The 50,769-nt window shown below is 39.3% G+C and carries 50 protein-coding genes, 3 pseudogenes and 1 other annotated feature; of the genes and pseudogenes, 10 read left to right on the forward strand and 43 right to left on the reverse strand.

Annotated features, from left to right (window positions below; genetic code table 11):
• Positions 1–206: 206 nt before the first annotated feature.
• The gene (trpS, locus tag B9P78_RS03530; RefSeq protein WP_094518164.1) at positions 207–1,202 is read right to left on the reverse strand and encodes a tryptophan--tRNA ligase; all 996 of its coding nucleotides are present in this window, start codon (positions 1,200–1,202) and stop codon (positions 207–209) included.
• A gap of 252 nt (positions 1,203–1,454) precedes the next feature.
• Between trpS and spxA the strand changes: the two genes are divergently transcribed.
• Both spxA and B9P78_RS03540 read left to right on the forward strand, forming a co-directional pair.
• Entirely contained in the window at positions 1,455–1,871 is a 417-nt protein-coding gene (gene spxA, locus B9P78_RS03535; RefSeq protein WP_094518165.1) for a transcriptional regulator SpxA, read from the forward strand.
• A 133-nt stretch (positions 1,872–2,004) separates the two neighbouring features.
• Positions 2,005–2,739 carry an adaptor protein MecA gene (locus B9P78_RS03540; protein ID WP_094518166.1) on the forward strand — a complete coding sequence of 245 codons (735 nt, stop codon included), beginning with the start codon at positions 2,005–2,007 and terminating at the stop codon, positions 2,737–2,739.
• Positions 2,740–3,273: 534 nt separating this feature from the next.
• On the opposite strand, the gene B9P78_RS03545 is transcribed toward B9P78_RS03540, so the two are convergent.
• The 13 genes from B9P78_RS03545 to B9P78_RS03605 all read right to left on the reverse strand — a co-directional run bounded on the left by B9P78_RS03545 (position 3,274) and on the right by B9P78_RS03605 (position 13,619).
• Positions 3,274–4,173, reverse strand: a complete 900-nt coding sequence (locus B9P78_RS03545; RefSeq protein ID WP_094518167.1) for a magnesium transporter CorA family protein — start codon at positions 4,171–4,173, stop codon at positions 3,274–3,276.
• A 196-nt stretch (positions 4,174–4,369) separates the two neighbouring features.
• Entirely contained in the window at positions 4,370–5,392 is a 1,023-nt protein-coding gene (locus tag B9P78_RS03550) for a lipoate--protein ligase (protein WP_094518168.1), read from the reverse strand.
• 62 nt (positions 5,393–5,454) lie between these two features.
• Positions 5,455–5,991: an acetyltransferase gene (locus B9P78_RS03555; RefSeq protein WP_094518169.1), complete on the reverse strand. Its 537-nt coding sequence runs from the start codon at positions 5,989–5,991 to the stop codon at positions 5,455–5,457.
• A 286-nt stretch (positions 5,992–6,277) separates the two neighbouring features.
• The gene (locus B9P78_RS03560) at positions 6,278–7,225 is read right to left on the reverse strand and encodes a MetQ/NlpA family ABC transporter substrate-binding protein (protein WP_094518170.1); all 948 of its coding nucleotides are present in this window, start codon (positions 7,223–7,225) and stop codon (positions 6,278–6,280) included.
• 36 nt (positions 7,226–7,261) lie between these two features.
• Positions 7,262–7,939, reverse strand: a complete 678-nt coding sequence (locus B9P78_RS03565; RefSeq protein WP_094518171.1) for a methionine ABC transporter permease — start codon at positions 7,937–7,939, stop codon at positions 7,262–7,264.
• Positions 7,939–9,012: a methionine ABC transporter ATP-binding protein gene (locus tag B9P78_RS03570; RefSeq protein ID WP_094518172.1), complete on the reverse strand. Its 1,074-nt coding sequence runs from the start codon at positions 9,010–9,012 to the stop codon at positions 7,939–7,941. Before B9P78_RS03570 ends, B9P78_RS03565 begins: the two co-directional genes overlap by 1 nt.
• Positions 9,013–9,124: 112 nt before the next feature.
• The gene (locus tag B9P78_RS03575; protein ID WP_094518173.1) at positions 9,125–9,982 is read right to left on the reverse strand and encodes a MetQ/NlpA family ABC transporter substrate-binding protein; all 858 of its coding nucleotides are present in this window, start codon (positions 9,980–9,982) and stop codon (positions 9,125–9,127) included.
• A gap of 266 nt (positions 9,983–10,248) precedes the next feature.
• Positions 10,249–10,611 carry a 50S ribosomal protein L20 gene (gene rplT, locus B9P78_RS03580; RefSeq protein WP_094518174.1) on the reverse strand — a complete coding sequence of 121 codons (363 nt, stop codon included), beginning with the start codon at positions 10,609–10,611 and terminating at the stop codon, positions 10,249–10,251.
• Between the two features lie 60 nt (positions 10,612–10,671).
• A complete protein-coding gene (gene rpmI, locus B9P78_RS03585) occupies positions 10,672–10,872 on the reverse strand; it encodes a 50S ribosomal protein L35 (protein WP_094518175.1) in 201 nt (66 codons plus the stop codon).
• Between the two features lie 26 nt (positions 10,873–10,898).
• Positions 10,899–11,420, reverse strand: coding sequence for a translation initiation factor IF-3 (infC, locus tag B9P78_RS03590; RefSeq protein WP_094518208.1), 522 nt, complete (start codon positions 11,418–11,420; stop codon positions 10,899–10,901).
• Positions 11,421–11,488: 68 nt separating this feature from the next.
• Positions 11,489–11,631 (reverse strand) — a sequence feature (ribosomal protein L20 leader region).
• A gap of 94 nt (positions 11,632–11,725) precedes the next feature.
• Positions 11,726–12,133 (reverse strand): PaaI family thioesterase, encoded by a 408-nt coding sequence (locus B9P78_RS03595; RefSeq protein WP_094518176.1) that lies wholly within the window; start codon positions 12,131–12,133, stop codon positions 11,726–11,728.
• A gap of 128 nt (positions 12,134–12,261) precedes the next feature.
• On the reverse strand, positions 12,262–12,702 hold the full coding sequence (locus tag B9P78_RS03600) for a hypothetical protein (RefSeq protein ID WP_094518177.1): 441 nt from the start codon (positions 12,700–12,702) through the stop codon (positions 12,262–12,264).
• A 92-nt stretch (positions 12,703–12,794) separates the two neighbouring features.
• The gene (locus tag B9P78_RS03605) at positions 12,795–13,619 is read right to left on the reverse strand and encodes a MetQ/NlpA family ABC transporter substrate-binding protein (RefSeq protein WP_094518178.1); all 825 of its coding nucleotides are present in this window, start codon (positions 13,617–13,619) and stop codon (positions 12,795–12,797) included.
• Positions 13,620–13,841: 222 nt separating this feature from the next.
• Here B9P78_RS03605 and B9P78_RS03610 point away from each other — a divergent pair, with 222 nt between their 5' ends.
• Positions 13,842–14,339 (forward strand): DNA-3-methyladenine glycosylase I, encoded by a 498-nt coding sequence (locus B9P78_RS03610; protein ID WP_255377072.1) that lies wholly within the window; start codon positions 13,842–13,844, stop codon positions 14,337–14,339.
• 135 nt (positions 14,340–14,474) lie between these two features.
• The gene (locus B9P78_RS03615) at positions 14,475–15,665 is read left to right on the forward strand and encodes an HAD-IB family phosphatase (RefSeq protein WP_094518180.1); all 1,191 of its coding nucleotides are present in this window, start codon (positions 14,475–14,477) and stop codon (positions 15,663–15,665) included.
• Between the two features lie 339 nt (positions 15,666–16,004).
• On the opposite strand, the gene thrS is transcribed toward B9P78_RS03615, so the two are convergent.
• The 13 genes and pseudogenes from thrS to B9P78_RS03675 all read right to left on the reverse strand — a co-directional run bounded on the left by thrS (position 16,005) and on the right by B9P78_RS03675 (position 29,998).
• Entirely contained in the window at positions 16,005–17,933 is a 1,929-nt protein-coding gene (gene thrS, locus B9P78_RS03620; RefSeq protein ID WP_094518181.1) for a threonine--tRNA ligase, read from the reverse strand.
• 383 nt (positions 17,934–18,316) lie between these two features.
• Complete coding sequence (locus B9P78_RS03625; protein WP_094518182.1) at positions 18,317–18,769, reverse strand: Asp23/Gls24 family envelope stress response protein; 453 nt, start codon at positions 18,767–18,769, stop codon at positions 18,317–18,319.
• A gap of 88 nt (positions 18,770–18,857) precedes the next feature.
• A complete protein-coding gene (locus tag B9P78_RS03630) occupies positions 18,858–19,064 on the reverse strand; it encodes a DUF2273 domain-containing protein (protein WP_094518183.1) in 207 nt (68 codons plus the stop codon).
• A 36-nt stretch (positions 19,065–19,100) separates the two neighbouring features.
• Positions 19,101–19,673 carry an alkaline shock response membrane anchor protein AmaP gene (gene amaP, locus B9P78_RS03635; protein ID WP_094518184.1) on the reverse strand — a complete coding sequence of 191 codons (573 nt, stop codon included), beginning with the start codon at positions 19,671–19,673 and terminating at the stop codon, positions 19,101–19,103.
• Positions 19,674–19,797: 124 nt separating this feature from the next.
• A complete protein-coding gene (gene dnaI, locus B9P78_RS03640; protein WP_094518185.1) occupies positions 19,798–20,742 on the reverse strand; it encodes a primosomal protein DnaI in 945 nt (314 codons plus the stop codon).
• Between the two features lies 1 nt (position 20,743).
• Entirely contained in the window at positions 20,744–22,306 is a 1,563-nt protein-coding gene (locus B9P78_RS03645; RefSeq protein WP_094518186.1) for a DnaD domain protein, read from the reverse strand.
• 34 nt (positions 22,307–22,340) lie between these two features.
• Entirely contained in the window at positions 22,341–22,847 is a 507-nt protein-coding gene (gene nrdR / locus B9P78_RS03650) for a transcriptional regulator NrdR (protein ID WP_094518187.1), read from the reverse strand.
• A gap of 80 nt (positions 22,848–22,927) precedes the next feature.
• Positions 22,928–23,568 (reverse strand): annotated as a pseudogene (gene coaE / locus B9P78_RS10650) (dephospho-CoA kinase).
• The gene (gene mutM, locus B9P78_RS03660; RefSeq protein ID WP_094518188.1) at positions 23,561–24,388 is read right to left on the reverse strand and encodes a DNA-formamidopyrimidine glycosylase; all 828 of its coding nucleotides are present in this window, start codon (positions 24,386–24,388) and stop codon (positions 23,561–23,563) included. Before mutM ends, coaE begins: the two are co-directional and overlap by 8 nt.
• Positions 24,389–24,592: 204 nt before the next feature.
• Positions 24,593–27,277: a DNA polymerase I gene (gene polA, locus B9P78_RS03665; RefSeq protein ID WP_094518189.1), complete on the reverse strand. Its 2,685-nt coding sequence runs from the start codon at positions 27,275–27,277 to the stop codon at positions 24,593–24,595.
• Positions 27,267–27,587, reverse strand: a complete 321-nt coding sequence (locus B9P78_RS10065; RefSeq protein ID WP_233487692.1) for a hypothetical protein — start codon at positions 27,585–27,587, stop codon at positions 27,267–27,269. Before B9P78_RS10065 ends, polA begins: the two co-directional genes overlap by 11 nt.
• A complete protein-coding gene (locus B9P78_RS10070) occupies positions 27,587–27,823 on the reverse strand; it encodes a hypothetical protein (RefSeq protein ID WP_233487693.1) in 237 nt (78 codons plus the stop codon). Before B9P78_RS10070 ends, B9P78_RS10065 begins: the two co-directional genes overlap by 1 nt.
• Positions 27,824–28,738: 915 nt before the next feature.
• On the reverse strand, positions 28,739–29,998 hold the full coding sequence (locus B9P78_RS03675) for an ArgE/DapE family deacylase (protein WP_094518190.1): 1,260 nt from the start codon (positions 29,996–29,998) through the stop codon (positions 28,739–28,741).
• Positions 29,999–30,258: 260 nt separating this feature from the next.
• Here B9P78_RS03675 and B9P78_RS03680 point away from each other — a divergent pair, with 260 nt between their 5' ends.
• The gene (locus tag B9P78_RS03680) at positions 30,259–30,930 is read left to right on the forward strand and encodes a histidine phosphatase family protein (protein ID WP_094518191.1); all 672 of its coding nucleotides are present in this window, start codon (positions 30,259–30,261) and stop codon (positions 30,928–30,930) included.
• Between the two features lie 966 nt (positions 30,931–31,896).
• Here the strand turns inward: B9P78_RS03680 and B9P78_RS03685 are convergent.
• The 3 genes from B9P78_RS03685 to B9P78_RS03695 are packed head-to-tail and all read right to left on the reverse strand — an operon-like array spanning position 31,897 to position 34,151.
• Positions 31,897–32,196: a rhodanese-like domain-containing protein gene (locus B9P78_RS03685; RefSeq protein WP_094518192.1), complete on the reverse strand. Its 300-nt coding sequence runs from the start codon at positions 32,194–32,196 to the stop codon at positions 31,897–31,899.
• Positions 32,189–33,838: an FAD-dependent oxidoreductase gene (locus tag B9P78_RS03690; protein ID WP_094518193.1), complete on the reverse strand. Its 1,650-nt coding sequence runs from the start codon at positions 33,836–33,838 to the stop codon at positions 32,189–32,191. Before B9P78_RS03690 ends, B9P78_RS03685 begins: the two co-directional genes overlap by 8 nt.
• Position 33,839: 1 nt before the next feature.
• Positions 33,840–34,151: a rhodanese-like domain-containing protein gene (locus tag B9P78_RS03695; RefSeq protein ID WP_094518194.1), complete on the reverse strand. Its 312-nt coding sequence runs from the start codon at positions 34,149–34,151 to the stop codon at positions 33,840–33,842.
• A 168-nt stretch (positions 34,152–34,319) separates the two neighbouring features.
• Here B9P78_RS03695 and B9P78_RS03700 point away from each other — a divergent pair, with 168 nt between their 5' ends.
• The gene (locus tag B9P78_RS03700) at positions 34,320–34,628 is read left to right on the forward strand and encodes a metal-sensitive transcriptional regulator (protein ID WP_094518195.1); all 309 of its coding nucleotides are present in this window, start codon (positions 34,320–34,322) and stop codon (positions 34,626–34,628) included.
• A gap of 40 nt (positions 34,629–34,668) precedes the next feature.
• Here B9P78_RS03700 and B9P78_RS03705 read toward each other — a convergent pair whose 3' ends face one another.
• From B9P78_RS03705 to B9P78_RS03730, 5 genes are all read right to left on the reverse strand, one after another.
• A complete protein-coding gene (locus B9P78_RS03705) occupies positions 34,669–35,223 on the reverse strand; it encodes a dihydrofolate reductase family protein (protein WP_094518196.1) in 555 nt (184 codons plus the stop codon).
• 35 nt (positions 35,224–35,258) lie between these two features.
• Positions 35,259–36,176, reverse strand: a complete 918-nt coding sequence (gene folK / locus B9P78_RS10075) for a 2-amino-4-hydroxy-6-hydroxymethyldihydropteridine diphosphokinase (protein ID WP_233487694.1) — start codon at positions 36,174–36,176, stop codon at positions 35,259–35,261.
• A gap of 25 nt (positions 36,177–36,201) precedes the next feature.
• Positions 36,202–36,984 carry a dihydropteroate synthase gene (gene folP, locus B9P78_RS03720; protein ID WP_148138570.1) on the reverse strand — a complete coding sequence of 261 codons (783 nt, stop codon included), beginning with the start codon at positions 36,982–36,984 and terminating at the stop codon, positions 36,202–36,204.
• Between the two features lie 95 nt (positions 36,985–37,079).
• Positions 37,080–37,634: a GTP cyclohydrolase I FolE gene (folE, locus tag B9P78_RS03725; RefSeq protein ID WP_094518197.1), complete on the reverse strand. Its 555-nt coding sequence runs from the start codon at positions 37,632–37,634 to the stop codon at positions 37,080–37,082.
• A gap of 65 nt (positions 37,635–37,699) precedes the next feature.
• Positions 37,700–38,974, reverse strand: coding sequence for a folylpolyglutamate synthase/dihydrofolate synthase family protein (locus B9P78_RS03730; RefSeq protein ID WP_094518198.1), 1,275 nt, complete (start codon positions 38,972–38,974; stop codon positions 37,700–37,702).
• 198 nt (positions 38,975–39,172) lie between these two features.
• Here B9P78_RS03730 and B9P78_RS03735 point away from each other — a divergent pair, with 198 nt between their 5' ends.
• Entirely contained in the window at positions 39,173–40,129 is a 957-nt protein-coding gene (locus B9P78_RS03735; protein ID WP_094518199.1) for a glutathione S-transferase family protein, read from the forward strand.
• Positions 40,130–40,441: 312 nt separating this feature from the next.
• On the opposite strand, the gene B9P78_RS03740 is transcribed toward B9P78_RS03735, so the two are convergent.
• From B9P78_RS03740 to B9P78_RS03760, 5 genes and pseudogenes are all read right to left on the reverse strand, one after another.
• Positions 40,442–40,663: a YdbC family protein gene (locus B9P78_RS03740; RefSeq protein WP_094518200.1), complete on the reverse strand. Its 222-nt coding sequence runs from the start codon at positions 40,661–40,663 to the stop codon at positions 40,442–40,444.
• 90 nt (positions 40,664–40,753) lie between these two features.
• Complete coding sequence (locus tag B9P78_RS03745) at positions 40,754–42,034, reverse strand: MFS transporter (RefSeq protein ID WP_094518201.1); 1,281 nt, start codon at positions 42,032–42,034, stop codon at positions 40,754–40,756.
• Between the two features lie 27 nt (positions 42,035–42,061).
• Complete coding sequence (locus tag B9P78_RS03750; protein WP_158520571.1) at positions 42,062–42,406, reverse strand: iron chaperone; 345 nt, start codon at positions 42,404–42,406, stop codon at positions 42,062–42,064.
• A gap of 163 nt (positions 42,407–42,569) precedes the next feature.
• Positions 42,570–43,162, reverse strand: a pseudogene (locus tag B9P78_RS03755) (uracil-DNA glycosylase family protein).
• Between the two features lie 76 nt (positions 43,163–43,238).
• Positions 43,239–45,041 carry a M3 family oligoendopeptidase gene (locus B9P78_RS03760; protein ID WP_094518203.1) on the reverse strand — a complete coding sequence of 601 codons (1,803 nt, stop codon included), beginning with the start codon at positions 45,039–45,041 and terminating at the stop codon, positions 43,239–43,241.
• 168 nt (positions 45,042–45,209) lie between these two features.
• Here B9P78_RS03760 and B9P78_RS03765 point away from each other — a divergent pair, with 168 nt between their 5' ends.
• The gene (locus B9P78_RS03765) at positions 45,210–46,007 is read left to right on the forward strand and encodes an LLM class flavin-dependent oxidoreductase (protein WP_094518204.1); all 798 of its coding nucleotides are present in this window, start codon (positions 45,210–45,212) and stop codon (positions 46,005–46,007) included.
• A 30-nt stretch (positions 46,008–46,037) separates the two neighbouring features.
• Entirely contained in the window at positions 46,038–46,262 is a 225-nt protein-coding gene (locus tag B9P78_RS03770) for a hypothetical protein (protein WP_094518205.1), read from the forward strand.
• A gap of 978 nt (positions 46,263–47,240) precedes the next feature.
• Here B9P78_RS03770 and B9P78_RS03775 read toward each other — a convergent pair.
• Together B9P78_RS03775 and B9P78_RS03780 are read right to left on the reverse strand one after the other, a co-directional pair.
• The gene (locus B9P78_RS03775; protein WP_094518206.1) at positions 47,241–47,423 is read right to left on the reverse strand and encodes a hypothetical protein; all 183 of its coding nucleotides are present in this window, start codon (positions 47,421–47,423) and stop codon (positions 47,241–47,243) included.
• 24 nt (positions 47,424–47,447) lie between these two features.
• The gene (locus B9P78_RS03780; protein WP_094518207.1) at positions 47,448–48,455 is read right to left on the reverse strand and encodes a nucleoid-associated protein; all 1,008 of its coding nucleotides are present in this window, start codon (positions 48,453–48,455) and stop codon (positions 47,448–47,450) included.
• A 181-nt stretch (positions 48,456–48,636) separates the two neighbouring features.
• Here B9P78_RS03780 and B9P78_RS03785 point away from each other — a divergent pair.
• Positions 48,637–49,883: pseudogene (locus B9P78_RS03785) on the forward strand (alkaline phosphatase).
• A gap of 445 nt (positions 49,884–50,328) precedes the next feature.
• Here the strand turns inward: B9P78_RS03785 and B9P78_RS03790 are convergent.
• The coding region (locus tag B9P78_RS03790) for an IS30 family transposase (RefSeq protein ID WP_148138571.1) at positions 50,329–50,769 on the reverse strand (441 nt) is incomplete at its 5' end.

Raw genomic sequence — 50,769 nt, forward strand, 5'->3', positions numbered from 1 at the left:
GTTTCACATAAAGTTTCAATCTATCAAGAGTCGCTCCGCTACTGCTCTTGACAGATTGAAATTTATGAGAAGTATTGTCGACAACAGGAATTAAGCCAAATTGCATGTATTAAAAAAGAGCTGACCATTCGGTCAACTCTCATAAAATTTAGTCTAACTTTTTGGGTCCACTATATAGTCCGGGATTTTCCATTATCGTGTTATTTTTATCTAAAACCGATTGCTTTCTCCATCTTCGCTAAGGTTTCTGATGCTACTTCATTTGCACGTTTTGCACCATCTGCTAGAATGTCATCTAATTCAGATGAAGCCATTAATTTATCATAGCGCGCTTGCATTGGTTCTAATACAGAGATAACAACATCTGCTAAATCTTGTTTAAATTTACCATAACCTGCATCTGCATATTCAGCCACAATATCGTCAACGGCACGTTCAGACATTGATGAATAGATTGTTAGTAAGTTAGAAACACCTGGTTTGTTTTCTTTGTCATATGAAATTTCACCAGAAGAATCGGTAACTGCAGATTTAATTTTCTTCATGATTACTTTTGGATCATCCAATAAAGAAACAAATCCTTTTTGATTTTCATCAGATTTACTCATTTTCTTCAATGGATCTTGTAAACTCATAATTCGTCCACCCTCTTTTGGTGCATAAAATTCTGGCATGGTTAAGATGCCAGCCTCTTTTTTGCCCGTAAAGCGGTTATTAAAACGTTCAACAAAGTTACGTGTTAATTCTAAATGTTGTTTTTGGTCATCCCCAACTGGCACTAAGTCAGATTGGTAAAGGATGATATCTGCTACCATTAATGGTGGATAGGTTAATAATCCTGCACTAACCGAACCTTGTTTAGCCGATTTATCTTTAAATTGGGTCATGCGCTCTAATTCACCAAGAGGTGTTAAACATTGTACAATCCACGCTGCTTGCGCATGTGCAGGTACTTGGCTTTGGATGAAGATGGTCGCCTTCTCAGGATCTACACCTAAAGCAATATATAAAGCTGCTAATGAACGCGTATTTTTACGCAATTCTTCAGGATCTTGAGCTACTGTGATCGCATGTTCATTTACAACACAATAGTAAGCATCAAAATCATTTTGTAATTCGGTAAACTGTTTCATTGCACCAATGTAGTTACCGATTGTAGGTGTACCACTGGGTTGGACACCTGAAAAAATACGTTTTGTCATTTGTAATCCCCCTACTTAAATTCTCTATTATTATAGCATAGGAATGCTTGCAATGTTTTTTAACTAACTTATTTTATCCACAATATCGTTAGGCAAAAATACAGCTAGACTTTTTTCTGAACGTGCTGTTCATATAACTTATGGGTGAAACGTCAAAATTGGTTAAAAAATACATGGAAAATTCACAAACTCTGTGCTATAATATATTTATGTTAGTTAATGAAATGTTGTTCACTTAAAGGAGAGATACACATGGTAAATTTATACATATCACCAAGTTGTACTTCATGTCGCAAAGCTCGAGCATGGTTAGAAGAACATGACATTCCTTATACCGAAAAAAATATCTTTTCAGAACCTTTAACGAATGATGAAATCAAAGCCATCCTACGCATGACAGAGGAAGGTACAGAAGAAATTATTTCTACGCGATCAAAAGCATTCCAAGAATTGAATGTTGATCTTGATGAAATTCCTTTGAATGATTTATTCAAATTAATCCAAGATAATCCTGGCTTATTACGCCGCCCTATTATCTTAGATGATAAACGATTACAAGTTGGGTATAACGAAGATGAAATTCGTCGTTTCTTACCAAGAAGCGTTCGCGCACTTGAATTACAAGAAGCTTTACGTTCTTATGAAGAACAAGAAGCACAAGCAAACTAAAAATTTCGATAAAATCAATATAAAATAGAAAGAAGAGTGCAAAATTCTGTACTCTTTTTATTTTTTTAAGTATAATACTTTAACAATTGTAGTAATTAGATTACACTACTATTAAGAGATTGGGGTGATTCCGATGGAAATGGAATATATTAATGAAAATACTATCCGCGTGTTTATCGAAACGGAAGATTTGATTGAACGTGGTATCTCATTTATGGATATCATGAGTAATCAACACGAAGTTGAACATTTTTTCATGACGGTTCTTGAAGAAGTCGATGTATCAAAAAAATTCCAACACACTGAAGCAATCACTTTCCAAGTAATGCCTAAGCGAAACGGTATTGATTTATACATTAGTAAAGGATTTGGTGGAGACGGCAACGATGAAGATGATGCCTTCCAACAATTAATGGATACAATTAGTGAACTTGAAGATGAAGATAGCGCTGCGAAGGAAAATGTCGAAAAAATCACAGAAATGAGTTTTACTGAAGGCGATGAAACAACCTCAGAGCCTAAAGATAAGCTTGATGGTATTGACTGGAGTAACCCCTTCTTGGAAAACAAGAAAATTGATAAAAAAATCACTGTGGTTTTCCACATACTTGAAGATTTCATCGCTTTTGCACGTGATTTTAAAGATCAACATACTCAAGTTGACTTATATCTATACAACGATTTATATTTCGCATTAATTGCTTTTGATGCAGATGAATTATCTAATAAAGAAATTGAAGTCTTGTCCTACTTGGCGCAAGAATATGGTGAATTATCTACATTAGATGGTGGCTTAATTCGAGAACGTGGATTAGCTATCGCTAAAGGCAATGCTAGCCAACGAATTCGTTCAGCCTTCCAAAAATAATATAATCAAAAGAACCAGCCTTCCTTTACGGACGACTGGTTCTTTTTTATGGTTCTTTGACTTTTGATGAGAATAGTTTAATTTAAGCAAGAAACTTGAATTCATTTTATATGGATTTGCGTTTTTTTTTACTTTATTTCAAATGAGATTTGATAAAAGAAAAATCAACTTTTTGTCCGGCTTGTTGATGATTGTATATATATATCGTTATATAACCAAAAAGTGGAAACCTCGGAAGGTTTTGGTTTCAAAAATGAGAAATTTTGCGCCACACAAGGGGCTGAGCTTCCGTTATTTTTAGAAAAGGAACGTTCAGGGGGTTTTGCGTTTCATTTTTCCTCATAAAATATACTCAAAAGCAGTTCTGGTTTCCAGTTTTCATCTATTTAAAACCGGATATAAACAATCTTGCAAAAAAATCCCAACCAAAGCGGTTAGATACGACAAAAGGAAACTATTCATATGTCTTTTTGTGTTTTCAAACAAAAAAGCGTGAATGATTTCTCATCCACACCAAAAGTCGGAGACCTTCTTTTATAGTATTCTTTTTAATACAAAAGATAATGTAATCCAAATGATACCACTCATGGCAATGATGATTATCCAAGCCATCGGATTATCAGTTAATGGCAAGGGTACATTCATACCAAAGAAACCTGTGATAATAGTTGGAATAGTCAGTAATACCGAAAGTACTGTTAAAATACGAATGGTCTCGTTTAAATTATTATTCAAAACATTATTATAAGAGACTGATAGTTGTTGCAAAATTTGAGATGATAATTGTGTCATTTCCACCAACTGTTTGGCTTCAATTAAAGCATCATCTAGCTCTTCTTTTTCATCTTCTGTCAAACGTTTGTAAATAGCATGAGTTTTAATTTGATTCAGTAAGACGGCGTTCTGTTTAGAGGCAGATACAAGGAAGACAATCCCTGTCTCTAAATCGGATAAATATAAAAGATTTTTCTTGGTTGTTTCTTGTTTTAATTTATTATTTACACTCACGCGTTCACTATTGATTTCTTCAATATAGGGAAAGAATGAATCTGTAATATAGAATAAACTAGAAAAAAGAAATTCAAATAAGGTTAATCCAGAATCATGTGCCAACATGTTTTTCATATGTACGTATAGATACTGGTTCTTTTTATTGGTGATTGTAATGAGCGTTTGATTGGTGATGATAAAGGTCATCGGTATCGTCTCATAGTGGTTATCAATTTTAGTTTGATTGGGTACATTAAAAATCAGGACTAGCGTGTTTGTACTTCTGTCATAATCTAAATGGGCTCGCTCATCCTTATCTAAAGTATACGCTAGGATTTGATCATCAAGATGATATTCTTCGAATAAAGCTCGTAATTCTGTTTCATTGTCCGAATTCAAGTTGATCCAATGCGTTTGATCGTTATGGAAAATTGTTTTTGACATTTTGCTACTCCTATCTTTAGGTCAAATTGACTTCTTCATTCTCAAACATTTACGCTTAAAAACCTTGAAGCGTCCGACACTAACAAAGCTAATCATAGCATAATTCATAAGTACTTGTCTTGCATCATTGGGAAATTAGGCAAGCAAAAAAAGGTGAACCTGTCCCTGCCACCCTTCTTTTAATATTATATTTTCTCTATAATGACGCTAAGTCTGCAAGTTCTTCAGCAGTAACATTACCAAAGTAATTTTTGATATTTAAGCTTTCAAACACTTGTAGTAAGTTTTCACGCGTGTATTCTTGACCAATTAACGCTTGTTCTATATCTGAAATTTCACCTAAACCAAAGAAGTCACCGTAAATTTTAGCCTCTTTAATTTTACCTTTTGAAATATTGAATTGAAATTCAATTTGACCAGCAGCTGTTCGTTCATCTCGAATGATTTCATAATCAGGATTTTCACCGTAGTTCCAGTCATCGTTGTTAGTATAACGTGAGCGGAAGTCATCTATAAATTCCCAGTCTTGGTCAGTTAATTGATATTCTTTGATTTCGTCCAAGTTTTCAACGTCAAAAATATTTAATAGCAAGGCTGTTCGGAATTCATGCAAGGTCATATTTTGAGAAGCATCATCCATGTGCGGTTTAATATTTGTTACACGCCTACGAATTGATTTAACCCCTTTAGCTTTTAATTTTGCAGCTTTTGGTTTCAATACTTTTGTCGTTTCATCAATATCCACATCAAACATCAATGTTCCATGTGATGTCATCCGGCCATTTGTAGCATACATCGCATTACCTGAGAATTTTTGGTCACCGATGACAAGGTCATTACGGCCTTTCAGTTCAGCACCTTCAACACCCATTTTATGAAGTGAATCAATGATTGGATCAGTAAATTTTTTGAAGTCTCGGAAAGAATTCCCGTCATCGTTGGTAATAAAGCAATAGCAAATATTCCCTAAATCATGGTACACTGCCCCACCACCTGAAAAACGACGAACTACGTGCACATTATGTTCTTTCACATATTCCTCATTGATTTCAACGTGGGTATTTTGATTCTTCCCAATGATGATAGACGGTTCATTAATATAGAATAACAAGATTGGCTCGTCCAATTTCTTCTCATTTACCAAAAAGTACTCAATTGCTAAATTGTAAGTTGGATCGTAAATTTCCTCACCATTTCGTTCATTCTTTAGATAATACATTTCATCTCGACCTTTCCATTTTTTATCAAAAAAATAATGATAATCTACACTTACATTGTAATCTAAAATTCCGATAAATCAAATTCATAGGTATAACGTGGACTACCAGAAGGCATGTATAGTAATCCAGTACGTTTAAAGCCATTACGGGCTAATGATTTTTGCATCATAAAGTTATCTGGGTGGGTATCAATTCTTAGAGAGGCAATATTATTTACAATTGCGATTTTTTTAATATCTAAGAACATTTGTGTAGAGACTTTCTTGCGTCTAAATAATTGAGAAACCATTACACGATGAATGGCGAAATATGGGCCTTCTACAGTCCATTCCCCTTCTGCTAAATTCTCATAAGGTTCGTCATATGTGTCTAGGACACAAAAAGCGGCCACACCATGTGTATCTCTATCCTCCCAAATGAAGGCTTGATCTTTAATAATTCCTTCTAATAACATTTCACTTGTAATCGTGCCATTTTGCCACTGATCAATGTTATTCAAAGCCAGTAAAGCAATTGCATCTTCTAACATGACTGTTAATTGCGACATGTCGTTTTCAACAGCTGTACGTAATGCAAGTCCCATATTAATATGACTCATTCGTTTTCTCCTACATTTCTAAAGTTTCTTTCAATAAATTCAACTTATTGTAACAAATTCTTTCTGGAAATAATAGAAGATAGTGTAACAGGAAAATATTAAATTGAAACAATTCAAAAAAAAGCCCGTAAACCCTGCCTTTTAAGGGTTAGACCTCGTAAATTAAATTATACTAATCTTATATTTTAGTACACAATATTGTCCTATTATAGTCTAACAAAAAAAGATACAGACCTGCACGCCGGGGGGCATGCCTGTCCATATCTTATTTGGATCCCATTATTCATTATTCAGCTGCTTGTGTAGCAGAAAGAATTTCGTCAAAGTCACCTTTAACATCGTCGTTGTCAGTCCAAGCTGGTTGGTCAGCGCCTGATGTTACTTCATCAATTACAGCAGCTGTTTCTTCAGATTGGTATGCTTCTAGAATTTTTTGGAAATCTTCGTTTTCAGCATCTTCTGAACGAACTACAAGCGCATTTTTGTATTGTGCACCTAAGTCTTCAAGGTTTTTAGTATCTAAGAAAATAGCATCTTCAGAAGGTACTAAACCAGCATCTACAGCGTAGTTTGTATTGGCTACGATTAATTCTGCGTCAGCTAATGAACGTGGCACTTGCGCAGCATCTACTTCAGAGAATTCGATGTTTTTGTCATTTGCAGTAACGTCGTCAACAGTTGGTGTGATACCTGCTGCATCATCTACTTCGATTAAGCCTGCTGTTTCAAGTAATAATAATGCACGACCACCATTTGTAGGGTCATTTGGAATAACGACTGTATCGCCATCTGCTAGGTCATCGATACTTTCCACTGTTTCAGAGTAAGCACCCATTGGTGAGATATAAGTGTAACCAATTGGTTGTAAGTCACCATCGTTTGCAGTTACAAAATCAGCTAAATACGCTAAATGTTGGAAAGCATTTAAGTCTAATGACCCATCAGCTAAGGCTGTATTTGGTGTTACATAATCAGTAAATACTTCTACTTTTAGGGTGATACCTTCGTCCGCTAAACGTTCAGCAACGTCTTCCCATTCCAAACGTTCTGTTTCTCCAACAACACCAACTTTATATTCTTTTGTTTCTTCTGTTGAAGCTGCAGTTGATGATTCTGTTGATTCGCTTGTTGATGAAGCGGCTGAAGATTCTTCAGTTGAACTTGTGTTACCACACGCTGCTAAAGCAATAATTGAAGCAAATAATGTTGCAGATAATTTTAATTTCGTATTCATAAAATTTCTCCTCCTAGTTGGTTGACAACTTGTTGATTAGTGCTCGACTTTTTTCACCAAACGATCCGCAATAGCTTGCGAAATAAATACAATAATTAGGATGATGATTGTTGAAATAATTGTGACATCGGTTTGGAAACGGTTGTACCCACGAGTGATTGCTAGGTTACCTAGACCACCACCACCGATAGTACCTGCCATGGCAGTTAAGCCAATAACATTAATAATTGAAAGCGCAGATACCCGGATAATTCCTGGTAAAGCTTCTTTTAGGTAGACACGTGTGACGATATCCCATGTAGATGTACCCATTGCTTGTGCAGCTTCGATTACACCTGGGTTAACTTCAACCAAGGCATTTTGAATCTGACGAGCATAGAATGGAATGGTCGCAACAACTAAAGGCACAATAACTGCTGTAGTACCGATTGAAGTGCCTGCAATCGCACGTGTTAGATTTACTAGTAAGGCAATCATAATAACAAATGGAATAGAGCGGAAGATGTTTACTAGTTTATCTAATACACCATATACAACTGGATTCGCTTTTAAGCCATTCGGTTGCGTTAAAATCAACCAAATTCCTAGGGCTAGGCCCAGGGCAAAAGCAAGTACTGCCGTGATAATAGACATGTATAAGGTTTCTAGGGTTGATTGTAAGAATTCATCTGGAATCTCAATCGCGTTTGGTAGTAATGTTTCGATAAAGTTCATTAGGCTTCAACCTCCTTAGTCGTATATGAGTCGCCAAGTTTTGTATACTCTTGTAATGCGACACCTTCGCCATGGATGTAATCAATCGCTGCTTGAACATTTGCTGGTTGACCACTTAGACTCAGTAGCAAGGTACCAACTGGAATATTTTGTAAAATTTCGATATTACCGAATAAAATATTGGCTTTCACACCAAATTTTTCTGTTAGTAGTGAAATTAGTGGGTCACCAGTTGAAGCACCTGAGAATTTCACACGGATAACACGGTCATCTTCATGGATGTTCAATAATTCTGGATTTGCCAATACTTCTTGAATGCCCTTCTCGATTGGACTTGCTGATTCAATAAAGTCACGTGTTAATTTTTGTCGTGGGTGACGGAAGATGTTGAAGATAGTATCTTGTTCAACCACATGACCATGTTCCATTACCGCTACACGGTCACAAATTTCTTTGATAACGTGCATTTCATGTGTAATAATCACGATTGTTAAGTTTAAACGTTCGTTCAATTCTTTCAGTAATTCTAGGATTGAAGAAGTTGTCTTAGGGTCTAAGGCAGATGTAGCTTCATCACAAAGCAATACATCTGGGTCATTAGCCAATGCTCGAGCAATAGCCACCCGTTGTTTTTGACCACCTGACAGTTGACTTGGATAAGCATCTTTACGGTCTGCAAGACCAACTAGATCTAATAAGTCATGCACTTTTTTCTGCTTTTCAGCTTTTGTCATGTCTGAATCTTTTAACGGGAAAAGAACGTTACCTTCTACCGTACGTGCGTTCATCAAGTTGAAATGTTGGAAGATCATCCCAATTTTCTTACGTGAAGCGCGTAATTCTACTTCTGATAATTTATTGATTTCTTTACCATTTACGATTACTTGTCCGCTAGAGACTGGTTGTAATCTATTAATCGTTCTTACTAAAGTACTTTTACCGGCACCTGAGTAACCGATAACCCCATAAATTTCGCCCTTGTCGATTGAAATATTTACATCTTGTACCGCGCTTACTTTACCAGCTGCAGTTTCGAATTCGACAGAGACTTCTTTTAAGTCAATGATTGACATTTAATTCACCTCTACATTTTGTTTAGTCCATAAAATTTTTATGCTAATAGTCTTATTCTATCATACATCTCTCACAATCTAATTCAAGAATATGTAACTATTTGTTATAGACTTATTCACCTACGATTGTTTGGAAATCAGCTTGTGGATCGTCACCTTCAGCCCAGATTGGCATATCTGTATCTGCTGAGAATTCAGCAATTAATTCCTTCGTTTCATCACTTTGGTACAATTCAACAACTTTTTGGAAAGTTTCTGAATCTGCATTTTCTGATTTAGCTACAATCGTATTTTTGTATACGCCGCTTACTTTGTCCATATGATCGGTATCGATGTAAATGGCATCTTCACGAGGTACGAAACCAGCGTCTACAGCATAGTTAGTATTAGCAATTACTAAGTCATCATCACCTAATGCACGTGGCACTTGCGCTGCATCTAACTCGTCAATAGTTAGGTTTTTATCATTAGCCGTAATGTCATCTACTGTTGGTGTGTAAGAAGCGGCATCATCTACTTCGATTAATCCTGCTGCTTCAAGTAATAATAAAGCACGTCCGCCATTTGTTGGATCATTTGGAATGGCAATTGATGCGCCTTCAGGAATGCTTTCAACATCTGTAATTTCTTCAGTTGCATACATACCCATTGGTGAAATAAATGTATAGCCAATTGGAACTAAATCTGAGTCATTTTCAGCAACATAGTCAGCCAAGAACGCTGTATGTTGGAATGCATTTAAATCTAACTCACCATCTTCTAAAGCTCGGTTGGGTTGTGTATAGTCTGAGAAAGTAACTACTTCCACTGTGATGCCTTCCTCGGCAGCACGTTCAGCTACGTTTTCCCAAATTTGAGTTGCTGTATCGCCAACTACCCCTACTTTTACCGTTTCATTTGTTTGTGCACCACATGCTGCAAGTGCGATTGATGCTAATCCTAATGTTGCGAATGCTTTGAATTTTTTCATATTATTTCCCCCCGGTGAGACATGGCCATGTCTCGAATTAAAAATGTTTATCCGTAGCATATGTAAACCTTTAAAATGGTTCACACACTCTCTTCAATAGATAAATTCTATCAAGCTTTGGGGTGATTGGATAGTATCCATTTCCAATTATTTTTGATAGTCTCTACCGAACACTATCCCTTTATCTTTATAATATACCGATAAAACAAAAAGCCCAAGAACCCTCCTGTATGAGGTTTCTTGGGCTTATTTACATAAAATGTAAATTATTTATTTTTTAAAGCTTCTTTAGCTTGTTCAGCGATTGCTGTAAATGCTTCAGCATCGTTAACTGCTAAATCTGCTAACATTTTACGGTTCATATCGATATTAGCTAATTTTAAGCCGTTGATCAAAGTGCTGTAGCTCATACCGTTCATACGAGCAGCTGCGTTGATACGTGTAATCCAAAGACGACGGAAGTCACGTTTCTTTTGACGACGGTCACGGTAAGCATAAGTATAAGATTTCATTACAGCTTGTTTAGCTGTTTTGTATAATTTAGACTTAGCACCAAAGTAACCTTTTGCTAATTTAAGATATTTTTTACGACGACGACGTGTTACTGTTCCACCTTTAACTCGAGCCATTTAATTTCCTCCTTTTAGTACTGTCCAGTCCATGACTGAACTTCGATCATTCGTTATGAATTATTTGTAGCTGTCCATCATTTGAGAGATACGTTTCATATCTGTTGAATGAACTGTAGTTGCTTGTTTATGTTGACGACGTTGTTTCTTAGTTTTACCGTGGAAACGGTGAGAACGTTCTGAATGACTACGTTTTAGTTTACCTGAAGCAGTCTTTTTGAAACGTTTTACTGAAGCGCGGTGAGTTTTTTGTTTTGGCATGTTTTTTCCTCCTAAATAATGTTCACTTATTTGTCAGCAGTCGGCGCCATTTGTAGGGACATTGAACGTCCTTCCATTTTTGGTCGTTGTTCAACTTCTGCAATGTCTTTCAGCTCTTCGGCAAAGCGTTCTAACACTTCGCGTCCGATTTCTTTATGAGTAATCGCACGTCCGCGGAAGCGAATACTTGCTTTTACTTTGTCTCCTTTTTCAAGGAACTTACGAGCTTGACGTAATTTTGTATCAAAATCATTTTTTTCGATTGTAGGAGATAAACGTACTTCCTTCAAGCTAATTTGTTTTGAATTTTGACGCTGTTCACGTTCTTTACGTTGTTGCTCATAACGGTATTTACCGTAGTCCATGATTCGGGCAACTGGTGGTTTAGCGTTAGGAGAAACCAATACTAAATCTAAGTTTACATCGTCAGCTTTAGCTAAAGCTTCATCTTTACTTAGGACACCTAATTGTTCACCTTCGGAATCAATTACACGAATTTCACGTGCACGGATATTTTCATTTACGAACATATCTTTTGCGATAGTAATACACCTCCATTGATGCTGTGTACAATAAATCATTGTTGTTACATTAAATCTGTATGAAAGAGAAATTTCACATAGAAAAACGACGGATAGAAGAAAGTCTTCTACCCGCCGTATTAAGCACACAAATCGAGTTTGTGTGAACTGAATATCTATCTACCCGAGGACGTAACTTGTCAACTCAGGTGAGAAACGGGTGTTTCTGCTTCTTTTCTCAACTTAGTTAGTATACCATCATTTTAAATGGCGGTCAACAAGTTTTCTGTTTTTTATGATAACTTCTACTATTTACTATGTAGTAAGTTTTTTTATGGTGTTACCCGAATCATTGTTGCCTGCATCTTAGCAATTTCTTTATTCGTTTGCGTATCATAAACAGTTGCTTCCGTAATCGTCAGAGTCTTGCCCGCCTTAATCACTCTAGCATCGGCACGGATTTCCTCGCCAACGGCTGGCCTGAGCATATTCACTTTGAATTCGACACTCAATACTTCGTCACCTTCATCCATGGTGGTCAGTGCTGCATAACCACATGCAGAATCGGCTACGGTAGTCGTTACACCGGCATGTATGAAACCTACTTGCTGGGTCAAGTCATCTCGTTTCTTACAAGATAATGAAACAAATCCCGGTTCAACTTTTTCTAATTGAATACCCAACAAAGCTGAAAATTTTTGTTTTTCCAAGCTATTTTCAATCTTCTTATATAAATCCATCTATTCATCTCTTTCATTATTTTTATCTACTAGGATCAAAAACAGTTCCTATTTGCACAAAGCTTTAGCAATTAAGCATTTGTGCTATAAGAACTGCTTGCTAAAAAAACTATATCTAAAAGTAAGAACTATTTTTTCACTAATTCGCGAACTGGACGTCCTTTTTCGTCATAGATGAATTCTTGTACCCGATGGCCATCCCCCATGGCAATCACCAATTGATCGCGATACGGTTCAGCAAGTTCATCAAACAAAAAGAATTCTTCATCCAAATTTTCCATTTTACGTTTTGCTGCAATTTCGCCAGCACTACGTAATTTCACTTTCTTAGATGGTAATTTTTCAATGTTATGCTTTTCAATGCGGTAGTAATAATTATCGTCTCCATAGGTGATTTCAAGAGCGCCAGAATTGGTGCGGCGTTTCTTAATATTGGTATATTTCTCCTGATGTAAATCCCACCAACTTTGAATGCCTTCAAATGCCTCTTTTTCTGTAGCATATGAACCATGTTGTTTGCGTACACCATCACGTCGATTTTCCCAATAGTTTGTATAACACTCAACCATGTACATCACTCCTATATATTAATACATCTATCATATAGTAAAGGAAATGTTTTTGGAAACGATTTCAATTCGAAGCAACTTATTTCCCTCACTTATTCTGCTTCTGGTAAGACCCAATATGTCTCGTTAGATTCTTCGTTAATTTGTTCAATTGTTTCTTGTAGCTCGTCAGATTGATAGATGGTCACTAAATCCTTTACCCAAGCTTCATCTGCAGTTTCTGGATCAGACACTACTGCTTGTAGGAATAGTTGTGGTAATACATCTTCTTCTAACAAGATAGTTGAAAAATCTACATCCGCATCATATGCAATTGACCCAGGAATAATGGCATATGACAAGTCAGCTAAAGTTCGTGGGATAGTGGCTGATTGCATTGGCACGATTTCAATACCGACATGATTTTCCGCAATGTCTGCTTCAGTTAAGTTGGAAGTATCAGCACCCTCTGCCAGACTAATCCATCCTGCTTTTTGTAAAATTAATAAGGCACGGGTGTAATTAGACGGATCATCTGGTATACCGACTTTATCACCTTCAGCCACCTTGCTTAAAGCATTTTTAGTACCTGGAAACAAACCAGCTGGTACCGTTGGAATTGCAGTTACAGCTGTTAAATCTGCGCTTGCTTCCTCATTAAAATTTTCTAGATACAGGCTGTGTTGATCGACATTCAAATCTGCCGAACCTTCTTGTAAGGCAACATCCGCTGAGCGTAAGTCAGTAAATTCAATTTCTTCAATGGCATACCCCTTTTCTTCTAGAATAGGTGCAACTTCTTCTAAAAATAATTCACTATATGGTCCTGGTGATGTTGCTACTCGAATTGTAGTTCCTTCATCAGTAGCCCCAGCTGAACATGCTGCCAATACACTTCCAAATAAACCCAATAACGTAAATTTCAATATATGCTTCATAATTTTCCCCTCCAAGTTCACTAATGAGATACAATTAGCCTACAATCATCATAAGGTATACCTGAAGATATAGATAATATCAAATATGTATCAAATCCAATCGTTTTATTCTATTAAAGAAAGATTAAATTTGGTATAATTTGACCTTAATCAATACAATACAAGAATTGGGAAAGAGGAAATACTATGGTCACCAGATGCCAATTTGCCAATACACCTCAAATGATTGCCTATCATGATGAGGAATGGGGCAAAATGAAAAATAGTAGCCAAGAAATATTTGAAGCGCTCAGTTTAGAAGCTATGCAAGCCGGTCTTTCTTGGGCAATTATTTTAAATAAACGTCAAGCAATGCGTCACGCATATGCTAACTTTGATATGGTACAGCTTTCCCGTTTTGATGAAGCAGATGTGGAACGTTTGATGCTTGATGAAGGAATTATTCGCCATCGTTTAAAAATTAAGGCGATGATTCACAATGCTCAACTTGCACTTTCCATTGAAGAGAGTCCCCAATTACCCTCTTTTAGAGATTATATTTATCAAATGGCTGCAGACTTTTCGCATCAATTGAACAATCAAGAGGATGACATTAACCAGGCTATGGCTAAACAATTAAAGAAAACAGGCTTTAAATTTGTTGGTCCCACCATTGTAGAGGCCTTTCTTGAAGCGATTGGTGTTTATAATCATCATGATAGCCAATGTTTTTTACGTTAATATTGTTAATTTTTACAAATTTTTTTGTAAATTTACCGAATCATGACTTATTTTTTACATGAATTTATTAGTTATATTTTATAATTAAGTAATCTTACCATTGCGGAAGTTTACAACTAGGCGAGGAGTTTATACATGCAAGCTAAAATCACCCAACAAAAATGGGATCCATTTGTTTTCCAACGATTAAATGACACAATTAGCCAAGCTTCTACGGATGTTACAGCAGATGTGGCTGACCGTTCGTATGTTGTATTTGACTTTGATAATACAACTATTCTGCATGATATCGAAGATCATCTTATGATGTATATGCTAGATCACTTGGCTTATAAAATGACGCCCGAGGAATTTTACCAGGTCCTAACCAACGGTCCTATGAATTTCCAACAACCTATCTTTCCGAACACGCATAACATGGCTACTTTTATTGATTTAGCAGATGATATTATTGCGCAATACCAAGTTTTATATACCGACTACATTGATGTCCCTGAAGATGAGCGCATTCCATTGGCTGAAATAAAAGATTTCGCCCAATATAATGAATTTGCTGCAAAATTACGTTTGTACTATCAATTAGCTGGGCATGAATTCTCAAGAACTCCTGGTGAAAATTCACCCATCTACTGGTTTAAAGGCTACACGACGCAAGAGTTCTCAGCACTTTCTATTAAAGTATTTGAAGATGCTTTAAACAAACCGCTTACGCTTCGTCGCCTATTCTCTAGCCAACATATAAAGAGTAGAGTGGGTAAAGTGGAATCTACCTTCGAACAAGGTATTCGTGTACCTGAAGAAATACTTCAATTATGGTCTGTTTTACGCGAAAATAATATAGATATTTATGTCATCAGTGCATCGCCAATCGATTTAGTAAGAACCGTTGCTAGTCAAGCACCATTTAACCTACCCAAAGATCAAATTTTTGGCATGTGCTATGACGTCACACATGACGGTATTATCGATAGTCGTATTGAAGCTGGCACCTTAATTACTAAGGGGCTTGGAAAAGTAGAAGTCATCAAGGAATTCTTAGAACGTAAATATCAAAAAGAACCGCTCATGTTATTCGGTGATTCAATGGGCGACTACCCAATGATGACTCAATTACCTTTTGTAAAATTATCAGTACTGTTCAATCGTTATGCTGCTGACAATACGCAACAATTAGTCTTAAAGGCCATCAATTCTTATCGTCAAGATAACAGTAAGCTAGTCTTACAAGGTCGTGATGAAAACAAAGGAACCTTGCGTCCAAGTATGTCTACAATTCCATTGGGACACTTAGAACCTGTACTGCAAGCTGAAGAAGTATATCTATAAAGAAAAACAACCTGAAAGCTCGTCGCTTTCAGGTTGTTTTTCTTTTATTGAGGAAATCTGATACTAAAACAGGATGGTGAACGCTATGGTTCTCATCCTTTGAAGTTGAGTTCGAAACAGCAATCCACCTCCTGCTTCAGATGAACTAGTCGATGTCTACCGTCATCACCGTCATTCACCTTCCACCAGTTGAGGGCTGACCGCTATTGCTCTCATCCTATAAAGTTGAGTTCGGACCTCCAGAAAGCCCTGCGCTTCAGACTATATTGCGCCACACTGCGTGCGTCACTGCTACAGTCTTCCACCGGTGGCTTTCTAAGCGTCGGTCCTCACATCCTATTATTTATATTCTTTGATTTCTGCTTCTAATTGGGCGAAGAATTCATCGAATGGCATTGATAATGTTTCTTTTGAACCGTATTGACGCACTGTTACTGTATTGTTTTCGATTTCTTGGTCACCGAATACTAATTGGTAAGGTACTTTTTGTGTCTGTGCTTCACGGATCTTGTAACCCATTTTTTCGTTACGGTTATCCACTTCAACACGCATACCTGCTGCTTTCATGCGACGACGAATTTCTTCTACATGGTCACCATGGGCTTCATCGTTTACAGGGATTAATTTAGCTTGAACTGGTGCTAACCAAGCTGGGAATGCGCCCTTGTATTCTTCAATTAGGTAAGCTACAAAACGTTCCATTGTTGATAATAAACCACGGTGGATTACTACTGGACGATGTGTATCTTGTCCATCTTGTCCAACATATGTTAAGTCAAAGCGTTCTGGTAATAGGAAGTCTAATTGGATAGTAGACATTGTTTCCTCATTACCTAAAGCTGTCTTGAATTGGATATCTAATTTTGGACCGTAGAAGGCTGCTTCCCCTTCTGCTTCGAAGTATTCTAATCCTAAGTCATCCATCGCTTCTTTTAACATGCCTTGCGCTTTTTCCCACATTGCATCATCATCAAAGTATTTTTCAGTATTGTTTGGATCTCTGTATGATAAACGGAAACGGTAGTCAGAAATCTTGAAGTCTTTATATACTTCTTTGATTAATGTAATCATACGGGTGAACTCTTCTTTAATTTGGTCAGGACGTACGAATACGTGTGCATCATTTAAAGTCATTTCACGTACACGTTGTAAACCAGATAATGCACCAGATTTTTCATAACGGTGCATCATACCTAATTCGGCGATACGAATTGGGAATTCACGGTAAGAATGGATATCATTTTTGTAGATCATCATGTGGTGTGGGCAGTTCATTGGACGTAATACCAATTGTTCACCGTCACCTAAGTCCATTGGTGGGAACATGTCATCATGATAGTGATCCCAGTGACCTGAAGTTTTGTATAGATCAACGTTTGCCATGATTGGTGTGTACACATGGTTGTAACCAAGTGAAACTTCCTTATCTACTACATAACGTTCGATGGTACGACGAATTGTTGCACCCTTTGGTAGCCAGAATGGTAGACCTGAACCAACTTCTGGGCTAATCATGAATAAATCTAATTCTTTACCCAATTTACGGTGGTCGCGCTCTTTCGCTTCTTCACGTTGTTTGATAAATTCTTTAAGATCTTTTTTGTCAAAAAAGGCAGTACCGTATACACGTTGCATCATTTTGTTGTCAGAGTTACCTCTCCAATATGCACCGGCTACAGAAAGTAATTTGAATTCTTTGATATAACCTGTAGATGGTACGTGGATACCACGGCAAAGGTCAGTAAATTCACCTTGCGAATATACTGTTAAAATTTCATCTTCTGGTAAATCAGCGATGATTTCAATTTTGTATGGGTCATCAGCAAAAATTTCATTGGCTTCTGCACGAGTTACTTCACGACGTACAATTGGGAAGTCTTCTTTTACAATTTTAGCCATTTCAGCTTCAATTGTTGGTAGATCTTCTTCTGCAATTTGATTGTCTTGGTCAGTATCATAGTAGAAACCTGTTTCAATTGCTGGACCTACACCGAAATGAATTTCTGGGTATAAACGTTTCATCGCTTGCGCCATTAAATGGGCTGTGGAATGGCGTAAGATACCTAACGCATCTTGGTGTTTAGGGTCGACGATTTCAATGGCACCGTCTTGGTTAATTGGGGCATTTAAATCTACCAATTCACCGTTAATTTTAGCAGCTAATGCTCTTTTTGCTAAAGAGTTAGAGATTGAGGCAGCGACATCGCGGCCAGTTACACCGGCTTCGAAAGATTTCTTCGCCCCATCTGGGAATACTAATTCAATCATGTTTCATCCTCCTATTTGGTATTTATCTATAGATATAATAGACACAAAAAAGTCCCATTCTAGTCTTTCGACTAAAATGGGACGCTATTAAACAATTTGCGTGGTTCCACCCAAGTTCAGTAAATTTGTCAGTCGACAAATCTACCCTCTATTGCTGATAATGGGGGCAACCCTTACACCTTAAGCTATGTACCTTGATTTGGTCATAAATTTCGGTGCGATCTAAAGAGTGGTTAACTAAATGGCTTTGCAAGTTTCTCACTTACCAACTTGTCCCTGATTACCCATCATCTAGCGTGTCTCTTATCCTTGATAGAAAATATTCATTACGAGGATAAGTATAAGCATCACATTTTCAAATGTCAAATAATTTCCGGTTAAAATTATTGAACGCGTGAACCGTCAGTGTATTGACCATTTTGGTTGGCTTGACGACGTTGCTCTTGTGCTGCACGATTCTTTTCGTTTTGATCACGTTCGTATTCAGCACGAGTTAAGACGTCATTTACATTCATGTTGACTTCAACAACAGTTAACCCAGTCATTTTTTGTACATTTTCAGTGATTGCTTGGGTTGCTTTTTCAAATGCAGCTGGAATATTTTTACCGTATTCAGCAATAACTTCTAAATCTAATGCAACTTCTTTCTTACCGACTTCAGCACTTACACCGCGTGTTTCGTCTTCGCCGCTTGAGAATAAAGTTTTCAAACCTGAAGTAAGGTTACCTTTTAATTCTAAAATACCGTCAACATTCGCTACTGTGTAGTGTGCGATTTTTTCAAGAACCTTGCTATCAAAAGTTAAATCGTTAGTGTGTTTTACGTTTTCAGTCATTTAAGATTCCCCTTTTCTATTTTTTAAATATAACTAATAAGTTGTATCTATTCTATCAAATTTTTCACTTAACTCAAATGATATGAATCTATGGATTGAAAAAACGAAACCAACTTTCTAAGTCGATTTCACCATCGAAGTAAGCCCCAATGATAAAACCAATTGTAGAAAATACTAGGATGAATAAAGCTTCTCCAAAGCCAAACCACATCCATAATAGTGCAAAGATAAAGGCAATTAAGCCTCCGATAATGCGGTTCCGATATGGATACCAACTACGTGGTGGTTGTTTCATAGTGTTTGCCTCCTCTATTCAACTGCGATCTTTCATCTATCTAACACGTGCATGCCCTTGTTTGTTGGCATTTGCTTGTAGTTCATCTGGATTATAAGTATCCGCAGTAACTTTCACTTCTTTGATTGTGGTATTTAATACAGCTTCTGCTGCTTGTTTTGCCTTGCGTTGAATGGCATCTGAAATCGTTTGAACAGGTTGGTCTTCTGCAATAGCATAGGCCACTTTGACTTTTGTCTGTTCAGGATTGCGACCAAATTTCACGTCAACACGCTTGTTGCTTGCTTGTTTCACATCCAAAATATCACGGCGAATGGCTTGAATGACTGTCTCATGATCAATGGCTACTTGACCTTTTTCACTATTCACTTTTAATGTACGTGATTTTGCAGGTGCTAGTAAGGCCAAAATAAAGGCGATAGCAAAGTATAACAAGGCCAAAGCTAATAAGCTTACGACGATATACACACCTGTTTGGTAAGCTGTCACGTAACGCGCTACAAATTCACTCACGTAAGGAATTGGATAAATAGTAGCTGCTACAATTAGGATGGCCACAATAATTAGGAGTGATAGAAGGATTTGTAAGAATTTTCTGAATCCACTCATGCACTCACCTCCCTGATTCGAATTTTTATATTTTATATAGTATATCTTTATTTTATCATTTTAAAGTTAAAGGTTCAAATGATATGCTATTTCAATCTAAAAAAATACATAAAAAAAGAAGGTATTAACCGTTACGACGGTCTCTACCTCCTACTTCTACTGCTTCACTTAAATATTTAATTCGTTCCATGATACGGGCTGCCTTAGCTACGTCGGCACCTTCTCTAGTTGTAGTTAAAAATTGTTCTAACTCTGGCATGGTAAAGTTAGACGTGAAGAAAGTAGCTAATTGCTCTTGCATCCGGTATTGCAAAATAACACCCAAGACATCATCACGGACCCATTCACTATTTGATTCCGCCCCAATATCATCCAAGACCAATATCGGTGCTCGCTTGAATTCATTGACACGTTGGTCAACGGTATTCGTGCGGATCCGGGATTTTAAATCAACCAATAGTTCTGGGTAATGAACCATGCTCGATTTGACACCTCGTTCGGCCAGCGTATTCACCAAAGCTGCTAAGATGTGTGTTTTCCCTACCCCAAATTGACCATGTAAATATAAGCCTTTATGGAAGGTATTCGGGTCTTTGGTGTAAGCATTGATAAATTCCAGACTCTTCTGAATTGCTTCATAGCGATCCTGATAGTCATTTGGTGACATAGCTTCAAAAGATGCTGACCGCAAACTCTTCGGCATAGAAACCATGGTCACCCGTTTAGATAATTCTTCAGCTTGCTGGAGCTTAATGAAATCCTGCGTTGGATGATAATCTACATCGATGAAGTTGACGTTCATGATCAAGCTTGGTGCGTACAAATTAAATTTCTTTTGACCTAAAGCTTGGTTACCATTTTCCCGGGCAAATTCATATAATTTTGAGAATGATTTTTTGACAATTTCATCCTCAAATGTCAGTTGATGCGCTTGTAAAAAGGCTTGAACTGCTGGGTCTTTCTGCACGATTTCTGCTATCTTAGCCTGTCTTTCTTTGAAGGCAGGGTTGCGGTTGATCTGTTGTTTAAAACTATCGCCCACATTTTTCAATTGTTTGTCGTCAGCCATTCTATTCACCTTCTTTTAATTCTAATGTTTGCATCAATTGACGAATTTCTGCTTCTTTGGCATTGATTGTCGCAGCATTATCTTGCTTCGCTGCCTTATCGTCCGCATCAGCTATATTAGCTGGTGTTGGCGTTTTTTCATATTTTTCTTTACGACTCGCTTCATCCAACCATTTTGGTTTGACGGATTCTTTTTGCGTTTGATAACGGCCTTTATTGATCCGATTCTTTTGCCGTTTCTCGTGTTGGTCTGCCATATCTTTTTTACGTTTTTTCAGGTACACCATAGCTGCTTCAGGTTCTTCAATGCCCTGTTGTTTCCAGTCATCAGCGACCCGTTCAAGATAGGAGCGTGACAATTTATTCTGTTCTAATTCCACTAAACAATATTGAATCATGATATTCAATACACCTGGTTTTAGTATATCTAAGCGAATCAATTCCGTGATGGCATTGGCTTCAGCCTTCGTTAAATAACCACCCTTTTGTTCTTTGATTGAAGAGGCAAATGCGATTGGTGGATAGCTTTTCGCAAAATCAGCGAAGTTCAATTCTTCTTGATCTAGACCTAGTTGCTGCCATTTAGCGCGGTAAGCCGATTGATTGGTTTCCGAAGCAGTAATACGGTCGGTTAATCCTGGATTTTGAGTCTCTCCGTCGCCTTTATTCACGGTGCCATTAGTAGTTGGTGCATTAGTGGTTTGTGCTATTTGCTGAGCTTGTTTGCTCGACTGACCGCTAGCCTGCTCTACAGCTAGCCGTTGCATTTTCCCCAAATCAATTGTATTGGTTCGTAAATCTGCTGCAGCAGTTGCGAGTTTCTGAATATCAACTTCATCGTAACCATAGAGCTGGTTGAGCGAAATAGCCATGTCAATGACCTCATCAGTTAACGCTTTTTCGGATATGAAGGATGACTGTAACAAGTCTTTGACCAAGGAAATATTAAGTTTGTGGTCCTTAATTTGAACAGCTCTGCTCTGACGATTTCGGCTGATTAATTTATCTTCGGTTTCGCTAGGAATTGGATAGTATTGGCTTGGCAGGCGGAATACATCTTGGAATGTTGCAGTTACGTCTGTCCAATGACCATCCTCAACGTCTAATGGCAAATCATAGGAAAACTTGGCAATAAGCTGATTGTAGCGCGGTTGACCCAGGCGATCCATCAATAAACTGGACATGATGGGGTCAGCGAAAATATGCTTACTATCCAAAGGTGCAAGTAATTGATAAATCGTTACTGCGCTATTTGCTTGGCTAGTTTCTTTCTGTTCGAATACTTGTAAAAGGCCAATTGCCTCAAGGTTACGACGGGCTTTTATATAGCGTTCTTTGCCCCAAACCATTTGCTCCATTAAGTCATGATGACGGATCTGATTGGAAGCGTTAGTCGCCTTGTTAATATTGGCATACAAGGTTTGATAGAGCGCATAGGATTCTCCTCCTATGATGGGTTGGTATAAATGTAGCAGAACTTGCTGATCGATATCAGAAATCCACTGAGGTTGGGTAATTTGAACAAGTCCCTTTGGATCTAAATTTTGCCATGGGTAATTGGTCATCTGCTTACCCTCCCTTCTTAAGGTATCTTATTGATTAAATTGTTGGCTTGGGATCTGTTTCTGGCTTGTTCTCTGTCGTTTCGGCATTGTTGCGACCACGTAAACGTTCGATTTCACGTAAAAATACAGTTGGATCTTCAAATTGACGGTAAACACTGGCATAGCGAATATAAGCAACTTCATCAATATCTGGTAAAGCATTCATAATAATTTCGCCAACATCTGAAGCTGGTACTTCACTCACGCCACGTGATCGTAATTCAGATTCCACATCTGATGCTAATTTTTCAAGTTGGTCAGCCGATACTGGTCGTTTTTCCGCGGAACGGATTAGGCCACGCAAGACTTTTTCATGCGAAAATTCTTGCCGAGTTCCATCTCGTTTAATGACTAATAAAGGTGTGCGTTCAATTCGTTCAAAGGTCGTAAAGCGGCTACCGCAGTTATTACACTCACGGCGACGACGAATACACGTATTGCTTTCAGCAGGACGACTATCAATTACTTTCAAATCATCTGAACCACAATTTGGACATTGCATGAATATACCTCCATCTTTCTGTTGCTATTGCAAACTAGGTCTTTTTCACATTTTATTATAGCATAAAGCCTAATATAACCCTATTTCAGGGGTTGATAACCAAAAATCCCTAACCAAGCTGCTAATTGTTGATACGTTTCTTCAATCGTTCCCGAATTATCAATGACAAAATCTGCCATATTTGCTTTGCGTTCGATAGACATTTGGCTTGTCATACGTTTAAACGCATCAACTGAATTGAGACCATCACGCGCCATTAAGCGGTCTAGTTGCATGGTTTCCGATACATAAATAACCATAATATCATCACATTGGTCTTCACTCTTACTTTCAAATAAAAGTGGCACATCCATAATAATCAATTCATGGCCTCCGCTATATATTTTTCTTTTTCCTTGTTCAACCAATCCCGAATCGGTTGGCGTAACAAGTCATTCAATTGCTCTCTCTGACTTGGGTTTTCAAAGATAATTGCCCCTAATTTTTTCCGGTCTAAAACGCCATTTGGAAAGACAATATCCGCCCCAAAATGTGCCTTTATCGCCTCTAATCCGGGTTCACCAGGCTCTACCACCATGCGCGCCCCGTAATCTGCATCCACGACGGGGAACCCTTCCTGTTTAAAAAATTTACTGGCTGTCGACTTACCCGTCGCAATTCCCCCAGTTAGTCCTAGTATATGACTCATAATTCCTCCCACTTGCTCACTTGCTTTAGGCATGTACTTGTTGACAATTTGGGCAAAAATGACTACCGCGTTGGCTGACACTAATCTTTTCAATTAGCGTGCCACATCTTGCACAGGGTTGCCCATTTCTGCCGTACGCCTGCAGATACTGTTGATAGTGGCCATTTTCACCGAATGCATTCGTGTATGAACGAATCGTGGTACCTCCAGCTTCAACTGCTTGGCCGATAATCGCCTTACTTGCATCAACGATGGCTTGTATTTCTTGGTCTGTCAGGCTATTCGCCGGTTGTTCTGGGTGTACTTTGGCTGCATACAATACTTCATCCGCATAAATATTGCCGATACCAGCAATAACAGATTGATCTAACAAGACGCCTTTGATAGGTCTTTTACGATGGGTTAATTTATCTGTGAGATATGCTGTAGTGATATCCTTGGGTTCTGGTCCCAAGTGTAAATCTTTAACTGCTTGGTCTAGTTGATGCTTGTCTACCATATGAATGCGACCAAATTTGCGAACATCCCGGTAACGTAAATCATAACCATCTGTTAAATGAAGGATGACATGTGAATAGGCATCTACAGGATCTGTACTTGGCATATACAAATATTTACCTTCCATGCGTAAATGGGCAATCCAAGCCACATCAGTCCAGTGAAAAATTAAAAACTTACCAATTCTGTCAACTGCGAGTAGGGTTTGACCTGGCATCCGGTTCACAAATTCTGTAACTCCACCAAATGCTTGCACAATATTTTCCCACAAGACTGTGACGCTTGCGACTTCTTTGCCAATAACGAGATTTTCCAATCCTCGTCTGACCGTTTCAACCTCTGGTAATTCTGGCATCTTACTCCTACTTTCTACTGGGCTTTCTGTACTTATTCTAAAGCAAATACCCGCTAAATAAAATAGCTTTTTCATTTTGTAGTTTCTTGAATTCTTTGAATATTGGAATAGGTACATATGACTAGGCCCCCTAACATAAAATACCCCTCAGTATAGGCACGTTTGTTGCCCTCACTGAGGAGTATTCTATCTCACATGTAGTGATTATTTAGCTTCGTACCAAGTTGCACCGTAGTTAGATTCTACTTCTAATGGTACATCTAATTGGGCTGCTTCACCCATGATCTGTGTTACTAATTTTTCTAAATCATCAATTTCAGATTTAGGTGCTTCAAATACCAACTCATCATGGATTTGCAGTAATAAATTGGCTTGTAGACCCGCATCTTTTAAGGCTTGGTCCATACGTACCATAGCGATTTTGATAATATCGGCTGCTGTACCTTGAATTGGTGTATTCATGGCATTTCGTTCGGCGAATGAACGCACATTGAAGTTCTTAGCCTGTAAATCTGGCAAGTATCGACGACGTTTGAATAAAGTTTCAACGTATCCGTCCTCTTTGGCCTTATCGACAACATCCTTCATATACGCTTGAACCCCAGGATAATTTTCCAAATAGGTATCGATAAATTTCTTAGCTTCTGGACGTGAAATATTCAAGTTTTGGCTCAAGCCATAATCCGAAATACCGTAGACGATACCGAAGTTTACAGCTTTGGCATTACGGCGCATGTTAGGCGTCACTTCATCCTCAGTGACACCATAAACCTTCATTGCTGTCGACGTATGGATATCTTCATGGTTGTTGAAGGCTGCCTGCATATGTTCGTCACCAGATATATGTGCTAAGACGCGTAACTCGATTTGTGAATAGTCACTCGAGAAAATGACCCAATCCTTTTGACTAGGCACAAAGGCTTTACGAATAGCACGTCCCTCTTCTGAACGAATTGGGATATTTTGTAAGTTTGGATCTGCAGAAGACAAACGACCTGTGGATGTCAATGTTTGTTGGAAACGTGAATGAATCTTACCATCATCATGGATGTAATCTTGCAATCCTTCTACATAGGTAGATTGTAACTTACTTAATTGACGGTAATTCAAAATAAGATCAATAATTGGTGCTTCACCAGCTAATTTTTCTAAGACATCTTGGGCAGTAGAATAGCCTGTTTTTGTTTTCTTAATCACTGGTAAGCCCATCTTTTCAAATAAAATCACACCTAATTGTTTTGGTGAATTAATATTGAACTCGTGACCAGCTTCTTTCCAAATGTCTGCTTCTAAGCCATTTAAAATCTCTTGGAATTCGACTTGCATGGCTTGAAGTTGTGATTTATCCACGGTAATGCCTAAAATTTCTAATTTGGCTAACACAAGTGCCAAAGGCAACTCCATCTCTTGATATAAATCATCCATTTGATTGGCTTCTAATTGCGGACGAATGGCTGCTTGTAGCCGTGCCATCACTTGGATTTTACGGGCAAGATGGTCATACATGACGGTTGGATCTTCAGGAACGCCACGTTTCGCCCCCTTGCCGTAGACTGATTCGTCATATGATAAATCATCAATATCGAATTCACGCGCCACTTCGGCTAGGTCATTCGAATTATCACGGGCAGTCAGCAAATATGCCCCAATCAGTACGTCATCAACGACGCCAGCAAAATCAACGTTGACATAATCTAACATAACCATCGTTCTTTTGGCATCGAATACAACTTTGGCAGTATCTCGATCTGCTAAGAAATCCTTGAAAGTGTCGGCTTGTAATAGGTCGGCTGGACCTACGAAAATATCCTCACCATTGGTCCAAGATACTTGGACGATGTCAGAATCGTGGTAATTCTTACTTAGATTTTCAGCATAAAAGGCATAGCCATCCGCTTTTGAAGTGGTTGGGAAGTAATCAGCCTTTAACTCGTCAACGGATGCAACGTATGTATAAGCAATGTCAGCCCAGTCTTGCGTTAACAAGTCAGCTTGGTCTGAATTTGCTAATAAATCCGACATAAAAACGTTGAAGTTCATATCTTTATAAAATGACATCAATTCTTCTACGTTCTTACCCTTATAAGGAATATCCGCAATTGTTTTTTCAACCGGCGCTTCGGTTTCAATACGGGCTAATTTTTTGGATAAAATAGCATTTTCTTTGTCATTGATCAGATTTTCTTTACGTTTAGATTTCTTCATATCGTCAATTTGATCATATAGATTTTCAACTGAGCCATATTCATGTAAGAGTTTTAGGGCCGTTTTTTCCCCAATCCCTGTAACACCTGGATAGTTATCGGAAGAATCGCCCATAAGTCCCTTCATGTCAATAATTTGATCAGGCGTTATACCCAAGTCTTCTTGAATGCTGGCAGGTGTATATGATTGTAGTTCAGAAACCCCTTTTTTGGTGATATCCACTCGGACATTGTCTCTGGCTAATTGCGTTAAATCCTTATCTCCAGAAATGATGACAACATCATATTCTTCAGGATCTACTGACATAGCTAAGGTTCCGATAATATCATCAGCTTCATAGTTGGTTAGTTCGTAATGAGACACACCAAAGGCGTCTAAAAGAACGTTAAAGAATGGCATTTGCTCTCTAAATTCTGATGGGGTTGATTGGCGACCACCCTTGTATTCGCCAAAAAACTCTGTTCTAAAAGTGGTTTTACCAGCGTCCCATGCAACTAGCGCATGTGTAGGCTGTTCTTTTTCCAAGATTTTAGACATCATGCCGTGGAAGGCAAATAATGCGTTGGTGTGCATGCCGTTTTTGTTTACGAATGAATCGATGTTATGAATGGCATAGAATGATCTAAATGCCAAAGATGACCCGTCGAAAAGGACGAGTTTCTTTTTATCTGTTTTAGTACTCAATTGAGTCTCCTCCTGAAATGCGTTGGAATACACCAGCGTCGATTGTTTCAGTATCGTGACGTAGATGTTCTTCTGGTGGTAAGACTGTTAGCATAGCATCCAATACGCGTTCGTCATCTGTTGCATTGGTGAATTTACCAATGCAGTGGACGGTCACAAACTGTTTCAAATCCTCGACACGAATGACTTCGAACTCGAAGGTGATGATAGAGTTATGTGGGATGGCATGAATAATATTGATATTCATTTCGACTAAGCGTGAGCCAGGACCAGGGAAGTTCATGGATACGGTACGTGTGATTACCCCCATCAAGCGATCGGTGGTACGACTACTTCAGATGGTAAAATCCCTGCACTTCCCGAAGTTTGTTGTAGGTAGGCCGGGTTTGAATCTGCCGTAACGCCCATATATAACAAAACATCTCGTTCGCGAATCGATTCGGTTACTCTGAATGTATCCCCAACTTTAATTGCTTCAATAGTCTTGCCGATTTGTTTTTCCGGTTGAGTGTTTGTGTTTGTTTCTGTTAAGTTATGTTCTACCATGTTTTTTACACCTCTAGGTTCTGAAAAAAATCATACTGGTTCCAACGACGAATTGCGGATATCTTATCCGCTTCAATATAACCATTTTATCAAAGAAAAAGAATATATGCGAATACTAGGATATGAGGACCGACGCTCAGAAAGCCACCGGTGGAAGATTAGTGCAGACGATGACGGTAGTCATCGGCAATCTAATCTGAAGCGCAGGGCCTTCTGGAGGTCCGAGCTCAACTTAGGAGGATGAGAGAAAAAGCGTTCAGCCCTCAACCAATGGAAGAATAGTGCCGTGGCACACGAAGAGTGACGCAAACTATTCTGAAGTGGGCAGAGGGTTGCTTTTTCGAACTCGACTTCATAACCAGTGTTGGTGTGCGTACTCATCCTTCGGCTTGTCTTGTATTGTCCTTTAAAAGCCGTAGGATCACCGGGAGCCAAGGTCTCCCGGTTTGAAATCGAGCTACCGTCTCGATTTCATCCTCTTTCACGGCTAAAGGACATACACTATCGCCTTCGGCAATCTAAATATCCTAATTTTAAAAATGGAGATTATTGCGTATTCACCAAATAAATTAAAATGTGCCTCCAATTTAGTATGTCCAGAAATATTTTTTTCAATTATTCAAGTGTCCACTTCTTGGGGACCAGTTTAAAGTTACACTTCAGACATTGCTGTGATTTATCGCAAATAGTATGGTATACATCAACGATAGCTGTGACGAATCTTATAAAATAATTCACATTTTCGCATGTTGATGACTTATTTGATACTACTATTCCTTTCCATGTCCGCAGATTTTTTTCAATAAGAAAGAGGGCCAAGGCCCTCTTCCTTATTGAATCGCTTAGCTCTACAAATACAAAAAAGCAGCCACAATGAAGAAACTTCTTCGTGGCTGCTTTTTATTGCTATTCAAATTATTCGCCGTCTAGGTAGCTAGTAATTAAGTCAATATATAAGTCAATGAAGCTTAGGTAATTGTCTTTTTCTACGTACTCATCAATTTGATGTGATGTTTCTGTACCTGGGCCAAAGATGATAATTGGGAAGCCGTCGCCTTTATTGGCTACGAAATTGGCGCCATCAGTTCCCCCTGTCATTGGTACAACTAATTGTTCAACGTCAAGGTAATCTTTAGAAAGGTTTTGCGCTAACGCAACTAAGATTGAATCAACCCCACCGTTTAACGGTTTCAAGTCTAAGGTTAATTGCACATCGAAATCTGCGCCCTTATCTAAGTACTTGTTGTAAACAGTTGAGAATACACCTTTTACATCTTCGTTATTGAATTCTGGTACAGTACGGATGTTGAAGACTACTTCAGCATGATCAGGAATTGTATTTACTTGGTCTCCCCCACGGAATACGGTGATTGAGAATTTAGGTTGTTTCAATAATTGATCTAATTCAGCGTTACCTTCGTCGTCACCTTCCACTGCACCATAGATATCTAAAGCTGGTGAGAAGTCTAATTGGCCGAAGTGGATATCTTTGGTTGCTTCTTCAAAAGCGGCTTTAAAATCTAAGGCAAAATCCATTAATGGGTCAATCGCGTTGATCCCACCTCTTGGATTAGAAGAGTGAACAGAACGACCACGTGATGATACCACAAAGTTCATTGAGCCTTTATGTGAAGGATGGATAGTATTAGCGGTTGGTTCACCAATGATGATTGCGTCAACGTCTTTGACGTATCCTGCTTCTTCCAGTTGGATTGAACCGACTGCTCCATTTTCCTCGTTATAAGTAGCAAGTAAACGAATTGTACCTTTTTTTAATAGGCCTTGTTCTTTGATTTCAATCATAGCGATAATTAACGCGGCTAAGCCTGATTTCATGTCAGTTGAACCACGGCCATATAGCTTGCCGTCGCGTTCAGTTAGTGTATAAGGGTCCGAAGTCCATGCATCCACGTTACCTGCTGACACAACGTCCATATGACCTGAAATACCAATGACTGGCAATCCAGAACCGATTTCGGCTACTAAATTGGCACGGCCAGGAATGCCTGTTGGAATTACCTTAGATGGAATATCGTATTGGGCTAGTAAGTTGGCGAAGTAGTTGGCTACGTCCTCTTCATTGCGGTCGACTGTTTCGATGGCTACAATGTCGCTTAAAATTTTGATTTTTTCTTCTTCTGTAAAGATTTTAGCTGCTTTTGTCAAAAAGAACACTCCTCTATTTTGTGGCACATTTACTGTGACAATTTTCTCTACTAACCATATTATCATTTATTCACCAACATGAATAATAAATTGCCCATGGCTTTCCAATCAAGTGTGTTCGCTATTATCGATTTATGTCATTTAGTGGGCGGCGATACCTTATATATACAATTCTCTGAATGAAAAATAGTAGTAATCGTTTTCATGAATGCTTTGTTGTGCTAGAATGAAGACAATATATAAAACACATACGAAAGGGAGTGAACAAGATGGGCGCTATCCATTATTATTTTGTTCGCCATGGCGAAACTACTGCAAATGCAGATCATAAAATTCAAGGCTGGTCAGACTCACCTGTAACGCGTGTCGGTATGCGTGTTGTTGATCAGGCAGCTGACACATTATCAAACGTCAATTTTCACCTTGCATATACAAGCGACTTAGACCGTTGTATCGAAACAGGAGAACGCATTTTATCGAAACAAGAAAATGACATTCAACTGTTCCCGATAGAGGGCTTTAGAGAATATAACTTTGGCGGACTAGAAGATCAAGATGTTGAAAAAGTTTGGCCAAAGTCAATTGCCCAACTAGTCGAAGAAATGCGTCACAATCAAATTCCTTCAACCCAATTTGTACCCTTAATCATTGAAAACCTAGTTGACCGCGACGAAGAAGGAGATTCCGAAGACTTCATCACTTTCTGGGACCGCATTGAAGAAGCAATGTTAGAAATTCATGATGATGCTTTGGAAGCACGCATGGAAACCCAACAAGCCAATATCAACGTATTGATTGTGAGTCATGACATGCCCATTCGTTTCTTCTTACACGAGGTCTTAGCTGAGTTTGATTTGACTGAACCGTTAGACTGTGGTCATTTTGCCCATGTTGTCTACCACAAAGGCGCTTACGATTTGAAAGAATTTAATGCAATTTAAATGTACGTTAAAAATCCCCGGACAATTTTGTTCGGGGATTTTTGCATGATTACACTATTTGGGACTGATTGATTAACTATTCGCTTATAAATTTGAGATGGTCATTTTTTTGGGATACCCAATCTTTAGTCGTTCAAAAATCCTATGTCGATTGAACTGCAAATAAAAAATGATACAAAAATACAGGAAAACTACCGAGGTGAAGTTGTCCTGTATTTTTTTGAACACTGCGATTAGAGAATGAACCTTCCATTCTCAAATTTTGGACGTTTTTATCGAGAATAAATAGCGGTTCTATAAAATATGTGATTTTTTTATAGTATACATTCCCATATTTGATAGATTTTATTATTTATAAAGTACGAGCCGCCATTTAATAATATTAGTCAATTTTTTATAGAATGAGATTTTATATTATAAAATTTCGCACTATTTTCTAGTATCTCGAATTATTCTATAATGAGCTCGTTCACAATACAGGAAAAGCGGTTGGAACCACTTGTCCCAACCGCTTTTTCTCTCATCCTGTTAAGTTGAGCTCGGACCTCCAGAAAGCACTGCACTAATCTTCCACCGGCGGCTTTCTGAGCGTCGGTCCTCACATCCTGTGAAGTTGAGTTCGAAATAGCAACCCCCTTCCTGCTTCAGATGAATTAGTCGATGACTACCGTCATCACCTTCATTCATCTTCCACCAGTTGAGGGCTGACCGCTATTGCTCTCATCCTGTTAAGTTGAGTTCGAAAAAGCTGTCCCTTGCCCACTTCATAATAGTTTGCGTCACATTACATGTGCCACGGCACTATTCTTCCAGTGGTTAGGGCCACAACGCTTTTTCTCTCATCCTATTGAGTTGAGTTCACTTGGGCAGACAGGTCTCCACTTCGGAAATATTTGCAGCAAGTGCCACTTGCTACTGCATATTTCCTCCAGTGCTACCTGTCTAAACACCCTCGTTCACATCCTGTTATTTTTCTAATTCATTTGGCCATGACATTGTGCCGCCTTCAACGTTGACTACGTCCAAGCCTTGTTGGTCAAGGAATTGGCTAGCTTTTGCTGAACGAGCGCCTGAATGACAGATGATGTGGTATTCAGTGTCTTTGTCTAATTGATCAAATGTGCCTGCTAATTCGCTTAATGGCATGTTGACTGCGCCTGGTACATGACCATTTGCGTATTCGTCCTTTTCACGAACATCTACTAAATTTACTGGGTTAGTTGTGTGTTTTTCAGAAAATTCTGACAATGAGATTGATTTATACATAAATTAATTCCTCCGGTAATATTGTTTTGTAAAGTGCAAATGCACCATCTAAGTTTTGGACATTGAAGCCATGTTGTTTTAACTGACGTTCCGCAATATAAGAACGTAAACCACTATGACATGAAACGATATAATCTATTTCTGGGTCTAATTCTACCATACGTTCACGCAATTCATTGACTGGGATGTTAATGGCATTTGGAAAAGCACCTTGTTTGATTTCACCCGGACTACGAACATCTAGTAATACTTTGCCCTTGGCTAATTCATCCTTCAGTTCGTGCCATTGAATTGATTCACTCAAACCTTCAGCAATATTCATTGCGGCATAACCCGCCATGTTTACAGGGTCTTTTGCTGATCCAAATGGTGGTGCATAAGTAAATTCTAATTCTGGTAAATCAAAAATTGTTAAGGGCCCTTTAATAGCTGTTACTAAAATATCAATACGTTTATCAATACCTTTTTGACCGACAGCCTGCGCTCCATAAATTTCACCTGATTCAGGGTTGAAAACTAGTTTCAACATGATATCAGTTGCATTAGGATAATAGCCGGCATGGTCTTTACCAGAAACATGTACGACAGCAAACGGTAGGTTGGCCATTTTGGCTTGACGCTCACTCAAACCAGTAGAAGCTGCTGCAATATTAAAAGCACGAACAATCGCCGTTCCAATACTACCTTGATTCTTACGGTCTAAACCAGCAATGACATCTGCCACTTGACGACCTTGACGGTTAGCTGGTGATGCTAGGGAAATCAATGCATCTTGACCAGTGATTTGTTGTTTGACCACAATTGCATCACCAACGGCAAAAATATCTGGATTGCTTGTTTGATATTTATCATTTACGACGATACCACTGCGTAAACCTAGTGTTAAACCTGCCTTTTCAGCTAGACTGCTTTCAGGTTGTACCCCTACCGATAAAATCGTGATGTCTGATTTTAATTGTTGACCACTTTCCAAGACAATTGTCTTGCCAGCATCTTCAAAGCGAATCGCTGAATCAGAAGTGTATACCTTAACGCCTTGTGCTACTAATTCGTTCTTCACATATGCAGCCATTTCTTCGTCTAAAGGCGGTAATACATGGGGTGCACGTTCAACGATGGTCACATTTAAGCCAAGTTTGTGTAAATTTTCCGCCATTTCTAAACCAATAAAACCAGCCCCGATTACAACAGCTTCTTTGGTTCTATCTGTAATTGCCTGCATGATTTGATCTAAATCTGGTACGTTACGTAAGGCAAAAGCATTGTTTGCTGCCGCTAGCCCTTCAATCTCAGGTACAAAGGGTTTCGCACCGGGTGAAAGAATCAATTTATCGTAAGATTCTGTATAACTTTCGCCATTGCTTACAACGGTTACTGTATTATCTTCAGTTGAGATAGCTGTTACTTCATGCATTGGACGTACATCTAAATCAAAACGTGCTTTTAAACTTTCTGGTGTTTGTACTAATAAAGCGTCACGGGCAGCAATTTCACCTGAAACGTAATAGGGCAAACCACAATTGGCAAAGGATACAAAAGGACCTTTTTCAAAAATAATAATTTCAGCATCATCCATTAAACGGCGTAATCGTGTTGCTGCAGACATGCCTCCAGCGACACCACCAATAATTACAATTTTCAACTTATTTTCCTCCTACAGTTTTGCCAGTCCATTGATTCATACCACCACGAACATTGGTCACTTGGTAGCCTTTTTTCGTTAAGATCTTGGCTGCTTGACGACTACGCATACCTGATTGACAAATCACGACGACGTCTTTATTTTTACCTTGATAGTTGGCAATTTTATCTAAAGGAACATTTTGCGCTTTACTGATATGCCCCGCCCGGTATTCTTGGGGCGTACGTACATCGAGTAAAGTAATGTTGTTATTGACTTTTGTGGTTAATTCGCTTGTTGACATGCTTGGTGTTTTTTTGAAAAATGAAAACATTTTATAACCTCCTCCTGTATACCTTACAGGGTATATTAAATACTATCCGTATAACTTTGTCAACCGATATATTCTTTAGTTTTCCATTTGTTTTATTTGACATACATACCCAAGTAGGTATAATCAATATGAAAAAGCCTTTATTTAAAAGGATGAGGAGCTGTAGATATGAGTGAAATTTCAAATCAAAAACAAATCATCAATCGCTTACGCCGGACGGAGGGTCAAATCCGCGGTATTCAGAAAATGATTGAAGATGACAAAGAATGTGTGGATATCATTACACAATTGAGCGCTGTACGTTCAAGCATTGACCGTGCCATGGGGATTATTGTGGCTGAAAATTTATTGCACTGCATTGATCAACCTAGTGAAAATACTGAAGAACAAAATAAAAAAATTCAACAAGCTATTCAAATGATCATCAAAAATAAAATAACCCCCTTAGGTATACGGATTCAATTTCCATATACCTGAGGGGGTTATTGTTTACTTTATTGTATTTTTAATATTTTCTTCATACCCCATCCACTCCTTGTGGTCGACGGTGATAAATATGAATGGTCATTCCGCCGATAACATCGACTTGAGATAATTGTAGTGGCACCGCATCCGGTAATTCATAAAATAGCGGTTTACCCTGACCTAATATTATTGGCACTGTGCCAATAATATATTCATCAATCGCATCAGCTGCTATAAATGGCTGCAGCATGACACCGCCGCCATATAAATAAATATGGTGGTCTTGTTTCTTCTTAGCCAACATCAATTTCACAATTTGGCTTGGCTTGACAAAATGTATATGTCCTTCATTAGCGCGATCTTGATTCGTCACCACATATACGGTTTTACTAGGAAAGTCACTTGCAAAGCCCATTTGATAAGAAGCATTTCCCATGACGACTATGTCATAGGCATCAAAAAATACTTCGAGATTATAGGGTTCTGTTGATGTTGATAAGTCTTTCAAATCGCGGCTAGGATAGCCTTCAATAAAATCAAAACTGTCATCATGATTCGCAATATAACCGTCCACACTTTGGACAATACTCAATGCAATTTTACCCATGCACATCATTCCTTTCAGAAAAGCTTTCACTCAGATCATAATTTAGCGTCACTGATACGGACATCGTCACGTTCAACCTGAGGTAAATTCGCGTTTAAATCCGTAATTGTTGCCCCATTGAAACCAGGTACAACCCAGTCTCCAGCGATTTCAGCCGTTGGGATTAGAACAAAGCCACGTTCATGCATGCGCGGATGTGGCACTAATAAATCTGGGTACGTCAAAGTCAACTCGTCAATCAATAAAATATCGACATCAATTGTTCTCGGTCCATTTTTAAAGAGTCGAACTCTTTTTTCCATCGTTTCAATGGACTGACAAAATGCGAGTAAAGTCTGCGGGGCCAAGTCGGTTTCAATCTGCAAGACCATATTATAAAAATTATCCTGGTCGGCATAACCGCGCGGCACGGTTTCGTAAACACTAGAAACAGCGGTCACTTGAATATTGTCTTGATTTCTGAAGGCTTGAATGGCGTTTCGTAGATGGTCAACTTTAGGCTCGATATTAGACCCTAAGGCGATTAAGGCTTGATGCACCATTATTGCTCCCCCCTCTTCAGCTTTCATATTCTCCAGTAACCAGGTTCGATCGCGCGTGATTTCAACGGCCACATTGTCGTATATACCACGAATGGGTGGATCCGGTTTGGTTACACGAATCATGACCGCTTCCACTAATGGGAAATCGGTTAAAATCGTAGCTGCCAAATTATGGGCTAGTCGTTCTAATAATTTGACTGGCGCTTCATTCTCTACAATATGTTGAATGACGGTATATACATCAGCATAGGATACTGAATCGTGCATATTATCTGATTTCCCAGCCGGCGCCAAGTCTACATAGAGAATGGCATCAATATTGAAACGTTGGCCTAATACGGTTTCCTCGGCTAATAAACCATGATTGGCGTAGAATTGCAGGTTGTTTAAATAAATTTTATCTTGCCCCATATCCGTCACCCTTTCAGCTTTGTAATTAGTCTACTGTTAGTGAACCACGTTTAATGGCATCTGCTACAACAGCTGCTTCCTTGTTGACTTTAACATTGTGAACACGGACCATATCCGCACCCGAAAAGATGCCCGATACCGTCGTTGCAGAAGTTGCCACGTCACGCTCTTTCGCTGGAACATCCAATAATTTGCCCAAAAAACCTTTGCGTGAAGTAGCTAATAGGATTGGCAAACTAAAGCTGGTTAATTCTTGTAACCCTTGAATCGCCATCAAATTATCGTCTTCCGTTTTGGCAAATCCAACCCCTGGATCAAGGATTAATTGGTCATATTTCATTCCTTTATCCAAAGCAATATCGATTGATTTTTGTAAATCATCTTTCATTTCGGCCATTACGTCGGTATAAGGTGTATATTCTTCACGATTGTGCATCAAGATGAGTGGCGCATCAAAAACGGCGCAAACACGAGCGATTTCTGGTTCTCTAGTGGCTGCCCATTGGTCGTTAATCATATCTGCACCGGCGATTAACGCTTGACGCGCTACTTCTTCTTTCCATGTGTCGACGGAAATCAAGACGTCAGAGAATGAGCGAATCGCCTCAACAGCTGGAATCACTCGCTTTAATTCTTCTTCTAAAGTCACAGGAACGTGTCCAGGACGTGTAGATTCTCCACCCACATCAATGATATCAGCGCCATCTGCAATTAATTTTTTTGTTTGGGCGATGATGTCTTCACGTGTCATGTACGAACCACCATCCGAAAATGAGTCTGGTGTCACATTTAAAATACCCATCATCATGTGTGATCTGCAGGAAATTCAAAGTATTGATTTAATCGTTTAATATACATTGTTACCCATCTTTCTTTTGATGATTTGAAGCCTTTTATTCCTAATTATAATTGAATCATGTTTAATACTTCTTGCCGTTTTGCTTGATCTTGGTAGATACCACGCGAGGCGAAGGTCACCGTTTTTGAACCTGGTTTTTTAATGCCTCGAATGGTCATACACATATGTTCTGCTTCGATCACAACAAATACCCCTAGTGCTCCTAGTTCCTCAGCCAAAACATCCGCCACTTGGTTGGTTAAACGTTCTTGTAATTGTGGACGTAGTGCATAATCCTCTACGACACGTGCTAGTTTAGACAAACCAATTACCTGGCCACCATTGGGGATATAGGCCACATGCGCCTGACCAATCACTGGTAGTAAGTGGTGTTCACAAGTAGAGTTGAAAGGGATATCCTTTACCAATACAAACTCAGAAGCAGACTCCGCAAATGTTTTTTCTGTATGTACTTTTGGATCACGATTTAATCCATCGAAGACCTCAGCATACATTTTCGCCACTCGTTCAGGCGTTTCTTGTAAACCTTCGCGATCAGGATCTTCCCCAACTGCCAATAAAATTTCTCTCACTGCACGTGCAATTCTCTCTTTATCCATTCCTACCACCTTTTTCTCTTATACTTTTGTAAAATATTGATTTGATTATAGCATTTAATAGGCAATCAGCCTTGCAAAATTTGCTTTCTCAAGTAACCCACAAAATAAAAGCTACCGAAGACACATAACATGTCTTGTTCATCAAGCTTTGCTTGCGCCAAAGTCAAGGCCTCGGAATCGCTACTTGCAACTTGGGCACGCCCCCCATTCGCTTCAATTAAAGCGGCCAACTCACTCGCCGGCAATGCCCTGTGTGAATGTGGCGTTAAGGTAATCATTTGGTCAAAAAGTGGGACTACAGTTGCAACAATATGTGCCACATCTTTATCTGCCAACATACCCAAAATTGCAATTCGTTTTTGACCAACACGGGTTGGGTAATAGCTTTCAATCGCCTCTTTTAGCGTCAAAATCCCATCCATATTATGCGATCCGTCAATGATAATATCCGGCTTTTGGGCCACGCGCTCAAAACGTGCCGGCCAAAGTGTCTTAGCGAGACCGTCTCTCTTTGCTTGGTCACCTATTAGAATCCCCTGACTTTCAAGATTGGCGATAATTTCTAGTGCCAAGGCTGCATTATTGATTTGGTAAGGCGCCATCAAGCAAAGTTGATAGGTTTTACCTTTATAAGTAAATGCTTGAAAGCCATCGGACGTGATGCCTAGTTTGATGATTTCGTTGGCATTTAATTGGGTAACTGTGACATGCTTAGTGGTTGCTTGAGCCAAAATAGCTGCCTCGGCTTCCACTGCTTGTGGATATAAAATTAAAGGAACGCCTTCTTTAATGATACCAGCTTTTTCCCCCGCAATTTCACCTAACGTATCGCCAAGAATGTGTTGGTGATCCAAGGCGACTTTGGTAATAGCTGTCACGAGTGGTTTTTCAACGATATTGGTCGCATCTAAACGGCCACCTAAACCTACTTCAAGTACAACGAAATCGACTGCTTCGGCTTGAAAAACTAGCCAGGCTAGCCCAGTAAATATTTCAAATTCTGTATAAAGTTCGCCAGATCCCAGGTTTTGATTCATTCGGTCCACTTGTGCCATCAACTGTTCATCGGACACATTGATGCCATTGATTTGAATGCGTTCGTTAAAATCGACTAAGGATGGTGACGTATATAAACCAACCTTGTAACCAGCTTCTTGCAGGATGGTAGCGGTCATTTTGGCCGTTGAACCTTTACCGTTCGTTCCAGCAATATGGATTGTCGGTAAGCTATTTTCTGGATGATCAAAATGCCCCATGAGCTGGCGAACTGAATCCAAGCCAAGTACCATTTTACCGGCTTCCTGGAGGGGTAATTTTGCTGAAAGATCCTCATATTGCACGTGTAAAGCCTCATTTCTACTAGTCTTTGGTGTTGAGTGAACCACCATACCTAGTTTAGTATAGCTAACTTTGGCCTTTTAGTCATCAAAGCATTACTGAAAAATTTCATCGTCCAAAGGCTCATTCTTGAGAAATGCACTTTATTCCACTATAATGACCATATAATTTGAAATCGAAATTTTAAAAGGAGATGTATTATGGGATTATTAGTAGATGGCGTTTGGCAAGATAAATGGTATGATACCAAATCAACAGGTGGCCGATTCATTCGTACCGATTCACAATTCAGAAACTGGATTACCAAAGACGGTGCTGCAGGCCCTACAGGAGATGCAGGTTTCAAAGCTGAAGCCGGCCGTTACCATTTATATATTTCACTAGCCTGTCCATGGGCGAGCCGTACCCTAATCATGCGTAAATTAAAAGGTCTAGAAGATATCATTTCTTTATCAGTCGTAAATCCATATATGCTTGAAAACGGTTGGACTTTCTCACCGGACCAAGGCGTAATCGCAGACCCTATCTTGAACGCAGATTACCTATACCAAGTATATACACATGCTGACCCTAACTATTCAGGCCGTGTTACCGTGCCCGTTTTATATGATAAAAAGACAGATACCATCGTAAACAACGAATCTTCTGAAATTATGTTCATGTTCAACGAAGCATTTGACGAAGTCGGCGCAACGCCGGGTGACTTTTATCCAGAAGCAATGCATGACCAAATCAAAGAACTTGATGATTACATTTACCCGAACATCAATAACGGTGTATATAAAGCTGGTTTCGCAACCGATCAAAAAGTTTACGAAGAAGAAGTTGCTAACGTATTTGCTGGTTTAGAAAAAATGGACCAAATCCTTGCCGATAAGAAATATTTATTAGGTGACCAATTAACTACATCCGATATCCGTTTATTCACAACCTTAATTCGTTTTGAACACGTATATTACGGTCATTTCAAATGCAACATCAAACACTTAACTGATTTCACTAATGTATGGCGTTACACCCGTGAAATCTACAACTTGCCTGGCATTGCCGAAACTGTAGATTTCTACCATATCCAACACCACTACTACGGCAGCCACCCTACCATCAATCCAAATGGTATCGTACCAGCTGGTCCAGCAATTGATTTTTCAATCTAATTAATAGTCATGAAATATGAAACGAGGTTGGGACAAAAGACCTCTAAAAAGGCGTACACAATTCTTAATAAGAGTTGTGTACGCCTTTTACCTTGAAAAAATTCTAATAAATTTTGATTGAAATTTATCATGGGAACAGGTTAAAGGACTGAAAGGGTAGTTCCTTAGCCGTGAAGGAGGATGAAATCGATACCTTGGCTCGATTTCAAATTGAAAGACCTTGGCCTTCAATGGTCCCACGGCTCACAAGGAACGTACACTGTAAGAACGAAAAACCGATGACTTTAATTTTTTGTTCCAGCCTCTTTTCTTTTATAAATCTAAGTTGTTTAAGGCATCGCGGAGTTGGCGAAGTTCATCATCGGTTAGGGTGATACCCTTGCCCATTTTGTCATAGTTTTCATTCCAAGTGCGGATGTCATAACTTGCTGGCCGATCGTTCCATGATACTTTGGTGAGTTCCTTGGTCCAACCTGATTTATTTTCGGATAGTTGCGCGATATGTTCAGTGATTTCGAATTTGAAGTCTGCCATCTTTTTCCCCTCCATCAATAGTATTCAGTATGTCTCTTCATGTGTTATGAACATTATACCCGTCTTCTCATAAGTCTCAAAATAGCTGAATTAGCCTTTGGTACCATCTTCCTTCACACCGAATAGTAAAACGCCCCCGATTAGGAATAGAATAATTAAGGCAAAGACACCATTCAATGAGTTGCCAGTCCATTGGGTGATGATACCTAGTAAAGTCGTCCCTATGATTGATGAAAACTTTCCAAAAACGTTGTAGATACCGAAAAACTCATTAGATTTACCCTCTGGCACCAACTTCCCAAACATTGACCGCGACAAGGCTTGTAAGCCGCCTTGCGCCGTCCCAACCATACATGCCAGAATGAAAAAGTCCGTTGCAGTTTCCATGCTTAGCGCATAAATACAAATAATAATGTAGGTCGTAATGCCGACATAAATCATAAGCTTATCACCGAAACGTTTCGCTAGATAGCCATACAGGACGGTAAAAGGAAAGGCGACAATTTGCACAATCAGTAAGACAACAATCAACACGGTGGCCTCAATGCCCAGGTCGGTTGCGACCGCTGTTGCCATAGAAATGATTGTGCCGACCCCATCGATATAAAGGAAATAAGCCAATAAAAATACAAATAATTGCTTATATTGAGCCATTTCTTTAAGGGTATTCGCTACACGCTTAAAGGCATCTCGGATTGGATGCGCTGTTGGTTGAATCCATGATTTTTGTTTGACATTCTGCCAATAAGGGATTGTAAATACAAACCACCACACGGCTGTCATGACAAAAGCTGCGCGAGTCAACCAGTCTAAAGAAAATGGCATGCTGTCAATGTTTAGCATGAAAACCATATAGACTAGAAAAGGAATACAGGACCCGATGTAGCCCATGCCGTAGCCCATGCTAGAAACGCGTGACATTCTCCTTTTATCTGTCACATCAAGTAGCGAAGCATCATAGAAGATATTCGATGACGAAAAACCGACATTCGATAGAACATATAGCACAAGTAGCCCTAGCCAAGCAAATGTCCAGGAGCCTGATGGTGAAAATCCCATCATAAGTACAGAAGCAATGCCAAGTAATGTACCCACGGTGAACATGGGCTTACGGAAGCCTTTATATTCGGCGATTGAGCCAAGTATAGGGGCCATCAGACCAACGAGTAAGGTACCAATTGAGTTGGCATAGGACAGATAGGCTGTGGAATTGGCATCGGCGATACCAGCGCCTTCTGCTACTGCTTTGTAAAATAAGGGGAAGATGGTTGTTGTAATCATCAGAGAATATGCCGAGTTCCCTGTATCTTGTAACACCCAAGACCACTCTTGTTTACTGTACCCTAAGAATTTCTTTGATTCTGTTGCCATGACCTACCTCCGTTCGAATATGCCTAGTTAGGCTTGTTGCTGATAGTTATATTGAGCTAATGTAATGAGTGTGTCATAAGGTATTGCTGTGCCATAAGGAAAAGCCAAGGTTCCCTTACCAGTACGATATTTCCCAACCAGGTCTTCAAAATGGTCAATAGTTGCTGGAAAAGGATAAATGCCTAAATGTTTCTTGGCTGCACTATAATGAAATACCACTTTTTTGTCAGCTACGGTTGGCATACCATAAGAAATCTTTTCATAACATGTGGGCAAGGCTTCTGCCAAACGGCGCCGCAATTCATGCAAGGTCGCTTGGGCTACTTCATCTTGCGCTTCGATATACGCATCAATTTCTGGTACCAATTCCATTTGGATCATCCTCCTCTTTTCTTCATCAGTCATTGTATTGGTTCAAGAACCGTCTTGTTCAATTATATCATTCAGGTATACAAGACATTGTAAAAAGCAGGTAAAGTATACACCCTACCTGCTTTACAATTCGTATGTCTTATTTACAATTCGCACGACTTTATCACTCACGATTTTCAGTTAAATAGTCTTGAATCATCGTCCGAAATACGGGCACTACATCCTCTTCGAACCACGGATTCTTTTGTAACCAACGTCTATTTAAGGGGGAAGGATGCACTAAAGGAAAATATTTTGGTAAATAGTCTTGATAATGACGGACCGTTTCTGTTAAATTACTTTGTCTTCGTTTCCCTAGATAGTATTTTTGCGCATAATTTCCTATTAGTACGATGGTTGCTAATTCTGGCATTTCATTCAATAGACGTGGATGAAATTTTTCTGCAAAACCTTTTCTGGGCGGTAAATCACCCGTCTTCCCCTTTCCTGGATAATAGAAATCCATGGGTATTTGGGCAATTAAATCAGTGGTATAAAAAGTTTCACGGTCAATCCCCATCCATTCACGTAAACGGTCGCCACTTTGATCATTCCAAAATAAATTTGTTTCTTCCACTTTTTTACCCGGAGCTTGACCAATAATAGCTATACGGGCCTTTTTATTTGCAGAAAAACTGGTCCAATACCGCGTTCTTTGTACACGGCATTGAATGGATCGTTTTCAATATCTCTGCGAATATCATCAAAAATATTCAATTAAATCCCACCTTCTTCCACATCCTTTTATGTATGAGAACAATGCATAGCCAGATGCTATGCCTTGTCCAAAAACTTAAATTAAATCAGCTGATTCGTCTAAGAATGCTTTGACGTCTGCTGCTGGAATGTCGATAGCCGCTTGCCAGAAATCAGCTTGTGTTAAATCAACATTCAAATGTTTTTTCGCTAAATCTTCAGTTGTCATCTTACCTGTATCTTTCAATAAGGCAATGTAACGTTCTTCAAATCCTTCTGGTTGCTTCAAGTATTCAGCGTAGATACCTAAACTGAATAAGTAACCAAATGTATATGGGAAGTTGTAGAATGGCACATCATCAAAGAAGAAATGTAATTTACTTGCCCAGAAGTGTGGGTGTGTTTCACTTAATGCATCACCAAACGCTTCTTTTTGTGCTTCTGACATTAATGCATTCAAGCGAGATTCAGATATAAACCCCTTTTGACGTTCTGTATAGAAAGCTGTTTCAAATAAGAAACGAGATCGAATATTCATGAACATAGCTGTCGCATTTTCTAATTTCGCATTCAACAATTGTAAACGTTCAGATTTAGATTGAGCAGTTGCCAAAGTTGCCGCTGATACAATTTGTTCAGCAAAAGTAGACGCCGTTTCCGCAACATTCATCGCATATGCTTGGTTAGAAGCTGGTTCATCTTTTAAGACATCTGTATGGAATGAATGCCCCAATTCATGCGCTAAGGTTTGGGTATCATTACGAGAACCTGTGAACGTCATGAAGATACGTGACTCACCGTTATTGATTGGTTCTGTAGAATAACCACCTGGACGTTTACCCGGACGGTCTTCCGCTTCAATCCAACGATTTTCCAAAGCATATTCTGCAAAATCAGCAAGTTTATCCCCAAAGGTTCTAAAGTTTTCAACTACAAATTCAGCTGCATCATCATATGTATAGGTTGTTGGTTGGGCGTCATCAAAATTCAATGGTGCTTCCACATCTTGCCAGTTCAACTCAGATAGGCCAAGTAAGGCTTTTTTCCGATCTAAGAACTGTACAAAAGTGTCTTTATTATCAGCAATGGCTTGCCACATTGCTTCAACTGTTTCGCGTTTGATACGGTTGTATTCTAGGGGTTCTTCTAAGAAATCCTTGTACCCATGTGCCTTTTGGGTTGTTAAACGATAGCCAGCCAAGTGGTTTAAGACGTCTGCAAATACAGGTCCGTATTGGGTAAATGCTGCTTCCCATGCCTCGAAAATTTTGGCGCGATTTTCAGGATTTGGATCAGCATACATTTTGTTCATGGCTTGCCCCACTGAATAATCGTGGTGGCCGTCTGCCAAGTCAACTGAAATCGTCATAACAGATGAAATTGTTGCATAGGTATTGGCCCATCCAGAAAGTCCATCCACTTGTAATTCTGATAAAAGTGCTTCCGCTTGATCATCTAATAAACGTTTCGCATCGCGGCGCTCTTCGGTTAATGGGAAGGCAATTTCCGCCAATCTCGGCTCAGTTAAGAATTGTTGGAAGGCCTCATCCGATAATGTAGCTAATTTTTTGTTGATAGATTTGCTCGCAATTTCATATGGTTGGAACAATGTTTGTAATTTATTTACTGCTGCTGTCGCCGCTTCATTACGCATATCCGCATCTGCAACCATGTTGGCATAGGTAATTGCCGTCATAAAGGCATTTGCAAAGTCATCGCGTTTTGCTTGTAAATCCGCAAATGTCGTTGCTGCATCTGCAGCATCTTGATCGAATGCATTCATTTCAGCAATTACAGCGTCACGTTGATCGGTTAATTTTACTAGTTCCTCTTTAAAAGCTTGACCAGTTACGCCACCTTGAAACAAGGCATCTAGGTCCCATGTATCATTATATTTCATTTTGTACCCTCACTTTTCTCTTATAATTAATCATAATACCATTTTACCCCTTGTCCATTTCTTGTCAATCAATCCTCCCTATTCAGACAGATTCCTCAGACATTCCACTTGCTTAGCTATTAATTCCTGTTAAAATATAATTATTACGAATTGGAAAGGAATAGTGTCATGAAGAACCAATATGTGGATACAAGTACAGGTATGGAATTTGCAGCCATCACCCTAGGCGACTACATTCCCAACGAAGATAACAAGCGTCTTTTCTCCCAACACGACCGCATTAAAAATATGGTGAAACTAGGTGTTGCCGTGGAACAAATGGGTTATGATGTACTCGGTGTCGGTGAAAGTCACCAAGAAGATTTTATCGCCAGTGCGCCTGCTGTTATTTTAGCGGCAATTGCGAGTCAAACTGAAAAAATCAAATTAACTAGCGCTACAACCGTCTTATCACTCAACGATCCAGCCAGAGTCTACGAAGATTTCACCACCTTGGACCAAATTTCTGATGGCCGCGCTGAAATCCTGTTGGGTCGTGGTTCACGCCATGCTGCCTATCAATTATTTGGTTATGACATTCGCGACTACGACGAACTTTTCGCCGAAAAACTAGACCTACTACAAAAGATTAATAGCAACAAAACGGTCACTTGGTCAGGCAAATATCGCCCAGCTTTGGAGAACGCACAATTTTACCCAAAACCTTACGATGATAGCTTGCCACTATGGCGGGTGGTTGGCCAACACACCGCTTCAGCCAAACAGTCTGGGGAAAATGGTTTACCCGCCAATTTTTCATATTTATGGACAGGATCAAATCTCTTTAACAAACGTGTCGATATTTACCGCAATGCCCTACGCCAAAATGGCTACGACCTAGCAACCATGCCAATTGGGATTTCAGGATCAGTCTATATTGCCGATGATATCAACACGGCTATGCGCGAATCCTACAAATCCATGTAACATACCTTCAAATATGTTCACGGCATTGATATGAACAAGCAAGACTTCATTAACGCCCGTTCATATAAACACCCTATGTTGATTGGTGACAAACAACTGTTGATCGACAAAATCATGTATCAATATGAAACCTTCAACTTCCAACGCTTGACCTTGGAAATCGACAATGGCAATGAACCCGACAAAGTCAACCAACAACTAGCCAAATTCGCCGACGAAGTCATACCGTATATTAAAACACACACCAAAAACTAGGATGTGAGGACCGACGCTCAGAAAGCCACCGGTGGCAGACTATAGCAGTGAGGCACGCAGTGAGGCGCAATATAGTCTGAAGCACAGGGCTTTCCGGAGGTCCGAACTCAACTTTATAGGATGAGAGAAAAAGCGGTTTGGCCCTAACCACTGGAGGAATAGTGCCGTGGCACATGTAATGTGACGCAAACTATTCTGAAGTGGGCAAGGGACAGCTTTTTCGAACTCGACTTCACAGGATGTGAGCAATAGCGGTCAGCCCTCAACTGGTGGAAGATGAATGAAGGTGATGACGGTAGTCATCGACTAATTCATCTGAAGCAGGAAGGGGGTTGCTATTGCGAACTCAACTTTAGGATGTGAGCAATAGCGATCTGCCCTCAACTTGTGGCAAATGAAAAAAATAAGTCACACTTTGACTAGATTTGTGACTGATATAAGAAAATAGGCCACTATTAACTAAAACCATGACTTATATAGAAAAATAGGCCACTATTAACCAAAATCGTGACTTATATAAGAAAATAGGCCTCTATTAGCCAAAAACCTTGACTTATATAGACAAATAGGCCCCTCATCCATTACATCTGTGACTTATATGAGCTAAATAAGTCACAGCCAAAAGGAACACGAAGTTGGGTTGTAATGAGCATAATCCCACATATTTTATTTTCAGACGATTAAACAAGGGGCTGGGACAAATGGCCTCTAAAAAGGCGTACACAATTCTTAATAAGCGTTGTGTACGCCTTTTACTTTGAAAAATTATTATAAATTTTGATTGAAATATATCGTGGGAACGGGTTAATGGACTGAAAGCGTAGTTCCTTAGCCGTGAAAGAGGATGAAATCGAGACCTTGGCTCGATTTCAAATTGAAAGATCTTGGCTTTCAATGGTCCCACGGCTCACAAGGAACGTACACTGTAAGGACGAAAAATCTTTGACTTTAATTTTTTATCCCAGCCTCTTACCTATCCTATTTCTTACGTCTCTTTTCAATTTCCAGTACAAAACCTACAATAATAATGGCTGCAAAGATAAAGCGGAAGTATACTAAGACATTTTCCGCATTTGGTATAATCAGAATCGTCAATAAGTAGACAATAAAGAAAATAATTAAGGCTGCACGCCAACCCAAGCTTTTAAATTTTTCCCACATTAGTTAAATATCCTCCTGGATGCTCTAAAACATATTCTTAATCTTTTCAATATTCTTAATTTCAACAGATAAAGTACCATCCGGATTATTCTTGATTTCTACGACATCTGGATCATTAAATAAGTTTAGTGGAATGGATAATTCAATGCCATTTTCAAATTTAAATTTTTGACGTTGCATATTATTACCAAGTAACTCTGGCATATAAGGTGTTTCATCCGCAAGTCCGTTCTCTTTGGTTTCCTCAAAGTAAACTTGCTTTCTCGAAAAATTATCTCCATACATAGCATCCGCAATTACTTTATTATCAATCGCTTGGTTCTCTTGAATGGTATCATGCAAAATCTGTTTCACTTCAGCTAAATCTTGGTAGTCATCTTCGCCAAACTTCTTAGCAGTTTTCGCAATTGCCTTTTTAATAATATTCACGGATTCCTTCATGCTTGGATTCGTTTGTACATCTAAGAAAATTTCGCTGAAATAGTTGATGCGTTCACCATATTCTTCAATCAAATGTTTCTTTTCAATCAAGAAGTATTCTTCTGTACCGACACAGTATAAGAAGCCTTCATCAATCGCTTGTGTTGGACTCGGTAAAATAGCCCGATTGATAATCAAATCATTCTTTAAACTATCTTCTTCATATTCCACATAATGGGTATAGGATTCATTGTGGTTCAACTTAAACATGCCCACAAAGTATTCCTCATCTAGCCAGAAACCCGCCCATAACAAGTCAGCTGGCTTAATATCTGGATTCACCTTGACGAAATGATAGAATCGATTGGTTAGCTTTTGTGTGCCAAAAAGAAAGTCTTCAGGCGTTTGCATGTGCTGCACAATTTCCTTCACCGGACTTCTGTCGGGTAATTTGCCCACCTTTTGTTGGGAAGTATACATAATTTTCCCCATCATCTTTTCAATATATTCAATCATGTATTGCGCTTTATAGTCCAAGAAAGTCTGCGATAAGACAGCTTCATTGGTATTGGTATCAAAAATATGTAATACTGCGGCATCAATCCGTATCATTCTTAATCCTTCTTTCCTTAGCATTCTTATCTATTTTACAATATAATGTCCTTGTACGATAGAAAACTTGAAATTATATTGAAATGTCATTTAAAACTGAAAGGATGCAGTGTATATGATCGTCAATGATGGGCAAAATCGTCACCAAGCAAAAAACGTTATCTTCATGGTTTCAGATGGTATGAGTGTTTCCCTCGCATCTGCTTATCGGGAATATCTGAATCAGGAACCCGGTCACTTGCGCAAGACGGATATCTTCAATCGTCATCTCGTCGGCCAACAATCGACCTATTCCCTTGATCCCTGGGCAACTATTACCGATTCGGCAGCATCTTCAACCGCTATGGCCACTGGCGCTAAGACCCTCAACGGTGTCCTTGGCCTAGATGCGAACATGAAACGTGTTGATTCTGCCTTGAAGTAGCCAAGGCACATGGGAAAAATACAGGTATCGTCGTGACCGCAGAAATCTCTCACGCTACGCCCGCTGGCTTCGCTGCTCATATCCAAAACCGAACTGAATACGCCGAAATTGCCAACCAATACTTTGATGATACCATCAATGGCCAACATAAAATTGACGTCATGCTTGGCGGTGGACGTAATCATTTTATCAGAGACGATCGCAATCTAACCAAAGAATTCCAAGCTCATGGGTATGACATTGTGCACACCAAGCAGGAGCTACTCAATTCGACTCATCCGCACGTACTCGGCCTCTTCTCCGAATTTGGCTTACCTATGGCCGTCGACCGGTGGAGCAACGTTACCCCTAGCCTTGCAGAGATGGTTGGAAACGCCATCGACCGCCTCAATACCGGCGACCAAGGATTCTTCCTTATGGTTGAAGGGAGCCAAATCGACTGGGCAGCCCACCATCAGGATATAGTCGGCATCATCAGTGAAATAGACGATTACGCCAAAGCATTTGAGACTGCCATTGAGTTTGCGAAAAAAGACGGCAACACCCTTGTTATCTCAACCTCCGACCACGCGACCGGCGGGATGACCATGGGCGTCAACAACATCGACTCCTGGTTACCAGCTTATATACGAAAAATCCAGTCAACACCAGAGCATATTGCCCAGTTAACCCAAGAAAGTAATGATTGGATTCAAGTCATCCAAGATAACATCCAATTTGAACTGTCATCAACAGAGCAAAATAAATTGCGCGCCATCCATAATACTTACGTCTACACCTATGAAGAAAAAGTATCGCGCTTAACCGATGCCATCAAGGAGATTGTAGACCGTCGCTCCAACACAGGTTGGACTACCGGTAACCACACGGGCGAGGATGTTAATGTGTATGCTTATGGTCCAGCCGCCCAATACTTTAGTGGCTGGCATGAAAACTCTGACACAGGAAAAATGCTCAAAGCGCTTGCTGCCAATCAAACACCTCATTTGGAAGATGAAAACTAATTGCCTGAATGAAATGACTCGAGGTTGGAACAAAATGTTCCAACCTCTTTTGCTGTATTGTGACCGATTTAATTACAGCATAATTCGAAATACTTGAAAATAATGCGAAATTTTATAGCATAGAATTTCATATTATAAATAAATGGCCAATATTATAGTATGACGATGGGTACTTTATAGAAGGGGAAATTTATCTAGAATGGGATTATATTCTCTAAAAAAATATCCTATTTTAGAGAATCGCAATTTATTCCGTAAATTTCAAGTTTAAGTTAGCCACTACAGGTAACTCATTTGTTTGATACTGTAACTGCCTTGTTATTCTAATTCAGTGACCCATTGATAATGAGCTGAGGGATGGTAGTTTTCCGACCAATCTGGCCCCAGGCCATCTTTCTAGACATGAAGCCATGCAGAGGGAGGCGCGTTGTCAAGGAATAATGGGTCAAGCCACCAATCGGGCTTGCTTGAATGCCCGGACAAATGTGTCATGTGGTGTCGCATAACCTAAAATTTTCCGCGGGTAATCGTTCATCCAACGTTGGATCCGTAAAATCTGATTCTCGCTCACATCACTAATCGGGCTGCCCTTGGGGATGAAACGGCGAATTAATTTGTGCTGGTTTTCGCTCGTCCCACGCTCCCAAGAAGCATAAGGATGGCTGAAATAGACGTCAGCTACATCTTTCAGGGCATCGTGTAGACCTGAAAATTCTGATCCATTGTCGGATGTAACGGTCTTAAATAATTGATCGAAGGTAGCGCCAGCCCGTTCTCTTAGCTGTTGAACCGCTTGGTCCACCGATTCGGTGTCCTTCCCGTTCAACTTTAGGATGACTTCAAAGCGTGTCTGCCGTTCAGCCAGCGTCAGCAGCACGGCATCCGA

It is taken from the genome of Aerococcus sp. 1KP-2016 (genome assembly GCF_002252085.1).
Taxonomy (GTDB): Bacteria; Bacillota; Bacilli; order Lactobacillales; family Aerococcaceae; genus Aerococcus.

Excerpts from the sequence above, each read along its gene's own strand:
- trpS (WP_094518164.1), bottom strand. The coding sequence starts at position 1,202 with ATGACAAAACGTATTTTTTCAGGTGTCCAACCCAGTGGTACACCTACA.
- spxA (WP_094518165.1), top strand. The coding sequence starts at position 1,455 with ATGGTAAATTTATACATATCACCAAGTTGTACTTCATGTCGCAAAGCT.
- B9P78_RS03540 (WP_094518166.1), top strand. The coding sequence starts at position 2,005 with ATGGAAATGGAATATATTAATGAAAATACTATCCGCGTGTTTATCGAA.
- B9P78_RS03545 (WP_094518167.1), bottom strand. The coding sequence starts at position 4,173 with ATGTCAAAAACAATTTTCCATAACGATCAAACGCATTGGATCAACTTG.
- B9P78_RS03550 (WP_094518168.1), bottom strand. The coding sequence starts at position 5,392 with ATGTATTATCTAAAGAATGAACGAAATGGTGAGGAAATTTACGATCCA.
- B9P78_RS03555 (WP_094518169.1), bottom strand. The coding sequence starts at position 5,991 with ATGAGTCATATTAATATGGGACTTGCATTACGTACAGCTGTTGAAAAC.
- B9P78_RS03560 (WP_094518170.1), bottom strand. The coding sequence starts at position 7,225 with ATGAATACGAAATTAAAATTATCTGCAACATTATTTGCTTCAATTATT.
- B9P78_RS03565 (WP_094518171.1), bottom strand. The coding sequence starts at position 7,939 with ATGAACTTTATCGAAACATTACTACCAAACGCGATTGAGATTCCAGAT.
- B9P78_RS03570 (WP_094518172.1), bottom strand. The coding sequence starts at position 9,012 with ATGTCAATCATTGACTTAAAAGAAGTCTCTGTCGAATTCGAAACTGCA.
- B9P78_RS03575 (WP_094518173.1), bottom strand. The coding sequence starts at position 9,982 with ATGAAAAAATTCAAAGCATTCGCAACATTAGGATTAGCATCAATCGCA.
- rplT (WP_094518174.1), bottom strand. The coding sequence starts at position 10,611 with ATGGCTCGAGTTAAAGGTGGAACAGTAACACGTCGTCGTCGTAAAAAA.
- rpmI (WP_094518175.1), bottom strand. The coding sequence starts at position 10,872 with ATGCCAAAACAAAAAACTCACCGCGCTTCAGTAAAACGTTTCAAAAAG.
- B9P78_RS03595 (WP_094518176.1), bottom strand. The coding sequence starts at position 12,133 with ATGGATTTATATAAGAAGATTGAAAATAGCTTGGAAAAACAAAAATTT.
- B9P78_RS03600 (WP_094518177.1), bottom strand. The coding sequence starts at position 12,702 with ATGGTTGAGTGTTATACAAACTATTGGGAAAATCGACGTGATGGTGTA.
- B9P78_RS03605 (WP_094518178.1), bottom strand. The coding sequence starts at position 13,619 with ATGAAGCATATATTGAAATTTACGTTATTGGGTTTATTTGGAAGTGTA.
- B9P78_RS03610 (WP_255377072.1), top strand. The coding sequence starts at position 13,842 with ATGATTGCCTATCATGATGAGGAATGGGGCAAAATGAAAAATAGTAGC.
- B9P78_RS03615 (WP_094518180.1), top strand. The coding sequence starts at position 14,475 with ATGCAAGCTAAAATCACCCAACAAAAATGGGATCCATTTGTTTTCCAA.
- thrS (WP_094518181.1), bottom strand. The coding sequence starts at position 17,933 with ATGATTGAATTAGTATTCCCAGATGGGGCGAAGAAATCTTTCGAAGCC.
- B9P78_RS03625 (WP_094518182.1), bottom strand. The coding sequence starts at position 18,769 with ATGACTGAAAACGTAAAACACACTAACGATTTAACTTTTGATAGCAAG.
- B9P78_RS03630 (WP_094518183.1), bottom strand. The coding sequence starts at position 19,064 with ATGAAACAACCACCACGTAGTTGGTATCCATATCGGAACCGCATTATC.
- amaP (WP_094518184.1), bottom strand. The coding sequence starts at position 19,673 with ATGAGTGGATTCAGAAAATTCTTACAAATCCTTCTATCACTCCTAATT.
- dnaI (WP_094518185.1), bottom strand. The coding sequence starts at position 20,742 with ATGGCTGACGACAAACAATTGAAAAATGTGGGCGATAGTTTTAAACAA.
- B9P78_RS03645 (WP_094518186.1), bottom strand. The coding sequence starts at position 22,306 with ATGACCAATTACCCATGGCAAAATTTAGATCCAAAGGGACTTGTTCAA.
- nrdR (WP_094518187.1), bottom strand. The coding sequence starts at position 22,847 with ATGCAATGTCCAAATTGTGGTTCAGATGATTTGAAAGTAATTGATAGT.
- mutM (WP_094518188.1), bottom strand. The coding sequence starts at position 24,388 with ATGCCAGAATTACCAGAGGTTGAAACGGTCAGACGAGGATTGGAAAAT.
- B9P78_RS10065 (WP_233487692.1), bottom strand. The coding sequence starts at position 27,587 with ATGGGGGTAATCACACGTACCGTATCCATGAACTTCCCTGGTCCTGGC.
- B9P78_RS10070 (WP_233487693.1), bottom strand. The coding sequence starts at position 27,823 with ATGGTAGAACATAACTTAACAGAAACAAACACAAACACTCAACCGGAA.
- B9P78_RS03680 (WP_094518191.1), top strand. The coding sequence starts at position 30,259 with ATGGGCGCTATCCATTATTATTTTGTTCGCCATGGCGAAACTACTGCA.
- B9P78_RS03685 (WP_094518192.1), bottom strand. The coding sequence starts at position 32,196 with ATGTATAAATCAATCTCATTGTCAGAATTTTCTGAAAAACACACAACT.
- B9P78_RS03695 (WP_094518194.1), bottom strand. The coding sequence starts at position 34,151 with ATGTTTTCATTTTTCAAAAAAACACCAAGCATGTCAACAAGCGAATTA.
- B9P78_RS03700 (WP_094518195.1), top strand. The coding sequence starts at position 34,320 with ATGAGTGAAATTTCAAATCAAAAACAAATCATCAATCGCTTACGCCGG.
- B9P78_RS03705 (WP_094518196.1), bottom strand. The coding sequence starts at position 35,223 with ATGGGTAAAATTGCATTGAGTATTGTCCAAAGTGTGGACGGTTATATT.
- folK (WP_233487694.1), bottom strand. The coding sequence starts at position 36,176 with ATGGGGCAAGATAAAATTTATTTAAACAACCTGCAATTCTACGCCAAT.
- folP (WP_148138570.1), bottom strand. The coding sequence starts at position 36,984 with ATGATGATGGGTATTTTAAATGTGACACCAGACTCATTTTCGGATGGT.
- folE (WP_094518197.1), bottom strand. The coding sequence starts at position 37,634 with ATGGATAAAGAGAGAATTGCACGTGCAGTGAGAGAAATTTTATTGGCA.
- B9P78_RS03735 (WP_094518199.1), top strand. The coding sequence starts at position 39,173 with ATGGGATTATTAGTAGATGGCGTTTGGCAAGATAAATGGTATGATACC.
- B9P78_RS03740 (WP_094518200.1), bottom strand. The coding sequence starts at position 40,663 with ATGGCAGACTTCAAATTCGAAATCACTGAACATATCGCGCAACTATCC.
- B9P78_RS03745 (WP_094518201.1), bottom strand. The coding sequence starts at position 42,034 with ATGGCAACAGAATCAAAGAAATTCTTAGGGTACAGTAAACAAGAGTGG.
- B9P78_RS03750 (WP_158520571.1), bottom strand. The coding sequence starts at position 42,406 with ATGGAATTGGTACCAGAAATTGATGCGTATATCGAAGCGCAAGATGAA.
- B9P78_RS03760 (WP_094518203.1), bottom strand. The coding sequence starts at position 45,041 with ATGAAATATAATGATACATGGGACCTAGATGCCTTGTTTCAAGGTGGC.
- B9P78_RS03765 (WP_094518204.1), top strand. The coding sequence starts at position 45,210 with ATGAAGAACCAATATGTGGATACAAGTACAGGTATGGAATTTGCAGCC.
- B9P78_RS03770 (WP_094518205.1), top strand. The coding sequence starts at position 46,038 with ATGAACAAGCAAGACTTCATTAACGCCCGTTCATATAAACACCCTATG.
- B9P78_RS03775 (WP_094518206.1), bottom strand. The coding sequence starts at position 47,423 with ATGTGGGAAAAATTTAAAAGCTTGGGTTGGCGTGCAGCCTTAATTATT.
- B9P78_RS03780 (WP_094518207.1), bottom strand. The coding sequence starts at position 48,455 with ATGATACGGATTGATGCCGCAGTATTACATATTTTTGATACCAATACC.